General features: G+C 66.8%; 68 protein-coding genes and 1 pseudogene. 52 read left to right on the top strand and 17 right to left on the bottom strand.

Features of this window, described 5'->3' with window-relative positions; genetic code table 11:
- Positions 1-188 precede the first annotated feature (188 nt).
- From ACFWP5_RS28295 to ACFWP5_RS28275, 5 genes are all read right to left on the bottom strand, one after another.
- Complete coding sequence (locus tag ACFWP5_RS28295) at positions 189-1,382, bottom strand: hypothetical protein (RefSeq protein WP_384162302.1); 1,194 nt, start codon at positions 1,380-1,382, stop codon at positions 189-191.
- A 4-nt stretch (positions 1,383-1,386) separates the two neighbouring features.
- Positions 1,387-2,364: a phage distal tail protein gene (locus ACFWP5_RS28290; protein WP_384162299.1), complete on the bottom strand. Its 978-nt coding sequence runs from the start codon at positions 2,362-2,364 to the stop codon at positions 1,387-1,389.
- A 199-nt stretch (positions 2,365-2,563) separates the two neighbouring features.
- Positions 2,564-3,826, bottom strand: coding sequence for a tape-measure protein (locus tag ACFWP5_RS28285; protein ID WP_384162296.1), 1,263 nt, complete (start codon positions 3,824-3,826; stop codon positions 2,564-2,566).
- On the bottom strand, positions 3,823-5,019 hold the full coding sequence (locus tag ACFWP5_RS28280) for a phage tail protein (protein ID WP_384162292.1): 1,197 nt from the start codon (positions 5,017-5,019) through the stop codon (positions 3,823-3,825). The genes ACFWP5_RS28285 and ACFWP5_RS28280 overlap by 4 nt, the downstream gene beginning before the upstream one ends.
- 33 nt (positions 5,020-5,052) lie before the next feature.
- Positions 5,053-5,619, bottom strand: coding sequence for a hypothetical protein (locus tag ACFWP5_RS28275; protein ID WP_384162289.1), 567 nt, complete (start codon positions 5,617-5,619; stop codon positions 5,053-5,055).
- 97 nt (positions 5,620-5,716) lie between these two features.
- On the opposite strand from ACFWP5_RS28275, the gene ACFWP5_RS28270 reads away from it, so the two are divergent.
- Positions 5,717-6,112, top strand: a complete 396-nt coding sequence (locus ACFWP5_RS28270; protein ID WP_384162286.1) for a hypothetical protein — start codon at positions 5,717-5,719, stop codon at positions 6,110-6,112.
- Positions 6,113-6,309: 197 nt separating this feature from the next.
- On the opposite strand, the gene ACFWP5_RS28265 is transcribed toward ACFWP5_RS28270, so the two are convergent.
- Positions 6,310-6,507 (bottom strand): DUF397 domain-containing protein, encoded by a 198-nt coding sequence (locus tag ACFWP5_RS28265; protein WP_384162283.1) that lies wholly within the window; start codon positions 6,505-6,507, stop codon positions 6,310-6,312.
- A gap of 12 nt (positions 6,508-6,519) precedes the next feature.
- Positions 6,520-7,371, bottom strand: coding sequence for a helix-turn-helix domain-containing protein (locus tag ACFWP5_RS28260; RefSeq protein WP_384162280.1), 852 nt, complete (start codon positions 7,369-7,371; stop codon positions 6,520-6,522).
- A gap of 158 nt (positions 7,372-7,529) precedes the next feature.
- Between ACFWP5_RS28260 and ACFWP5_RS28255 the strand changes: the two genes are divergently transcribed.
- Positions 7,530-7,961 (top strand): ATP-binding protein, encoded by a 432-nt coding sequence (locus ACFWP5_RS28255; protein ID WP_384162276.1) that lies wholly within the window; start codon positions 7,530-7,532, stop codon positions 7,959-7,961.
- 7 nt (positions 7,962-7,968) lie between these two features.
- Here ACFWP5_RS28255 and ACFWP5_RS28250 read toward each other — a convergent pair whose 3' ends face one another.
- Positions 7,969-8,175, bottom strand: a complete 207-nt coding sequence (locus tag ACFWP5_RS28250) for a hypothetical protein (protein ID WP_033279999.1) — start codon at positions 8,173-8,175, stop codon at positions 7,969-7,971.
- Positions 8,176-8,464: 289 nt separating this feature from the next.
- Here ACFWP5_RS28250 and ACFWP5_RS28245 point away from each other — a divergent pair, with 289 nt between their 5' ends.
- Positions 8,465-9,334 (top strand): hypothetical protein, encoded by an 870-nt coding sequence (locus tag ACFWP5_RS28245; RefSeq protein WP_384162273.1) that lies wholly within the window; start codon positions 8,465-8,467, stop codon positions 9,332-9,334.
- A gap of 41 nt (positions 9,335-9,375) precedes the next feature.
- On the opposite strand, the gene ACFWP5_RS28240 is transcribed toward ACFWP5_RS28245, so the two are convergent.
- From ACFWP5_RS28240 to ACFWP5_RS28220, 5 genes are all read right to left on the bottom strand, one after another.
- The gene (locus ACFWP5_RS28240; protein ID WP_384162305.1) at positions 9,376-9,738 is read right to left on the bottom strand and encodes a hypothetical protein; all 363 of its coding nucleotides are present in this window, start codon (positions 9,736-9,738) and stop codon (positions 9,376-9,378) included.
- A gap of 65 nt (positions 9,739-9,803) precedes the next feature.
- On the bottom strand, positions 9,804-10,094 hold the full coding sequence (locus tag ACFWP5_RS28235) for a hypothetical protein (protein ID WP_384162270.1): 291 nt from the start codon (positions 10,092-10,094) through the stop codon (positions 9,804-9,806).
- An 89-nt stretch (positions 10,095-10,183) separates the two neighbouring features.
- Positions 10,184-10,783, bottom strand: a complete 600-nt coding sequence (locus ACFWP5_RS28230; protein ID WP_384162267.1) for a phage tail protein — start codon at positions 10,781-10,783, stop codon at positions 10,184-10,186.
- 158 nt (positions 10,784-10,941) lie between these two features.
- Entirely contained in the window at positions 10,942-11,355 is a 414-nt protein-coding gene (locus tag ACFWP5_RS28225; protein WP_043682841.1) for a hypothetical protein, read from the bottom strand.
- Positions 11,356-11,614: 259 nt separating this feature from the next.
- Entirely contained in the window at positions 11,615-12,082 is a 468-nt protein-coding gene (locus ACFWP5_RS28220) for a helix-turn-helix domain-containing protein (protein WP_384162264.1), read from the bottom strand.
- Between the two features lie 275 nt (positions 12,083-12,357).
- On the opposite strand from ACFWP5_RS28220, the gene ACFWP5_RS28215 reads away from it, so the two are divergent.
- The 15 genes and pseudogenes from ACFWP5_RS28215 to ACFWP5_RS28145 all read left to right on the top strand — a co-directional run bounded on the left by ACFWP5_RS28215 (position 12,358) and on the right by ACFWP5_RS28145 (position 26,568).
- Positions 12,358-12,693 (top strand): WhiB family transcriptional regulator, encoded by a 336-nt coding sequence (locus tag ACFWP5_RS28215; RefSeq protein WP_384162261.1) that lies wholly within the window; start codon positions 12,358-12,360, stop codon positions 12,691-12,693.
- Positions 12,686-13,357, top strand: a complete 672-nt coding sequence (locus tag ACFWP5_RS28210) for a hypothetical protein (RefSeq protein WP_384162259.1) — start codon at positions 12,686-12,688, stop codon at positions 13,355-13,357. Before ACFWP5_RS28215 ends, ACFWP5_RS28210 begins: the two co-directional genes overlap by 8 nt.
- A complete protein-coding gene (locus ACFWP5_RS28205; protein WP_384162256.1) occupies positions 13,354-13,560 on the top strand; it encodes a hypothetical protein in 207 nt (68 codons plus the stop codon). The genes ACFWP5_RS28210 and ACFWP5_RS28205 overlap by 4 nt, the downstream gene beginning before the upstream one ends.
- A gap of 158 nt (positions 13,561-13,718) precedes the next feature.
- Complete coding sequence (locus ACFWP5_RS28200; protein WP_384162253.1) at positions 13,719-14,276, top strand: DUF1707 and DUF4190 domain-containing protein; 558 nt, start codon at positions 13,719-13,721, stop codon at positions 14,274-14,276.
- A gap of 336 nt (positions 14,277-14,612) precedes the next feature.
- Positions 14,613-14,984, top strand: a complete 372-nt coding sequence (rpsL, locus tag ACFWP5_RS28195; RefSeq protein ID WP_003948652.1) for a 30S ribosomal protein S12 — start codon at positions 14,613-14,615, stop codon at positions 14,982-14,984.
- 3 nt (positions 14,985-14,987) lie between these two features.
- Entirely contained in the window at positions 14,988-15,458 is a 471-nt protein-coding gene (gene rpsG, locus ACFWP5_RS28190; protein WP_005481264.1) for a 30S ribosomal protein S7, read from the top strand.
- Between the two features lie 39 nt (positions 15,459-15,497).
- On the top strand, positions 15,498-17,627 hold the full coding sequence (gene fusA / locus ACFWP5_RS28185; protein ID WP_384162250.1) for an elongation factor G: 2,130 nt from the start codon (positions 15,498-15,500) through the stop codon (positions 17,625-17,627).
- 176 nt (positions 17,628-17,803) lie between these two features.
- Positions 17,804-18,997: an elongation factor Tu gene (gene tuf, locus ACFWP5_RS28180; RefSeq protein WP_327401929.1), complete on the top strand. Its 1,194-nt coding sequence runs from the start codon at positions 17,804-17,806 to the stop codon at positions 18,995-18,997.
- A gap of 181 nt (positions 18,998-19,178) precedes the next feature.
- Positions 19,179-22,343, top strand: coding sequence for a glycosyl hydrolase 115 family protein (locus ACFWP5_RS28175; RefSeq protein ID WP_384162247.1), 3,165 nt, complete (start codon positions 19,179-19,181; stop codon positions 22,341-22,343).
- 81 nt (positions 22,344-22,424) lie between these two features.
- Positions 22,425-22,784, top strand: a complete 360-nt coding sequence (locus ACFWP5_RS28170) for a hypothetical protein (RefSeq protein WP_384162244.1) — start codon at positions 22,425-22,427, stop codon at positions 22,782-22,784.
- 78 nt (positions 22,785-22,862) lie between these two features.
- Positions 22,863-24,875: a hypothetical protein gene (locus ACFWP5_RS28165; protein ID WP_384162241.1), complete on the top strand. Its 2,013-nt coding sequence runs from the start codon at positions 22,863-22,865 to the stop codon at positions 24,873-24,875.
- A gap of 161 nt (positions 24,876-25,036) precedes the next feature.
- Positions 25,037-25,411, top strand: a complete 375-nt coding sequence (locus ACFWP5_RS28160; RefSeq protein ID WP_384162238.1) for a hypothetical protein — start codon at positions 25,037-25,039, stop codon at positions 25,409-25,411.
- A 61-nt stretch (positions 25,412-25,472) separates the two neighbouring features.
- The gene (locus ACFWP5_RS28155) at positions 25,473-25,859 is read left to right on the top strand and encodes a hypothetical protein (RefSeq protein ID WP_384162235.1); all 387 of its coding nucleotides are present in this window, start codon (positions 25,473-25,475) and stop codon (positions 25,857-25,859) included.
- Positions 25,807-26,374: pseudogene (locus ACFWP5_RS28150) on the top strand (DUF5753 domain-containing protein); the annotation flags it as partial. The gene ACFWP5_RS28155 and the pseudogene ACFWP5_RS28150, both read left to right, overlap by 53 nt.
- Entirely contained in the window at positions 26,371-26,568 is a 198-nt protein-coding gene (locus ACFWP5_RS28145; protein WP_384162232.1) for a DUF397 domain-containing protein, read from the top strand. The pseudogene ACFWP5_RS28150 and the gene ACFWP5_RS28145, both read left to right, overlap by 4 nt.
- Here ACFWP5_RS28145 and ACFWP5_RS28140 read toward each other — a convergent pair.
- From ACFWP5_RS28140 to ACFWP5_RS28130, 3 genes are read right to left on the bottom strand one after another with little or no spacing between them, the layout of a single operon-like run.
- Positions 26,548-26,901, bottom strand: a complete 354-nt coding sequence (locus tag ACFWP5_RS28140; RefSeq protein WP_384162229.1) for a hypothetical protein — start codon at positions 26,899-26,901, stop codon at positions 26,548-26,550. The genes ACFWP5_RS28145 and ACFWP5_RS28140 overlap by 21 nt on opposite strands.
- 50 nt (positions 26,902-26,951) lie before the next feature.
- Positions 26,952-27,698, bottom strand: coding sequence for a hypothetical protein (locus ACFWP5_RS28135; protein ID WP_384162226.1), 747 nt, complete (start codon positions 27,696-27,698; stop codon positions 26,952-26,954).
- Between the two features lie 4 nt (positions 27,699-27,702).
- Positions 27,703-28,026: a hypothetical protein gene (locus ACFWP5_RS28130; RefSeq protein WP_384162224.1), complete on the bottom strand. Its 324-nt coding sequence runs from the start codon at positions 28,024-28,026 to the stop codon at positions 27,703-27,705.
- 134 nt (positions 28,027-28,160) lie between these two features.
- Here ACFWP5_RS28130 and ACFWP5_RS28125 point away from each other — a divergent pair, with 134 nt between their 5' ends.
- The 32 genes from ACFWP5_RS28125 (at position 28,161) to truA (ending at position 46,539) form a co-directional block, all read left to right on the top strand.
- On the top strand, positions 28,161-28,517 hold the full coding sequence (locus ACFWP5_RS28125) for a hypothetical protein (protein WP_384162221.1): 357 nt from the start codon (positions 28,161-28,163) through the stop codon (positions 28,515-28,517).
- Positions 28,518-29,162: 645 nt separating this feature from the next.
- Positions 29,163-29,471, top strand: a complete 309-nt coding sequence (gene rpsJ, locus ACFWP5_RS28120) for a 30S ribosomal protein S10 (protein WP_003948644.1) — start codon at positions 29,163-29,165, stop codon at positions 29,469-29,471.
- 17 nt (positions 29,472-29,488) lie between these two features.
- Positions 29,489-30,133, top strand: coding sequence for a 50S ribosomal protein L3 (gene rplC, locus ACFWP5_RS28115; protein WP_384162219.1), 645 nt, complete (start codon positions 29,489-29,491; stop codon positions 30,131-30,133).
- A gap of 5 nt (positions 30,134-30,138) precedes the next feature.
- Positions 30,139-30,795, top strand: coding sequence for a 50S ribosomal protein L4 (gene rplD, locus ACFWP5_RS28110; protein WP_019055515.1), 657 nt, complete (start codon positions 30,139-30,141; stop codon positions 30,793-30,795).
- Positions 30,795-31,214, top strand: a complete 420-nt coding sequence (gene rplW, locus ACFWP5_RS28105) for a 50S ribosomal protein L23 (protein WP_200681734.1) — start codon at positions 30,795-30,797, stop codon at positions 31,212-31,214. The genes rplD and rplW overlap by 1 nt, the downstream gene beginning before the upstream one ends.
- A gap of 38 nt (positions 31,215-31,252) precedes the next feature.
- On the top strand, positions 31,253-32,089 hold the full coding sequence (gene rplB, locus ACFWP5_RS28100) for a 50S ribosomal protein L2 (RefSeq protein ID WP_384162215.1): 837 nt from the start codon (positions 31,253-31,255) through the stop codon (positions 32,087-32,089).
- 12 nt (positions 32,090-32,101) lie between these two features.
- Positions 32,102-32,383: a 30S ribosomal protein S19 gene (gene rpsS / locus ACFWP5_RS28095; RefSeq protein WP_328680113.1), complete on the top strand. Its 282-nt coding sequence runs from the start codon at positions 32,102-32,104 to the stop codon at positions 32,381-32,383.
- Between the two features lie 40 nt (positions 32,384-32,423).
- Entirely contained in the window at positions 32,424-32,771 is a 348-nt protein-coding gene (gene rplV, locus ACFWP5_RS28090) for a 50S ribosomal protein L22 (protein WP_006604878.1), read from the top strand.
- Positions 32,771-33,628 (top strand): 30S ribosomal protein S3, encoded by an 858-nt coding sequence (rpsC, locus tag ACFWP5_RS28085; protein ID WP_384162212.1) that lies wholly within the window; start codon positions 32,771-32,773, stop codon positions 33,626-33,628. Before rplV ends, rpsC begins: the two co-directional genes overlap by 1 nt.
- A gap of 5 nt (positions 33,629-33,633) precedes the next feature.
- Complete coding sequence (gene rplP, locus ACFWP5_RS28080; protein WP_010986348.1) at positions 33,634-34,053, top strand: 50S ribosomal protein L16; 420 nt, start codon at positions 33,634-33,636, stop codon at positions 34,051-34,053.
- Positions 34,053-34,277 carry a 50S ribosomal protein L29 gene (gene rpmC / locus ACFWP5_RS28075; RefSeq protein ID WP_005481220.1) on the top strand — a complete coding sequence of 75 codons (225 nt, stop codon included), beginning with the start codon at positions 34,053-34,055 and terminating at the stop codon, positions 34,275-34,277. Before rplP ends, rpmC begins: the two co-directional genes overlap by 1 nt.
- Entirely contained in the window at positions 34,277-34,564 is a 288-nt protein-coding gene (rpsQ, locus tag ACFWP5_RS28070; protein WP_317880218.1) for a 30S ribosomal protein S17, read from the top strand. Before rpmC ends, rpsQ begins: the two co-directional genes overlap by 1 nt.
- Before the next feature lie 95 nt (positions 34,565-34,659).
- Positions 34,660-35,028: a 50S ribosomal protein L14 gene (rplN, locus tag ACFWP5_RS28065; RefSeq protein ID WP_003998823.1), complete on the top strand. Its 369-nt coding sequence runs from the start codon at positions 34,660-34,662 to the stop codon at positions 35,026-35,028.
- 2 nt (positions 35,029-35,030) lie between these two features.
- Positions 35,031-35,354 carry a 50S ribosomal protein L24 gene (rplX, locus tag ACFWP5_RS28060; RefSeq protein ID WP_019072281.1) on the top strand — a complete coding sequence of 108 codons (324 nt, stop codon included), beginning with the start codon at positions 35,031-35,033 and terminating at the stop codon, positions 35,352-35,354.
- Positions 35,354-35,911: a 50S ribosomal protein L5 gene (gene rplE / locus ACFWP5_RS28055; protein WP_019072280.1), complete on the top strand. Its 558-nt coding sequence runs from the start codon at positions 35,354-35,356 to the stop codon at positions 35,909-35,911. The genes rplX and rplE overlap by 1 nt, the downstream gene beginning before the upstream one ends.
- A gap of 5 nt (positions 35,912-35,916) precedes the next feature.
- Positions 35,917-36,102, top strand: coding sequence for a type Z 30S ribosomal protein S14 (locus tag ACFWP5_RS28050; protein ID WP_003948630.1), 186 nt, complete (start codon positions 35,917-35,919; stop codon positions 36,100-36,102).
- A 209-nt stretch (positions 36,103-36,311) separates the two neighbouring features.
- Complete coding sequence (gene rpsH / locus ACFWP5_RS28045; protein WP_371577696.1) at positions 36,312-36,710, top strand: 30S ribosomal protein S8; 399 nt, start codon at positions 36,312-36,314, stop codon at positions 36,708-36,710.
- A gap of 24 nt (positions 36,711-36,734) precedes the next feature.
- Positions 36,735-37,274 (top strand): 50S ribosomal protein L6, encoded by a 540-nt coding sequence (gene rplF / locus ACFWP5_RS28040; RefSeq protein WP_384162206.1) that lies wholly within the window; start codon positions 36,735-36,737, stop codon positions 37,272-37,274.
- Positions 37,275-37,277: 3 nt separating this feature from the next.
- On the top strand, positions 37,278-37,661 hold the full coding sequence (gene rplR, locus ACFWP5_RS28035; protein ID WP_019055526.1) for a 50S ribosomal protein L18: 384 nt from the start codon (positions 37,278-37,280) through the stop codon (positions 37,659-37,661).
- A 37-nt stretch (positions 37,662-37,698) separates the two neighbouring features.
- Positions 37,699-38,304, top strand: a complete 606-nt coding sequence (rpsE, locus tag ACFWP5_RS28030; protein ID WP_006376045.1) for a 30S ribosomal protein S5 — start codon at positions 37,699-37,701, stop codon at positions 38,302-38,304.
- Positions 38,304-38,486 carry a 50S ribosomal protein L30 gene (gene rpmD / locus ACFWP5_RS28025; RefSeq protein WP_055553514.1) on the top strand — a complete coding sequence of 61 codons (183 nt, stop codon included), beginning with the start codon at positions 38,304-38,306 and terminating at the stop codon, positions 38,484-38,486. The genes rpsE and rpmD overlap by 1 nt, the downstream gene beginning before the upstream one ends.
- 2 nt (positions 38,487-38,488) lie before the next feature.
- The gene (gene rplO / locus ACFWP5_RS28020; protein ID WP_043676833.1) at positions 38,489-38,944 is read left to right on the top strand and encodes a 50S ribosomal protein L15; all 456 of its coding nucleotides are present in this window, start codon (positions 38,489-38,491) and stop codon (positions 38,942-38,944) included.
- Between the two features lie 256 nt (positions 38,945-39,200).
- On the top strand, positions 39,201-40,514 hold the full coding sequence (gene secY / locus ACFWP5_RS28015) for a preprotein translocase subunit SecY (RefSeq protein ID WP_384162201.1): 1,314 nt from the start codon (positions 39,201-39,203) through the stop codon (positions 40,512-40,514).
- Positions 40,514-41,179, top strand: coding sequence for an adenylate kinase (locus ACFWP5_RS28010; protein WP_384162198.1), 666 nt, complete (start codon positions 40,514-40,516; stop codon positions 41,177-41,179). The genes secY and ACFWP5_RS28010 overlap by 1 nt, the downstream gene beginning before the upstream one ends.
- Before the next feature lie 103 nt (positions 41,180-41,282).
- Positions 41,283-42,119, top strand: a complete 837-nt coding sequence (gene map, locus ACFWP5_RS28005; protein ID WP_384162196.1) for a type I methionyl aminopeptidase — start codon at positions 41,283-41,285, stop codon at positions 42,117-42,119.
- A 272-nt stretch (positions 42,120-42,391) separates the two neighbouring features.
- On the top strand, positions 42,392-42,613 hold the full coding sequence (gene infA, locus ACFWP5_RS28000; RefSeq protein ID WP_003948620.1) for a translation initiation factor IF-1: 222 nt from the start codon (positions 42,392-42,394) through the stop codon (positions 42,611-42,613).
- 59 nt (positions 42,614-42,672) lie between these two features.
- Positions 42,673-42,786, top strand: coding sequence for a 50S ribosomal protein L36 (rpmJ, locus tag ACFWP5_RS27995; RefSeq protein WP_003998809.1), 114 nt, complete (start codon positions 42,673-42,675; stop codon positions 42,784-42,786).
- A gap of 207 nt (positions 42,787-42,993) precedes the next feature.
- Entirely contained in the window at positions 42,994-43,374 is a 381-nt protein-coding gene (gene rpsM, locus ACFWP5_RS27990; RefSeq protein ID WP_384162194.1) for a 30S ribosomal protein S13, read from the top strand.
- Between the two features lie 69 nt (positions 43,375-43,443).
- Entirely contained in the window at positions 43,444-43,848 is a 405-nt protein-coding gene (gene rpsK / locus ACFWP5_RS27985; RefSeq protein ID WP_003956432.1) for a 30S ribosomal protein S11, read from the top strand.
- A gap of 115 nt (positions 43,849-43,963) precedes the next feature.
- Positions 43,964-44,986, top strand: a complete 1,023-nt coding sequence (locus ACFWP5_RS27980) for a DNA-directed RNA polymerase subunit alpha (RefSeq protein ID WP_019055532.1) — start codon at positions 43,964-43,966, stop codon at positions 44,984-44,986.
- 83 nt (positions 44,987-45,069) lie between these two features.
- Entirely contained in the window at positions 45,070-45,564 is a 495-nt protein-coding gene (gene rplQ, locus ACFWP5_RS27975) for a 50S ribosomal protein L17 (RefSeq protein ID WP_384162191.1), read from the top strand.
- Positions 45,565-45,693: 129 nt separating this feature from the next.
- The gene (truA, locus tag ACFWP5_RS27970) at positions 45,694-46,539 is read left to right on the top strand and encodes a tRNA pseudouridine(38-40) synthase TruA (RefSeq protein ID WP_384162188.1); all 846 of its coding nucleotides are present in this window, start codon (positions 45,694-45,696) and stop codon (positions 46,537-46,539) included.
- Positions 46,540-46,579: 40 nt separating this feature from the next.
- On the opposite strand, the gene ACFWP5_RS27965 is transcribed toward truA, so the two are convergent.
- Positions 46,580-47,455, bottom strand: a complete 876-nt coding sequence (locus tag ACFWP5_RS27965; RefSeq protein WP_384162185.1) for a hypothetical protein — start codon at positions 47,453-47,455, stop codon at positions 46,580-46,582.
- A 347-nt stretch (positions 47,456-47,802) separates the two neighbouring features.
- On the opposite strand from ACFWP5_RS27965, the gene rplM reads away from it, so the two are divergent.
- A complete protein-coding gene (gene rplM / locus ACFWP5_RS27960) occupies positions 47,803-48,246 on the top strand; it encodes a 50S ribosomal protein L13 (protein ID WP_013001400.1) in 444 nt (147 codons plus the stop codon).
- A 44-nt stretch (positions 48,247-48,290) separates the two neighbouring features.
- Positions 48,291-48,818 carry a 30S ribosomal protein S9 gene (gene rpsI / locus ACFWP5_RS27955; protein WP_384162182.1) on the top strand — a complete coding sequence of 176 codons (528 nt, stop codon included), beginning with the start codon at positions 48,291-48,293 and terminating at the stop codon, positions 48,816-48,818.
- The last annotated feature ends 98 nt before the right edge of the window (positions 48,819-48,916 follow it).

The following is a 48,916-nucleotide window of genomic DNA, read 5'->3' as shown; positions in this document are numbered from 1 at the left end:
GGCGGTACGGCGAGCCCGCCGCTGGTTGTGCCCCTCTGGTGTTGCCACAGTTGGAGGGGTGGGGACCAGGTACGCGGCGGGCTGCGCCGTACCGCCACGACCCGCTCCCGTTTCGTTGGCGGGTGCGGGTGCGTGGTCCATTCCGGCCCATTCCGGACGGGGGCAACTGGCCGTGCGTGAGGGGGAGTTCAGGAACGGAGCCACTCGGCCGTGAAGTTGGTGGCGTAGCCGGAGCCGCCGAGGGTGGTGAGGGTGGAGCCGGAGTTCTGGAGGCCGTAGAGCGCGAGTTTGTCGCCGGTCGCGCATTTGAGGAGGGCGGTGCCGGTGACGCTGGTCGCGCCGGGGCCGGCGCCCACCAGCCAGGTGGCGCGGGGGACTCCGGCGCCGTTCTGGTAGATGCGGGCGCCGCGCGAGCCGGTCGTCGACTCGTTGAACCAGGTGATGGTGCCGGTTACCCGCCACCACCCCGCCCTCGGCACGGTGTACGTGTTCGACCCCGACCAGCCGGTGACGTCGTCGATGTCTGTCGTCTGGAGCGTGATCTGGGTCCAGGGCCCGGTCGCCACGGATTGCGCTGTGGTCTGCTCGACGCTCAGCAGGATCTTTGAACGGCCCTCCGCGTACTGCCAGTTGGAGCCGTCCCAGCGTTGCAGCAGCCCGGCCGCGTTCTCCTGGTACTGGCCGGTGTAGCTCCCCGTGCTCAGCGCTCCGATCGGCGCGATACCGCCGACCGCCTTCGGGTACGACACCCACGCCGAGCCGTCCCAGCGCTGGAACGTGCCCGGGGTGTCCCGGTACTGCCCGGGATAGGCGCCGTCGAAGCCGGACGCCGGCACGATCCCGCCCAACGCCGCTGTGGAGTAGCGGAGGTTGGTGACCGCCGTGGTCCAGGACAGGCCGCCGGCGCCTGCCGAGGCGCCGGCCGGTACCGCGATCCGGTAGAGCGGGATGGCGTTGCCGTTCGGGGTGTTGGGCACGGTGGGCGTGGCCGCCGGGGTGCCCTGAACGAGCCGTACCAGTGCGGTGGTTGTGCCTGTGCCGTCGTACTCGTCGTCCAGTACGGCGAGTTCGACCAGGTCGATCCGGGCGTACTGGGCGTCGCCGTCCGGCACGGTCAGGGGCTCCGGGTCGGTCACCGCGACCGGGTAGGCGCCCTGGAGGATCCGGCCGCTCTGCACGAAGGCACGCCCGGTGCCGATCGTGAACGTCATCGCCCCGGTGGTGCCGGTGAGCGCGAAGCCGCCCGGGACGATGCCGCCGCGCGCCTTGAGTGGGACGTTCTCGGCCGCGCCGGCGTTGATCGTGAGCAGGCCGGAGAGGGTGAGCCGGGTGTCCTGGCGGGTCTGGTCGTTCGTGGTGAGCCAGGCCGTTGTGACCGTCATGCGATCACCACTCCGCCGAGCGCCAGCGCACCGAGAGCTGCGCGCCCGTGTCGTAGGTGTCCGGGCGGAACGCCAGCTCGGCGCGGCCCGGTTCGAAGGCGAAGAGTTCTTCTGGGCTGCTGTCCGCGGCCGCGGTGTGGCGGCGTGAGGCCGTGGAGTTGAGGGTGACCGTGCCGGCCGCCGTGTCCACGACCAGTTCGTCGCCTGTCGCGAGTCCGATCTCGTAGCGCAGCCGTCGTCCCGAAGTCCGGTCGGTGACCGTGGGGTTGGTGCAGGGGCCGGTGAACGTGAGGATCGGGTGGGTGGGTGCCGAACCGGAGTTGTCGGCACCCACGTCACCGGTGGACGACGCCTGGCCCCAGTACAGCGGCCAGGTCAGCGGCCAGGTGAGCCCGCTCTCCGGCTGCGGGGCACCGGTGACGGCCGTCTGCTCGTCGACGGTGTACCGGCGCGGATCGGTGGCGTACCACTGCACGGACGCCTTGGAGACGCCCTGGGTGGTGTACGTCCGGTCGGCGGCGAGGACGCGCTGCGAGACCCGTGCCCTGATGGCGAGGGTCTCGCCGTGCAGCCGTACCGCCAGCCAGCGCTCCGAGTCGCCGAGCAGCAGCGCCTGGCGCAGGGCGCGCATCGCGGAGAGGGAGGAGGCGGTGTCGTCGCTGGTCGGCACGGTCCACACCGAGCCGCCGACCTTACGGGGCTTGGCGTACCGCGCGCCCGGCCAGGCGCCGTGCGCGGTCGGGTGGTCGGCGTCGGTCGTGTCGTAGTCCGGCAGATCCTCCCAGCCGGTCAGCCCGTCACTCCCGATCTCGTACGGCGTACCGGGGCCGAGCAGCAGTCCGGCCCACTGCATCTGCCCGTCGCGGGTGATGAGTGAGCCGGGGGGAACGTCATCGGTGGATGTGGTGGATGTGGTGGATGTGGTGGACGTGGTGGATGTGATGGATGTGGTGGTGGATGTGATGGTCGTCAGATCGGCCATGGGGCCGTCACCTCACTGGGGTGGGTGGGTGGTGATGGGTGATGGGTGCCGCTGCGTGAGCGGGGGCGGGCGGGAGTGGCTGCCGCCTCGTACGCGGGCTCGGGTGGTTGCGGCTTCGCGCGTGGGCTTGGGTAGCCGCCGCCTCGTACGCGGGCTCGGGAGATCGCCGTTTCGCGCGTGGGCTTGGGTGGCTGCCGCCTCATGCGCGGGCGTGGGCGGAGGCCAGGAAGAGCAGGTCGGTCGCGGTGCCGTGGGCGCCGGTGCCGTTGCTCTCGTGGAACTCCTTGATGTGGTGGGTGGGTTGGGTGTGCTTGGCCGTCCGGCTGCGGGCTGCGAGGGTGCGCTGTCGTTCCAGGGCGGTGAGCGACAGGACCTTGCCGGTCCTGGCACCGGGGACCGCGATACCGCCCTCCGCGAGCATCGGGATCTTGCTGAGATGCACGCCGAACTTTTTGCCGAGGATGCTGAAGCTGAGCTTGTTCAGGCCGTCGATCACCCAGTTCGCGAAGGCGACGAGGCCCTCGATCGGTCCCTTCACGACCCCGGCGACGGTCTGCGCGCCGGTGGTGACGAACTGCCCCATCGCGCGCAGGGTGTTGGAGGTGGCGTCCTTGACCCGGGTGAAGCCTGCCGGGATCTGCTTGGTGATCCAGTTCAGCACCGGCTTGACGGCGTTCTTGAAGCCGCTCCAGATCGCGGACACCTTGCCGCTGAGGGCGTGCGTGTCGCCGGTGGTCAGCGCCTTGAGGACGGCGAAGCCGGTGCCGATGACGGTGCCGAGGACGGAGAGGGTGGTGGTGATCAGGGTGAGGTAGCCGGTGACGTAGGTGTTCACCGCGCTCGCGATGAGCTTGAGGATCGGGCCGAGGATCGTGAGGTAGCTCTGGACGTACTTCAGGATCAGCGTGGCCAGTTGGTCCATCAGGCGTTGGCCGGTCTCGGAGTTCAGGGCGATGTCCAGCAGCCAGCCCGCCAGCGGGAGGAGCAGACCGGCGACGAAACCGATCGGGTTGGCTCGGGTGAGGGCGTTGACGACGATCATCACGCCGGAGCCGATGGTCATGGCCGTGCCGAAGGTGTCCAGGAGGCCGCCTAGGACACCGGAGGCGGCGATCAGGGCGCCGACGATGGCGATGACTCCGCCGAGGCCGGTGGTGAGTTTGCCGAGGGATTTTCCGGCGGACCTGACCCTGGTGCTGGTGGACTTGATGCCGGATGCGGCGGTGGTGGCTGTCTGACCGGTCCTGGTGACGGAACGGGCTGTGTTCCCCGCGTCCTCCTTCACCTTGCTCAGGAAGGCGGAGGCCTGATCGGCGTCACTGCGCAGCCTGAGGACGGCGTCCGATGCGGAGTCCAGACCGGATCTCGACGCCCGTAGTGACCGGGCGGCCTGAACGGCGGCGCTCTCCGACTTCGCCAGCGTCCTGGTCGCTACGGCCAGAGCGCTCGCCATACTGCTCATCCGCGCGCCTTCGCCAGGAACATCAATGCGTCGGCGGTCCGCTGCGGGCTGCTGGTCTCGGCCGCGTAGTAGTGCTCGATATGCAGCGCGCTGCCATCGGTAGCGGAGACACCGGCGTACGCCCGCCCTTGCGAGGCCGCTCGCTTCAGGAGCCGGTCGAGCTTGCTGAGCGGCAGTACGGCCTCGGCCTCACCGGCCTCGGCCAGGAGCGCCGGGACACCGCCGGAGCGGGGCATGACGACACCGCCGGAGGCCAGCGCGGGGATCCTCGGCAGGCTGACGCCGAAGGTCTTGCCGCCGACCATCGGGACCCAGCCGGGGATGGAGACGTGGATGCCGTTGAGGGCGCCGATCGCGCGGTTGATGAGACCGATGACGGCGTTGATCGGGTCGCGCACCGCGCCCTTGATGCCGTCGAAGGCCCGGCCGGCGATGCCCTTCAGTCCGCCCCAGATGCTGGACAGCCGGTCCTTTACGGCCCGGAAGGCGTCCGGGATCGCGGACTTGACCCAGCTGACGACCGGCGAGATGACGGCCTTGATGCCCTTCCAGACGTTGGAGACGACCGTGCTGATCGCCTTCAGGACGCCGGTGATGATCGACTTCCACACGTTGACGTAGGTCCTGATGACCGTGGCGACGGCCTTGACGATGTTCGTGATCGCCGTCTTGATGCCGCTCCAGACCGACTTGATCAGCTTGCCGGCGTTCTTCATGATCGGCTCGATGGCCTTCATGACGCTGCTGATCACGGCCTTGATGACCTCGAAGGCCTGCTTCAGGACCTTCTGCATGGTCTTCGAGTTGGTCACCATGTCGATGACCTTGTCGATGAGCGGCTGGAGCAGGCTCATGAGCAGGCCGAAGAAGTTCCCCTTCATCGACCTGTTCATCTTGTCCTGGCCCTTGGCCGCCTTGCCCGCCCCGGTCTCGTACTTCCCGAGGTCGGTTCCGGCGCTGGAACCCGTCTTGCCGGCCTTGCCGAGGGACTTCTCGGCCTGGTCGGAGGCGGTCTTGAGGTCTTTCAGGTCTTTGGACGAGCCCTGGGCCGAGCTCTTCAACAGCTTGAGGTTGGTCTCCCCCGACTTGGCGTTCTCACCCACGCTCTTCGCGGATCTGCCGGCCGCGTCCGCCTGGGCCTTGAAGTTCTTGAGAGCTGAGGTCGTACTGCTCAGCGAGCGAGCGAGTCCCATGATCCATCCATCCTTTCGGTCGAAGCAGGACTCTTATGCGGCGGCTTGTGCCACTCGCTCCATCTCCTGCGAGAGATTGGTCAGGGACCGTGCCAGGGCGGTGGCAACCCGTCGGGCGTCCTTCAGGTTCTGGATGTCAGCAGGACGTATCGGACCCTGTGGCTGAGGGCCGGTCGGCTTCTTCCCGTATTTGAGGAACTGGTTGGGTTTCTCTTCGAATCCCCGCTTGTCCAACAGGTTCTTGAGGAGGTTCGTCCAGGAGAGCAACTGGATTCCGAAGAGGCCGATGACGGCAAGGGTCAGCGCCTCCAACTTGCCGGCGAGCAGGCTCTCGACGACTTTTCCGACTCCGGTGCCGAGGGCATCGGCCCACGTGGAGATTTGCGTCTTCCAGTCGGCTCCCTCGTCTTTTTTCTCTTCCGCGGACCCTCCGCCGGCCTTCCCTCCTTCCTTTCCGGTCAGCTTCTTCATCTCCGCGTCGAAGTAAGCGCGGGTGAGCATCTGTTCCTTGATGTGGACGACGTTCCCGCCGACCGTTCCGAGTTGTCCCTTGACTGCATCTATGCGGTCGCAAATGTCCGCATTGGTCGGCTCGCTCATCGGTGGAGATCCTCCAAAAGGTCACTTGGGCAGTGCTGTGTCCGTACGCTGGCGATGTGGGATATGGATCGGTTCTTTCTTCTCGGAGGCGGGAATCTTGAGTTTCTGGGCATACGCGGTGATCGCCGTCGCCTGTATCGGCTTCTTCTTGGTCGACATTCGTGGACTTCGCATCTATCGCGCACTGCGGGTTCGGGGCGTTCCGGTGAAGGTGAGATGCATCGGGATCGACAAAGAGAAAAACGGTCGGTACACAATGGTGTTCAGATATGTGTATGCCGAAGAGGGTCTCGTCTACCAATTTAAAGAGACGAATTACAGGACGCCGCCCGTGGATGTGGGTGAAGAGCTGGACGCGCTTCACGACCCCGCTCGCTACGCTCCACCCTCACTTGCGTCCAGGCATACCCTGAAAAGGGCTTTTCCGTACCCTTCGTGCGTGGCTCTGCCTGTGCTGATAGCCGCGACGATTGCCCTTGTCGAGAGCCACTGAAGTGAGAGGGGAAGACCCGGGAGGGACGCATGGTGATCGTCGGCACGTGAAGGGGTCGCGGTGGCGACCGTATTGATCGCGATCGTGCCTCTTGTCGACGAGTGAGCGCTACGACGCCGGTCGCGCCGGAGATCAACAACATGGCCGGACGCTGATATCAGGCGGCAGGAGGGCGGGCATCCCCTCCCGGGTGGGCGCTACTGCCCGGTCTGCGGTTGGCCCGCCCCAAAGGCGCCGGTGAACTCCGACCACGCCGCCCGGCTCACGGTGGCCCACGGCAGTTCCGGGTGCTTCGAGTCGCGGAGCGCGATGAGGGGGCCGGCCGTCGCCATCTCGACGCAGTTGTTGGCGGATGCCTCGGAGTACGAGGACTTGATCCACTTCAACTCGGGCACGGCGGCTTCCTCTTACAGCTCTTTGATGATGTCGAGGATGACGTCCCTCGACTGGCTGCGATTCAACGCTACTTGTTCGACCGCGTCCATACGGCGCCGGAAGTTGGCCAGTTGCGCGGGGGCGTCGAAGAAGACGGCCCCGGTGGGGGAGTCCAGTTGGACCGTGTCCAGGTGGGGGCTGTCGGCCGCCACGTAGAGCACGGAGTCGCCCGCCATGGGGAATCCGCCCGCGCTGAACGGGATCACGAGGAGCGTGACGTTGCCCCGCTCGCTCTCCGAGAGCAGGTGGCTGAGCTGTGTGCGGGCCACCTGCCGGCCGCCCACCTGCATACGGAGCGCGGTCTCGTGAATCACGCCCTGGTATGGCACCGGGGGTTCCTTGGTGATCACCGCGTGGCGGGCGAGACGTTGGGCGATGCGCAGTTCCACTTCCAGGCGCGGCAGTGCCGGGATGAACAGGTCGAAGAGAGCGCGCGCGTGGTCCTCGACCTGGAACATGCCCGGCAGATGAGCGGTCTGGAGCGTGCGCAGCGACGCCGCGTGATGCTCCAGTTCGGCCAGGTCCAGGAAGTCGGGCGGCACCTTGCCCCGGTACTCGTCCCACCAGCCTCCGCTGCGCCCACCCGTCATCGAGGCCAGCGCGTCGATCAGCGTCGGGTCGTCGCACTCGTAGATCGCCGCCAGGCGTCGCAGGCGCTGCTCGCTGATGCCGAAGCGGCCCGCCTCGGTGTTGGAGATCGTGGTGCGGTCCGTGCCGAGGAGTTCGGCGGCTCGCGGTGCGGACATGCCGGTGGCTTCCCGCAGCCGTCGTAGCTCGGCGCCGAAACGGCGTTGCCGGACTGTCGGGGCCTGCCTCGGTGCCATGTCGTCCTCTCCTCGCTCGCGCACAGTGTGCCCACCGGTGTCGGGCCCGTCTATCGAACACCAAAATTCAACCTGTTGGGGTTAACTCGGTCTCACGGGTTGGAAATTGCCGCTACGGTGTGACGCAAGCCACTCATCGACTCCCCGCGAGGTGCACGATGGACCTTCCCCCCTTCAACACCACCCCCACCCGCGTCGGTTGGGACACCTCCGCCCTCGACCCCCTCCGCCCCGTCGCCGAAGCCCGGCACCGCACCCGCGTCTGGCTTCAAGAGCACTGGAAACTGGGCGAGTTGGCCGACTCCGTCGAGCTCGCCGTGGGGGAGCTGTGCACCAACGCCGTACGGCACGGGGGCGGGCTCGCCGGGCTGGAGCTGACGCTCGGGGTCGGGCGGCAGTTCGCTCCGCCGTTTCTGCGGGTGATGGTGACCGACCACGCCCCCGGGCTGGTGCCCGAACTGCCCGCGGACGCCGACCTGTTCAGCGAGGGCGGCCGGGGGCTGCGGCTCGTCGAGGCGTTGGCGCGGCGGTGGGGGTGGCACCGTACGGGGTTCGACGAGAAGCAGGTGTGGTGCACGTTCGCTGTGTGAGCGGCGCCTACGGCCGGCCCCCGCGTCCCCGTCCCGCCTCCGTCAGCGCGTCCGTCCACCCCGCCGCGTACGCCCGCGACTCCCGTGTGAGCAACTCCTCGTACAGCCGGTCGAGCAACGCCGTGCGGTCGGGGGCGGGGGAGTGCAGGAGGTGGGCGAGGCGGGTGTAGGTGTCGATCGGCTGCTGCGGGGAGTGACTCGTGCCAGTCGCCATGTCGTCGTCCTGCTTTCCTGTCTGTCCGCTCGGCTGGTGGTACAGGTGGCGCTCCTGGTGCGCTCGAAGCGTCAGTTCGAACTAGTGTACGAGTAATCCTGTGGTGGTGTTTCGTGTTTGCCGAAGACAGTTGCCCGCTTTGCGGGCCGGACCTGCGGTGATACGGGGTGCGGTGGAGGTTGTGCCAGGTTGGTGAAGTAGGATCCGGCCGTTCTCCCGTCGGTGAATGAAAGGTGAATGACCAGGCCCGGTGCGGCGTTTGGGGGCCTGTCTACGACGGTGGGCGGCGATGGGGCGGCCGTCCTCGCGCTGGGGGGCGCGGTGGGGCAGGGACGAGAGCAAGGCCTACGGGGTGGATGGCAACGCGAGCAACGCGCGGCAGACGCATGTGATCGACTGGCTTGAACAAGCTCCCGATCTGCCCCATCTCATCGCCCGCCTGTCCGAACTGGTCCTACGGCTCGGCCACGCCCCCGACGACCTGGTGATCCTGCCCCGCGCCGAACTCGACCGGCGTGAACTGGCCGCCTACAGCGCGGGTTGGGCCGACGTGGTCGACGAGCAACTCCCGGCCGTGCGGCTGGCGTACGAGCAACGGATCACCGCCGCCTACCTCCAGGGGCAGGAGGACGCCCGCACCGGGCGCCGGCCGCGCCGCGCACGGGATCGTGACTACGGCGGCGGGGGTGGTGGGGGTGAGGTCATTCAGCTTCCCTACGTCCAACTGCTCCGGCCACCCTCCGAGTTGACGCGGGTAGAAGAGCGCGGGGAACGGGAGCGGGTCGTGGCGGACGGGACGCCGTCACCCGTACCGGATGCGGAGACGGACGTACCGGACGCGGATACGGAAGCCGACGACATCCTTGTCACCGCCCGTGACGTGCGCGAGAAGCGTGCCGCGCCCGCCGAACGGCGTTCGGTCGTACGGCGCAACGGGCGGCCCAGCGTGCCCCGGCTGAACACCGGTGCCGGACGCGACAAGGGACGTAGAACCGAGCCCTCCGAACCGGCACCCTCCTCTGCCTCCGCCAACGACCGGGGCGAGAAACGCCCCCGTCTCTCCGCCAAGGCTCGTGCCCTCGCGGACGAGTTGGAGGGCCGGGCCCCCGGCCGGCGCCGGGACGAAGAGACGGGACCGGCGGAGGACCCGGCGGGCTGAACAGTGCCGGCACACACCGACACCGGGCCCACCGGCCCCAATCAACCGAAGAAACGGGCCAGTTGGACCGTCGACGGCGCCGTATCCGCAGCCGCCGTCTCCTCCGGCCTCGCCCCGCCGCCCGGCGTCTCCTCGCCCCCGGTCCCCGTGTCGTCGTACGAAGGCCGCGGTACCGGTGTCGGTGGGTCCGGCTGGTCGCCCTCCTCCGAGTTGACGGAGGCGAACATCCAGTTCGCGGCGGCGAGATGGTCCACGGCGGCGGCCAGCAGATGGTCGGTCACCGACCAGTCGGCGGCCTCGCCGTGCAGCTCCCGGTTGAGGGCGCTGTCGCGCGGCAACTGCTTGACGAGCACGGTGAGTCGGCGCGCGGAGAGCCGGTCACGGTGCCAGTCGAGCAGATCGATGCCGTAATAGCGGAGCAGGTCCGCTTCGAGGGCCTCGGCGTGTTCGTCCACGAACCCGACGAGGCTCAGCCTTCCCCCAGGCCGAGCCCGGTCTCCTTGCCGTAGGCCTCCAGGATGGCGGCGATGTCCTGCATCGTGACCTCGTGCTGCTCGAAGCGGGTGAACTGCTTCTCGCCCAGGAGGAGTCGGAGCAGCCCGTCCACGTCGTTGTCGTCGAGCTTGCGCAGCGCCCTGGCGGTGGCGCGGGTCAGCTCGGTGGGGAGGGTGTAGCTCTCGGTGTCGAGTTCGAACGACCAGGTGCGGCCGAGGGCTTCGAGCCGCTGGGCGCGGGCTGCGTTGACGTCGAAACGGGCCATGGTGATGAGTGCTCCTTAACAGGCTTTGGAGGAGAGGGAGTTGGGGCCCGGGGTGGGACAGGCGGCCGTGCCTGTCCCACCCCGGTGGGTCAGGACGCGGCGTACGCGGCGTCCTTCATCACGAAGCTGGCCAGCGCCGAACCGTCGGCGGCGGACATCGCGCTGAAGGTGATGCCGAGCTGGGCCGCGGACTTCCGGGCCAGCTTGATGTCGTCCGCCGCGGTGACCTGACCGCGCGGGATGCCGAAGCGGTACGTCACGGTCGAACCGTCGCTCGCCCGGACGTCCGTGAACTCCAGCCCGAGGGCGCGTACATCGGCGAACGGCCGGTCGGCGATGTCGTACTGGTAGACGCCCGTCGAACCCGTCACCGCGCTGACCCCGCCGCCGCCCATGAAGAACGGCAGCGTGTCCTCGTTGAACTGCATCAGCGAGAACTTCAGGGTCAGGTCGCGGTCCGAGTACACGAAGTGCACCGGGCTGACGGCCTGCCACACGTCGATCGGCTCCAGCTTGTCCTTCTTGCTGAAGGTGACGCCGTCACCGGAGGTGAAGCCGAGGTTCTTCCAGGTCGCCCAGTCGGTGGCGGTGTCGGAGGAGAAGGTCGACGGGACGTCGGTGTCGGCGGCGGCGACGTACAGGCGGCCTACGCCGGCGATGCGGATCTCGGAGGAGTTGGTTCCTGCCATGGGTGAATCTCCTTGTTTTCCGGGTGAGTTGAGATGGGGTGCTGTCGTACTCGGGAGGTCCGGGTACGAAGAAGGCCCCGCCGGGGGGTGGCGGGGCCTTCGGTCTGTGGGGCGCGGAGCGTCTGCGCGGATCAGCTGATCAGTAGCGGACCAGCGGATCAGTAGACGTCCACGTACACCTTCATCACCGTGACGTAGCGGTTGGCCGCGGAGTAGAGGTAGTCGGGCAGCCAGCGCGGGCCGTCCTGCTCCTCGACCTCGGTGACGAGGTTCGTGCCGTACTTGTTGTTCGCCATCGCCAGTACGGCCTGGCGGGCGTCGTTGGCCAGGACGTGCGCGGCCTGTTTGGTCGGGCCGTACACCTCCAGCTCGATCAGCGGCTGGTCGACATGGCGTTCGCCGACCCAGGCGCCGCCGCGCCGGTTGACGAACACGGCGGCGGCCGTGCCGTCGAAGCCGGTCGGCGCCTGTACGGCGACGATCGCGCCGGAGAGCCGGGAGTCGTCCTCCAGGATGTCGACGATCATCGCCTCGACGTCCGGGAAGGCGCTCGGTGGAGTGGGTGTGGTCATGCCGGGTCACCTCGGGGCAGCTTCGGGAGAGCGTGCGGGACGCGACGAGGCACTGAGCGGCCGACCTGCGGGCGCAGCTCCGCCGCTGCACCAACTGTGACAGACGAGCGTGCGCGCACGCAACTAAAAACCGAGGGGAGTGGGGGGAAGGTGCAGTGGGGGTGGGGGTTGGGGTGGGGGGAGAAGTCTGTGAGCGGAGAGGGAGGGACCAGTTCCCTCGTACCGCGAACCGGCGAACCGGTGACCGGAAGTCAGCCGGTCAGTCGGTCACCAGCAGTCGTGCTTCCTCGTGTTCGGCGTGTCCTACGGCCGGCACGTCGTTCGGCAGGAACTGCTCGACCACGCGCACGAACATCTCCCGCCGGTCGGCCGGCACCCCCAGCAGATCGGCGACCTCCTCAAGGGTGGGGCGGCGGGTGAACTCGGCGCCGGGTGCGGGGGAGGCCAAGTAGTCGTGGGGGTCGGCGAGTTCCTCCGCGGTGAGCCGGCCGGAGCGGATGAGCATGTCGCGGACCGGCACTCCCAGCACGCGGGCGAGCCTGCGCGTGGTCTCCAGGTCCGGCATGCTCTGGCGCTGCAGCAGGCGCGTGACGGCGGCCCGGTGGACACCCGCCTCGTCCGCTATCCGGGACTTGCCGCCGCCGCGCGGGCTGTCGATGTCGTAGCCGCGGTCGCGCATCAGGTCCTCGACCCACGCGGCGAACGCGTCCAGATCCTGGCTGGTCATCTGTGTGCTCGCTTCCTTTGGATGGCAGCGAGTTTAGCTTGCTTGCGCGCACGGAATTACGTGCTCGCGTGCAAGCACTGAGGAAAATCGGCTCAATTAGGGGGAGGTTCGGTGGAGATGGGGGCATGGGGGCCGGTTTCGTGACGGGTTGTCGTCACGTCTGTGACGTGAGTGATCGAAGTTTTCGTTGCGAGCGCGCGCGCAATCTGTAAACCTGGACGGCCGGACGGCACTTGCCACCTGCCTGTGCCACACCCGTCCTACAGGGAGGCCCCATGCCCATCGACTCCTGCCCACCACTGCGCCCGTACGACGAACCCGCCGGCTGGCAGACCGCCGCCGCCTGTGCCGGGCTTCCGCCCAAGGCCGTCTTCTCCAAGAAGGTCAAGGAGGCCGCCCCCGTCCTGCGGGCCTGCGCCCGCTGCCCGGTACGGCGGGACTGCGAGCGGATCGTCGCGCCGGCCGACAACTGGTTCGACGGCGTCTGCGGCGGCCGCCTCTACCGCTCCGGCCGCCCGGTCGAGATCCCCGCACACCTCCTCCCGGCCGCCCTGACGGCCCTGCCGGCGCTGCCGACCACGCGCGCTCCGCGGGGAGGCTCCCTTGCCTGACCCGAGTCCGGCGTCCGCCGCGACGGATCCGACCGCGCAGGCCGCCCTCTGGATCGGCATGCTGCTCCAGCAGTTCCCCGAACTCACCGTCGAACTCGCCCCCGGCCGCACCGCACCCACCCAGCGCGCGCCCGCTCCGCCGCCCCCGCCCGACCTCGCCGACCGGCTCCGCGAGGAGCGCGCCGAGGCCCTCCTCCTGGAACAACGGCACGGACTCGTCGCCCCCGGCCACAGCGCGGCCCCGCTGCGCCTGCACATCTCCGACACGATCCGGGACATCACGGACGGCGTCGTAGAACTGGAAGAGGCCGTGCGGGACCGGCTCGGCCTGCCCCGTGCGCGGCGCGCGTCCGTGCCCGAGCGGTTGCGGCGGATCGCCGGGCTGCTCGACGAGGTGGCCGCCGACGCCGTACTCGCGGCACACGTACGGGACGAGACCCGGCGCATGGCCCGGCGCTGTGCCCGCGCCCTGGGGGACACCGAGACCGTCGTACCGGTGCCGGGCCGTTGCCCCTGGTGCGACTCGGTCTCGCTGCGGGCCTTCCCGGACCGCGGCGCGGTGCTCTGTGTGAACCCCGCCTGCCGTTGCCCGGCGCCGGACTGCGGCTGCCACGACGACCCGGCCTACCGGCACACCTGGAACGAGGGGGAGTGGGAGCGATGACGGAGACGAGGGGCGGACTGCCGACGCTGATCCCAGGACCGCTCGCCGCGCGGGAGGCCGGGGTCGCCCCCGCCACCATCCGCAAGTGGGTCCAGCTCGGGCACCTGGCGCCGGTCGGCAGGGCGGGGCGCGCACAGCTGTTCCGGCTGGAGGACGTCTTCGCCGCGGAACGCGCCGCCGGCGGCATCCGGCGCGCACGCTGACGGACGGCCACCCCGCTCCCCTCTCTATAGGGGACCAGGAGTCTGTACGGGGGCGGGGGTGGCCGGCCTCTTTCGGTATCGCCGGGGAACCGGTGCCGTTTTCGGTGCGTTGGAGCATCATGGAGGCATTCGGTCTCCGGCGCCGGGGGAGGTGTTCCGTGTCATACCCGACACCGTGGCAGGGGCAGTGGCAGGGACCGCACCAGCCGTCGCCAGGACAGCCAGGGGCGTCCATGCTGGCCGCGACCGCGGACCGGGAGCGGGCGGTGGACGTGCTCCGGGCGGGCTTCGCCGAGGGGCGGCTGCGGGAGGACGAGCTGGAGAAGCGGGTCGCCCGGGCCTACGACGCCCGTACGGTGGGCGAGTTGATGCTGCTGGTCGCCGATCTGCCCCAGGGCCCGCAGGCCACCGCGGTCGTGCAGGCACCGCAGATGGGATTCCGGCCGGTGCCGCCGACGTTCCTGCCGCGCCCGGTGCCGCCGACGAACGGCAAGGCGGTCGGCTCGCTGGTCTGCGGCCTGCTCATCGTGCCGACGCTGGGCCTCACCGGCATTCCCGCGGTGATTCTCGGCCACACCGCCCGCGCGGAGATACAGCGGACCGACGAGGGCGGCGACGGACTCGCGCTGACCGGACTGGTCTTCGGGTGGCTCGCCATCTCGGGCTGGGTCCTGATGCTGCTGCTCATGATCGCGGCCGCCGCGAGCTCCCCCTGAGAGCTCCGCGCCGTAGATCCGAGGCCAGTCCTCCGCGCCGTAGATTCGAAGATCGCGGAGGGTGCGTGGCTTCGGCATGTTCCGTGCCGAGCCGTGGGCGGCACCCATTTGTTTTGACCGCAGCGAATGCGGTAGGTACGCTCCTACCTTGTGCCTGGGGTGTGCCCTGGCTCCCGTGCGTGCCTTGAACCGCACTAAGGGAGCCGACACCGGCCACCGCGATCCGCGCCCCTTTTGCTCACCGGCGAAAGTCTGCAGGATCCGACACACCCGACCGCGTGGGTCGGCGATGTTCCAGGTTAGCTTCACCATCGGCACACAGAAACCGGAGAAGTAGTGCCTACGATCCAGCAGCTGGTCCGGAAGGGCCGGCAGGACAAGGTCGAGAAGAACAAGACGCCCGCACTCGAGGGTTCGCCCCAGCGTCGTGGCGTCTGCACGCGTGTGTTCACGACCACCCCGAAGAAGCCGAACTCGGCCCTGCGTAAGGTCGCGCGTGTGCGTCTGACCAGCGGGATCGAAGTCACCGCTTACATTCCGGGTGAGGGACACAACCTGCAGGAGCACTCCATCGTGCTCGTGCGTGGCGGTCGTGTGAAGGACCTGCCCGGTGTTCGCTACAAGATCATCCGCGGTTCGCTTGACACCCAGGGTGTCAAGAACCGCAAGCAGGCCCGCAGCCGCTACGGCGCCAAGAAGGAGAAGTAGAAAATGCCTCGTAAGGGCCCCGCCCCGAAGCGCCCGGTCATCATCGACCCGGTCTACGGTTCTCCTCTTGTCACCTCCCTGATCAACAAGGTGCTGCTGAACGGCAAGCGCTCCACCGCCGAGCGCATCGTGTACGGCGCCATGGAGGGCCTGCGCGAGAAGACCAGCAACGACCCGGTCATCACGCTGAAGCGCGCGCTGGAGAACATCAAGCCCACGCTTGAGGTCAAGTCCCGCCGTGTCGGTGGCGCGACCTACCAGGTGCCGATCGAGGTCAAGCCCGGTCGCGCCAACACCCTCGCGCTGCGCTGGCTGGTCGGTTACTCCCGCGCCCGTCGCGAGAAGACCATGACCGAGCGTCTGCTCAACGAGCTTCTGGACGCTTCGAACGGCCTCGGTGCGGCCGTCAAGAAGCGCGAGGACACCCACAAGATGGCCGAGTCCAACAAGGCCTTCGCGCACTACCGCTGGTAGTCGCAGACCCCATCGAGACCGAGAGAAGACCGAAGCCTTATGGCTACCACTTCACTTGACCTGGCCAGGGTCCGCAACATCGGGATCATGGCCCACATCGACGCGGGCAAGACGACCACCACCGAGCGGATCCTCTTCTACACCGGCGTCAGCTACAAGATCGGTGAAGTCCACGACGGCGCCGCCACGATGGACTGGATGGAGCAGGAGCAGGAGCGTGGCATCACGATCACCTCTGCTGCCACCACCTGTCACTGGCCCCTCGAGGACAACGACTACACGATCAACATCATCGACACCCCGGGGCACGTCGACTTCACCGTCGAGGTGGAGCGTTCGCTGCGCGTCCTCGACGGTGCCGTCACGGTGTTCGACGGTGTCGCCGGTGTCGAGCCGCAGTCCGAGACGGTGTGGCGTCAGGCCGACCGCTACGGCGTGCCGCGCATCTGCTTCGTCAACAAGCTCGACCGGACCGGCGCGGAGTTCCACCGCTGCGTCGACATGATCAAGGACCGCCTCGGTGCGGTGCCGCTGATCATGCAGCTTCCGATCGGTGCCGAGATGGACTTCAAGGGCGTTGTGGACCTGGTCCGCATGAAGGCGCTCGTGTGGTCCGCCGAGGCGGCCAAGGGCGAGATGTACGACGTCGTCGACATCCCGGCCACGCACGCCGAGGCCGCCGAGGAGTACCGCGGCAAGCTGGTCGAGGCCGTCGCGGAGAACGACGACGAGATCATGGAGCTGTTCCTGGAGGGCATCGAGCCCACCGAGGAGCAGCTGTACGCCGCGATCCGTCGCGTCACCATCGCGTCCGGCAAGTCCGACGGCATCACCGTCACCCCGGTGTTCTGTGGCACCGCGTTCAAGAACAAGGGCGTCCAGCCCCTGCTCGACGCGGTCGTGCGCTACCTCCCGACTCCGCTTGACGTCGAGGCCATCGAAGGCCACGACGTGAAGGACCCGGAGCTCGTGATCAAGCGCAAGCCGTCGGTGGACGAGCCGCTGTCAGCGCTCGCGTTCAAGATCATGAGCGACCCGCACCTGGGCAAGCTCACCTTCGTCCGGGTCTACTCGGGCCGCCTGGAGACTGGCACCGCGGTGCTGAACTCCGTCAAGGGCAAGAAGGAGCGCATCGGCAAGATCTACCGCATGCACGCGAACAAGCGTGAGGAGATCGAGGCGGTGGGCGCCGGCGACATCGTCGCCGTCATGGGCCTGAAGCAGACCACCACCGGTGAGACGCTGTGCGACGACAAGCAGCCGGTGATCCTGGAGTCCATGGACTTCCCGGCGCCGGTCATCCAGGTCGCGATCGAGCCCAAGTCCAAGGGTGACCAGGAGAAGCTGGGTGTAGCCATCCAGCGTCTCGCGGAGGAGGACCCCTCCTTCCACGTTCACTCGGACGAGGAGACCGGCCAGACCATCCTCGGCGGTATGGGCGAGCTGCACCTCGAGGTGCTGGTCGACCGTATGAAGCGCGAGTTCCGGGTCGAGGCCAACGTCGGTAAGCCGCAGGTCGCTTACCGTGAGACGATCCGTAAGGCCGTCGAGCGCGTGGACTACACCCACAAGAAGCAGACCGGTGGTACCGGTCAGTTCGCCAAGGTGCAGATCGCGATCGAGCCCATCACCGAGTCCGACGGCCCGGCGTACGAGTTCGTGAACAAGGTCACCGGTGGCCGTATCCCGCGGGAGTACATCCCGTCGGTGGACGCCGGTGCGCAGGAGGCCATGCAGTTCGGCATCCTCGCCGGATACGAGATGACGGGCGTCCGCGTCACGCTTCTCGACGGTGCCTACCACGAGGTCGACTCCTCCGAGCTCGCCTTCAAGATCGCCGGATCGCAGGCCTTCAAGGAGGCCGCGCGCAAGGCGTCCCCCGTGCTCCTCGAACCGATGATGGCCGTAGAGGTCACCACGCCCGAGGACTACATGGGTGAGGTCATCGGCGACATCAACTCCCGCCGTGGCCAGATCCAGGCCATGGAGGAGCGTGCCGGTGCGCGCGTCGTGAAGGGCCTCGTGCCCCTCTCGGAGATGTTCGGCTACGTCGGCGACCTCCGCAGCAAGACCTCGGGTCGCGCAAGCTACTCGATGCAGTTCGACTCCTACGCCGAGGTTCCCCGGAACGTCGCCGAGGAGATCATCGCGAAGGCCAAGGGCGAGTAACACACACCGTTTGCACGCTTTAGGCTTGACACCGACCGCCGGGGTCCGAAGACCGGCAGCGGGACGAGAGATCGTCCCCGGAAACCGGGAGCAGAACCCCGGCGGGCGGCATCCCAGCAAAGATCACCTGGCGCCGATGAGTAAGGCGTACCAGAACCACTCCACAGGAGGACCCAGTGGCGAAGGCGAAGTTCGAGCGGACTAAGCCGCACGTCAACATCGGCACCATCGGTCACATCGACCACGGTAAGACGACCCTCACGGCCGCCATTACCAAGGTGCTGCACGACGCGTACCCGGACCTGAACGAGGCCTCGGCCTTCGACCAGATCGACAAGGCTCCTGAGGAGCGCCAGCGCGGTATCACGATCTCGATCGCGCACGTCGAGTACCAGACCGAGACGCGTCACTACGCCCACGTCGACTGCCCCGGTCACGCGGACTACATCAAGAACATGATCACGGGTGCGGCGCAGATGGACGGCGCCATCCTCGTCGTCGCCGCGACCGACGGCCCGATGCCGCAGACCAAGGAGCACGTGCTCCTGGCCCGCCAGGTCGGCGTTCCGTACATCGTCGTCGCCCTGAACAAGGCCGACATGGTGGACGACGAGGAGATCCTGGAGCTCGTCGAGCTCGAGGTCCGTGAGCTCCTCTCCGAGTACGAGTTCCCGGGCGACGACCTGCCGGTCGTCAAGGTCTCGGCGCTCAAGGCGCTCGAGGGCGACAAGGAGTGGGGCCAGACGGTCCTCGACCTGATGGCCGCCGTCGACGAGTCGATCCCGACCCCCGAGCGTGACGTCGACAAGCCGTTCCTCATGCCCGTCGAGGACGTCTTCACGATCACCGGTCGCGGCACGGTCGTCACCGGCCGTATCGAGCGCGGTGTCCTGAAGGTCAACGAGACCGTTGACCTCATCGGCATCAAGCAGGAGAAGACCACCACCACGGTCACCGGCATCGAGATGTTCCGCAAGCTGCTCGACGAGGGTCGCGCGGGCGAGAACGTCGGCCTCCTCCTCCGCGGCATCAAGCGCGAGGACGTCGAGCGCGGCCAGGTCATCATCAAGCCCGGCTCGGTCACCCCGCACACGGAGTTCGAGGCCCAGGCGTACATCCTGTCCAAGGACGAGGGTGGCCGTCACACGCCGTTCTTCAACAACTACCGTCCCCAGTTCTACTTCCGCACCACGGACGTGACCGGCGTCGTGACCCTCCCCGAGGGCACCGAGATGGTCATGCCGGGCGACAACACTGAGATGACGGTTTCGCTCATCCAGCCCGTCGCCATGGAAGAGGGCCTGAAGTTCGCCATCCGTGAGGGTGGCCGCACGGTGGGCGCCGGCCAGGTCACCAAGATCAACAAGTAGTCTTGATCTGACCCGGTAGCTTTTCCAGAGGGGCCCGTACGACTTCGGTCGTACGGGTCTCTTTGCTGTTCCCGGGTTGCTGTTACGAAACTATTCGGCGCGTACGACCCGTTGTCCCCTCCCTCCACTCGTCCCACCATTTGTCATGCCGCTGAGCAAATTAGGTGTGGAGGGGTGTGCCATGTCTGCGTCCGTCAGTCGAAGAGCCGTTCTGGGTGCGGGAGTTGCCGCGCTGCCGGTGCTGTCGTCGGGGGTGGCGTGGGCGGAAGGCGGGGTCCCGCGGTCCACGGACGCGGGTGCGTACATCTCCTTCTCGCGTACGACGGATGCCTTTCCCCTCGTCGGCGCCCCGGTCGTGGTGGACCCTGACGATCACCCAGGAGTCGTACGGGTGGCCGGAGACTTGAGGGACGACATCGAACGCGTCACCGGCGTACGCCCCGGGAGCGTGCTCGCGCGTGAGGTGGTGCTGGTCGGGACGATCGGGCGCAGCGCGCTGATCGACGGGTTGGTGGCCGCCGGGAAACTGGACGTGTCCGAGGTGCGGGGCCGGTGGGAGACCTCGCTGCAGACGGTGGTCGAGCGGCCGATGCCGGGCGTGGAGCGGGCGTTCGTCGTCGCGGGGAGCGACCCGCGCGGCACGATCTTCGGTGCGTACGACGTGTCGTACGGCATCGGGGTCTCGCCCTGGCACTGGTGGGACGACGTGCCGCCGACGCATCGCGACCAGGTGTGGGTGTTGCCCGGGCGGTACTCGCAGGGGACGCCGGTGGTGAAGTACCGGGGCTTCTTCGTCAACGACGAGAACCCGGCGCTGGGGACGTGGGCGCCGGCGTACTTCGGGCCGGGGAAGGCGCCGGGGTATCCGGGCGGCTTCAACGCGGACTTCTACGGCAAGGTCTTCGAGGTGCTGCTGCGCCTGAAGGGGAACTACCTCTGGCCGGCGGTGTGGGGGCGGGCCTTCGCGGAGGACGACCCGGAGAACCATCGGCGGGCCGCCGCATATGGGGTTGTCATGGGCACGTCGCATGAAGCGCCCATGATGCGGGGCATCGAGGAGTGGAACCGGCATGCGGTGGCCGCCGTCCGGGACTCCTCCGGTGTGATCGTGACGCCGGGCCATGATCCGTACGGCGGGACGGGCGAGTGGTCATACCGGCTCAACTCCCCGGCGATTCGCGCCTATTGGCGGGCCGGGGTGCAGCGGATGGTCGACCAGGGCTTCGAGGGCGTCGTCACGCTCGGCATGCGCGGGAACGGTGACACGAGCCTCCCCGACGGCGACGGCATCGAACTCATGCAGGAGATCATCGCGGCGCAACGGCAGATCATCGAGGAGGTGACGGGGCGGCCGGCGGCGGAGACTCCGCAGGTGTGGACGTTGTACAAGGAGGTGCAGCGGTACTGGGAACGGGGGTTGAGGGCGCCGGACGACGTGACGGTCGTGCTGACGGACGACAACTGGGGGAACGTCCGTAAGCATCCGGATGCGGCCGAGCCGGCGCGTGTGGGGGGCTACGGCCTGTACTACCACTTCGATTACGTGGGCGCCGGGCGGAACTACAAGTGGGTGGACACGGCGAACCTGCGGAACGTGTGGGAGCAGCTGCACGCGGCGTACGCGTACGGGAATCGCGGATTGTGGGTCGCGAATGTGGGTGACCTGAAGGGGAACGAACTGCCGACCGAGTTCTTCCTCAACTACGCCTGGAATCCGGAGGGTTGGGATCTGTCACGGCTGGCCGAGTGGGAACTGCGGTACGCGCGGCAGAACTTCGGGTCGACGGAGGCGCGTGCGATATCCGAAGTCCTGGCGGCATACGGGCAGTTGCAGGCCCGCCGCAAGCCGGAGCTGCTGAACCGGCGGATCACTCTCGCCGACGGCCAGGTGGTCTACGACGATCAGCAGACTCCATTCGCCTTCGGACACCGGGAGTTGGAACGGGTCACGGAGGAGTGGCGCGAGCTGGGTCGACGGGCCGAGCGGATCGGGCGACGGTTGCCGACCGGGGTGCGGGACGCGTGGTTCGAACTCGTCGGGTACGAGGTCCAGGCCACCGCCAACCTGTACGGGCTGCGGTCGGCCGAGTTCACGAACCTGCTCTACGCGGCACAGGGCCGGGCCGCGACGAACGACCTCGCGGATGCGGCGGAGGCGGGCCTGGAGACGGACTTCGCGTTGGCCGACCGCTTCAACTCGGCGGTGGCGGGCGGGAAATGGCGGGGATTCCAGACCCAGCCGCACATCGACTACGGGGATGTGGAGCGGTACGGGCCCAACGCCGGGTGGCAGCAGCCGGAGAGGGACAACGTGGCGTTGCCGGATGTGTTGTTCCCGGCGGTGCGGCGGATTGAGGTGCCGGTGGGGGCGGGGTTGGGGGTGGCGGTGGATGGGTCGGGGGAGCTGTCGTCGGGTGCGGATTTGGGCTTGGGCTCGGGATCGGGTGCGAGTTCGGATTCGGGTTCGGGTGTGAGTTCGGATTCGGATTCGGGCTCGGGTGAGTGGTGGCCGGGGGGTGCGGTGGGGGCGGCCGTACTGCCTGTGTTCAGTCCGTATCAGACGCGGCCGCAGCAGTTCGTCGAGGTGTTCAACCGGGGGCGTACCGCCTTCGATTACCGGATCGAGGTGTCGGTGCCGTGGTTGGCGGTGGATCGGCCGCGGGGGCGGGTCGAGCGGCAGGTGCGGGTGGAGGTGGCGGTGGACTGGGCGCGAGTGCCGGTGCCGGTCGGGCGGGTCGAGGGGGAGCTGACGGTGACCGGTGCGGGGGGATCGGTCACCGTCGCGTGTGTTGCCGAGAGGCCGTCGGGGCGCGGGCTGCGGGGGTTCGTGGAGGCGGGCGGTTACGTGGCGATCGACGGGGAGCACTACGACCGGGCGGTCGGCGGCTGGCGTCGTATCGACGGCATCGGGCGTACCGGGGCAGGGATGACGCCGTGGCCGGTGACGCTGCCTCGGCAGACGCCGGGCCGGGCGGGTTCGCCGCGGCTGGAGTACGAGGTGAGTCTGCTGGCGGCGGGGGAGGTGACGGTGTGGGCGTACCTGTCCCCTCGTAACCCTGCGTTGCCGACGGGCGGTCTGCGCTACGGCGTCTCCCTCGACGCCGGGCCGATCGAGACCGTCGACATCAACATCGGTGCAGATGACGGGCTGTTGAACGCGGTGTGGGCCCGCAACACCTCCGACAACGTCAACGCGACGGCGACGAAACACTCCGTGACGAAGGCAGGGGTCCACCGGTTGAAGTTCTGGATGGTGGACCCGACGGTGGTGCTGCAGCGGCTCGTGATCGACACGGGGGGTCTGCCGGCGCTGTACCTGGGGCCGTTGGAGAGCCGGCGGGTGTAGCGCGCGGCGGAGGGCGGAGGGTTACGGGTGGGTGTGACGGGCGTTTCGGGTGGTGTGCCGGGTGTGTTGGACGTTTCGGGCGTGCCGAGTGTGCCGGGGGTTTCGGCGCGGAAGGACCTGGCTTCCTCGCCGGGTGAGAAGCGGGCGGCGGCGAGGGCGATCGAGGATCACATCGAGCCCGGCACGCGTGCGGCGGGGCGGTGGGCGGACGACGAAAACGGTGCCGCTGTGCGGGAGTTCGCCGCGAAGGACGGGGACGGCTGGGTCACTTCGGCCGCCCTGAAGAAGGCGCACGGGGCGTGGGCGGACCAGGTGAAGAACCTGATGGACCGGTTGGGCGCGGAGAAGGACGCGTTGCGGAGTGGGAACGCGGTGCTGACGAGTACGGATCTGGCGGTGGGGTCGACGTTGCGACAGCAGTCCTCGCTGGACACGTACTGAGGTCGTCGATTTACCGGAATAATCAGGGCTATTGGTTCTATTGGGGCAACTGGGCACATGCCGACGTATCACGAGATCATGACCACCGACCTCGCCGCGCTGACTACGGCGGCTGAGCGCTGGGACGGCATGGCGGGCGAGTTCGAGAAGCAGGAGACGGCGTACCGGCGGGATGTGCACGGCATCTCCATGGGCACGACGTGGACCGGGCTAAGCGCCGACGCGGCGAACGCCCGCTTCGAGATCACACTCAAGGAGTTCCAGTACGCGCAGACGGAGGCCAAGGGAATCGCGGCGCTGCTGCGGGACGCGCACGACCGGTTCGTGGAGCTGCGGGGCCGGGTGGTGGCGGCGCGGTGGGACGCCGTCCGGGCGGGCATGCGGGTCTCGGAGTCGGGGGTGGTGAGCCCGAGTTCGGACCAGCCGGACACCCCGGGCGATCCCCAGGCCGTACAGCCGTGGCAGGACCGGATCACCAAGGCGGTACGCGATGTGACGGACGCGGACACGGGCGTCCGGGTCGCGCTGGCAGGTGTCGTGGTCGACTCCGAACTGCTGGCCGGCGGACGGGGGTTCAACGGCAGGGCGATGGGTGACATCGAACAGTACGAGGCCGAGGAGACGGAGAGGTACCTGCGAAAGTTGAGCAGGGGCGGGACCTTGACGGACATTCAACTCGCCGAACTGCAACGGTCGTTCCGCGACAACAGCGAGGACGAGGGGTTCTCGCATACGGTCCTGGACGACCTCGGCCCCACCGGCACGATCAAGCTCACGAACGAGCTGAACGACCGCATCCACGTCCAGGGCGGCGCCGGTGCGGGGGCGTACTCGGCGATCGAGACGGGCCTGGCGAACACCCTCGCCACGGCCACGAAGCACACGAAGTCGAAGTGGTACGGGAAGTGGCGCACCGACCTGCGCCGCGCGGGCCTTGAGCACTACGCCACCGACGCCCAGGGCCTCCACCTGGACAAGGCCCTCGGCTACCAGTCACTGGTCACGCTGATGCAGAAGGGCCACGGCTACGCCCCGGGGATGGTCGAGGACCTCACCAACGACATGATCGCGGCGGAGAAGAAACACCCCGGGATCTGGCAGGTGAAGGGCACCTACGCCGGGGCGCGCGGCGGTTGGTTCGCCAACGACCCCGTCGACGGCATGCTCGGCATCATGAGCCGCGATCCGGCGGAGGCGGCGCGGTATCTCCATTCCGACGCCCACATGAAATACCTCATGAAAGACCGCGACTGGAATGTCACCCTGAATGACGAGGGCGTTTCGAAGGGCGGCCGCTATGTACCCCGGTTGGACGGGGACGACCGTGCGGGATTCGGGGCGGCGTTGCAGGCGGGGGCCACGGGGATCGATCCTGCGGATCCGAAGGGGGTTCGGGTGGGGGATCGGGCGACGAATGATGCGGTGTTCAGGTCGGCGCTCACGTATTTGGCGGACAGCGGGGATGAGTTTCCGCCGTCTTTGCGGCTGCCGATGGCTAATGTTCTGGTCAATCATGGGGATACGGTGCATGCATCCATGAGCGAGGTCGCCATCAAAAAGTCACCCTTGGACCAGCATCAACTCTTCGAGGTCGTGAAGCAGGTGTCCAAGGACGAGGGTGCGTACGGGACGCTGAACGGTGGGATGAACCAGGCCATGGTGTCAGCCATTCATAGCGATCACTCGAACTCGGGCGATTCCCTGAGTCGGGTAGGCCACACAGTTGGCTTTCTTGAGGAGGCGCGAGTTCAGGCTGCTGGGGATCCGAAGGTTGCGGCGTTCGAGAGCAAGCCGCTCTTCGACAAGGCGATCAGCTATATTCCTGTGGTTAGTGGTGACGTGCAGATGGGGTTTGACTATGTGACGGGCCAGTGGCTGGCTGATGAACAGAAGCGGTTGGATGACAAGGAGGGGGATGATAACTTTCAAGCGTATTCTAAGAGGAATGGCCAATTGATGGCCCTCGCGGATGAGTGGAGCAGAACACATGGTGCGGGCGGTTCGGAATTCGAAAGGCAGACGCAGGTCAATCGATCTGCAAATGAAGGAGTCGTCCACGCGAATGGTGTGTCTGGAGAGCGCCCGGAGTGAAAGAATGTATTCGATCTGGGGTTCTGGCGGCGCTCTCGTTGGCCCTTGCTGTACCCCTGGCCTCCTGTACTGATCCGGCAGACCGTAGCCTTCCGAAGGCTATTTGTGGCTCCCATATCGATCCTGATCTCGCTCGCCCCCTTGTGCCGTCAGTCAAGGGCTTGCATGAGTTCAACCGGGTTGATCGTAGTGAAGCGAAATCCGCTCCCTGTGTACTTCTGTCGGAGCGTGACCCTGTACTCTATTTCAACTTCTACTGGACTGTTGATTCGCCGGACCTTGAGCAGCTGATCAAAGGAGATGGCTCAGCTCTGGACATCGTGGAGCCGCGCAGCGTCCAATCTTCTGACGAGGCTGTGGTCGGAAACAACGGTGCGATTTCGACAGCTCTGTGTAGGGCCAGCGGTGCTCGGCACTTCACGCTGACACTCAAATTGTCCCAGGTCAGTCCGACGGACAGGACCCACCGCAAGGACATCGAGAAGTTCATGCGGGCCTACTTCCCGGCGACAGTCAAGACCTTGGGATGCAGGTGACGTTGCCGGAATGAGTACGTGCGCTCATGTGCCGCCCCGCGCCCTGCAGTTGGCTGTGTGCATGTCGATCACACAGGGCACTTCGGTACGCGGTGCATGGGTCGGACCGCTGATTGCGACGGTCCTCACCCTTCCCTCCGCCCTCGTCGCGTACATCATCGGCGGCCTCTCACCCATGGCCTGCGACGCCTGCGACGGAGCGGAGGCCGAGCGCTTCACCCGGAGGTTCGACACCGCCTTCACGTTCCTTCAGGTGGGGGTTCTGGCCTCCGTCGCACTGTTGCTGGTCAGTTGGGGCCTGCCGCAGACCGAGGGGAACGTCGCCCGGCGCCGTGTGTTCGCCGTCCTCGCGCCCGGCACGGTCCTGCTCTCGGTGATGAAGACGTGGAAGGGCTCAGCATCCGAAGAAGGTGCGCGAGCTGAAGCAACTGGAGGACCGGGCGGTTGAGGTGTTGCTGTACAGCAACCACAACATCCACGGGTTGTTGCAGACGGCCGAGCATGCCAAGGCGCTCTTCGAGATGAGGCAGCCTGCGGACTCACCGGTTGCGGTGGAACGGGAGACCGCAGCGCGCATGCCCCGGAAAACGATCTTCGAGCGCGGGCCCGCTCCGACACTCAGCTTTGTGCAGGAACAGGTGACGCTGGAACGCCCCTACGGGGGGAGGGCGGTGGTGCACCGACAACTTGAACACCTGCTGGAACTGGCGCAGTTGCGAAACGTCACCTTCCAGATCATGCCGACCGATCGGGAAGTGCACGCTGGAACACAGGGCCTGATCGAAGTGCTGAAGTTCGCCGACGACACGGGGGTTGGGCGTGCCGACGGTGCGTTCATTGCTCGTCCCGTTTCAAACCCTGGGATCTTCGTAACCTTGGACTGCGCTATGGGATGACCCGGGCGCAGGCGCTCCGCCAAGGGAGTCGCTGGCCTTCATCGAGCAAGCGCTGGGGGCAATATGAACGCTGCGGAACTCCGCTGGTTCAAGAACAACTACAGCAGCAGCTGCGAGTCCGGCGACTGCGTCGAGACAGCCACCACGCCGCACACCATCCACGTCCGCGACTCCAAGAACATCTCCGGCCCGAGTCTCGCGCTCACGCAGGAAGCCTGCGGCGACTTCGTCTCGTACGCATCAGGAAGTTCCTTGAGCTGAGCGCTCCTCCTCGATCTCTGCCGCCTGTTCCGCCAGGTACGCCCGTGCCGCCGCCTCCTGGTCCATACGTTCGCCGGGGGAGAGGCTGTCGTACTCGCGGAAGCCCCGAACCATGCGATCACCCAGTGCTTCCGCGTACGCGGGGACCCGGGCGGCCTCGCGCAGGCCCGTCCGGCCGCTGAGGACCTCGCGGGCCATCTCGCGCAGCGGGTCGTCGGGGGCACGGTCGTCGGCGAGTTTCTGAAGGGCCTTGCGAAGCGACCGGGCACGGGCCTGGTCGCCGCCGGTGATGTTCATCAAGTCCGCGTCGCCGATGCGTAGTTCGTCGGACATGCGCGTCCTCCTTGTAGCGTGAGGGCGGTTGTCGGGTGCTGGGCGCGGTGTCAGATCGACGGGCTCGGATGGTCGTACTCGCCGATCTTCGTGAATTCGGAGATCGTTCCGTAGAGGGCCGCGCCGATGGTCTCCACTACACCGACGGTGCCGTTCACGATGCCCTGGACGTTGCCGAGGGCCTGGGTGGCCTGGCCCCACAGGCGGAGCATGTTGGCGATCTCCAGTGCCGCGAGGCCGTAGCCCACCGCCGCGCCGACGCCGGTCCACGACAGTGTGGTCCCGGCCGCCATCTCGACGGCCGTGATCAACAGGCCATCGATGATGCCGCTCAGGTAGCCGTTGACGGCCTCGGCCGTCGAGTAGGCGGAGTGGGCCAGGTGGTCGTACTCCGTCCTCAGCTTGTCGAACTCGCCCCTGATCTCTTCGAGTTTCGCCGCGCAGGTGTGGAAGTACGTGTACGCCGCGTCGGCGGCACGGCCGTCCCATGCCAGGTCGAGCGTCTTGTTGCCGGACCTGATGTTGCCGGAGACCGCCTCGACGGCCTGGCCCAACTGGCCCCAGACATCGCCGCACTTGGCGAACGACTCCCAGTCGCCGGCGAACCACTTGATCGCTTCGTCGAGCGGATTGAAGCCGAAGACCGCGCTGTACGCCTCCGTCAGCCAGTACGTCGGGCTCATCAGATCGCCGCAGCTGTTGAACGTGTCGAGGATCGGGCCCTGGGCGTACTCGTCCGGGGCGGACGGGGCCCTGAGCAGAGCTGTCGGTTCGATGACATCGGTGAAGTCGGACATGGGGTTACTCGGCCGGGCGCTCGACGACGGGGTAGGTCGCGTCGACGCGCGCCGCCACGGCCAGGTCCGTGTGCGCGTAGTACTTCTTGTTGCGCTCCAGCTCCGAACTTGCCGCCCCCAGGACCTCCCACAGCCTGTCCATCGCCAGGTTGACCGTCTTCACCGTCGCCGTGTGGGTGGTCAGGAAGAGGTTCAGCAGGCCCTGGTCCGAGGCGTCGACGCCGGTGTACCTGGTGCAGTGGGTCTTGAAATCCGCCGCGTCGAGCGCCGCGCGGCCGACCTGACGTGCGTATCCACTGAGGGCCCAAGGGCTCACCCTGAGGTTCATACAAAGCCTTCCGTGCTCGCGGCCATGTTGCCGCTTCTGTCAACTCCCGTAGGGGTGCCAGCGTTTCGCGATTCGCCGGAAGAAACCGGAAGGAATGAGCGAACGGGGCGATCTGTGTCAGTAGAGTGCCCGCCGTGACGAACTACGGGAGTCGGGCAAATAATCAGAACGGGGTCGGCCTCGACGACAGCACAGTTGCGCGGGCCGCAGTCGACGACCGTGGTCGGAGTCTGTTCTCCGGCCTCACCTGCTTCTGTGCGGTCCTGCTCGCTGTCGGCTCGCTGTCGGTTCTCGGTCGGAGCGTGGCAGGCCGGGGGGAAGCGCTCGGCGGGCTTCAGGTGGCCACGGCCGTCATGGGGCTCGTGGTGGACGCGGCCGTGGTCTGGCTGGTGGTCCGGGCCCGGCGAGCCCAGAGCTGGGCGCCGCTGCTCGTCGCGTGCGGGATCTGCTTGGGCTGGATGGCCGTCATGGCCCTCGCGGGGAGGTTCTAGGCCCTGCCGCGGGCCATGTCACAGGCGCGGGATGTGGTGCGCGCGTGTGTCGCGTTGTCGTCGCTCTCCTGCGCCCTGATCCGCCGGACAGGCCCCAGCCGCGGAGTGCCCGGCAGGCGTGCGTCGGACTCGTGGCGGTGCTGATGGGCATGACCTGCGCGGAATGATCGTGCTCGGCCTCGCGGGTGCCTCGCTCCGGCGCTGGGAAGCCCTCCGCGGCTGTGTTTGACCTCCGTCACTCCACGGGTAATCTCTACGCCCCGATTGGCCAGCCCCCCGCCCCATATGGCAGACTGTCGGAGTTGCTCGGTCGAGTGTTGATGCTGCGCGCCTCCCGTCGGGAGGACCGGAAGCGAGTCCCACGGTACTCGTCGTCCCAACTGCCTTACGGCAGCGCTGGGGCGGACGTACGGGAATCTTTCGGGAAGTGTCAGTGCGGCGCCGGCCAGGCACCCGGTGGGCTTCTTCGCCCTCGGCTTGCGGTTCCGGAAGGGCCGTGCTTTCCCAGCAGGGAAGTTCCGAATGTGGGACCTCTGTGTCGGTGACAGCGCGACACACCCGACCGCGTGGGTCGGAGGAATCGAAGAGGGCGGAAGGGTGTACCGGGGTGCAGAGCGTTATAAGAGACAGGACTACTGAGTAGCCATGGCGGGACAGAAGATCCGCATCCGGCTCAAGGCCTACGACCACGAGGTCATCGACAGCTCGGCGAAGAAGATCGTCGAGACGGTGACCCGCACTGGTGCGTCGGTCGCGGGCCCGGTGCCGCTGCCCACTGAGAAGAACGTGTACTGCGTCATCAAGTCGCCGCACAAGTACAAGGACTCGCGCGAGCACTTCGAGATGCGCACGCACAAGCGCCTGATCGACATTCTCGACCCGACGCCCAAGACCGTTGACTCTTTGATGCGACTCGACCTCCCGGCCGGTGTCGACATCGAGATCAAGCTCTAGGGATCGGTGATCTGAGAATGGCTAAGCAGATCAAGGGCATCCTGGGCGAGAAGCTCGGCATGACGCAGGTGTGGGACGAGAACAACCGTGTTGTTCCGGTCACCGTCGTCAAGGCCAGCCCGAACGTCGTGACCCAGGTCCGTACGAATGACTCCGACGGCTACGAGTCGGTCCAGATCGCCTTCGGCGAGATCGACCCTCGCAAGGTGAACAAGCCCCTCAAGGGTCACTTCGCCAAGGCCGATGTCACTCCCCGTCGTCACCTCGTCGAGATCCGTACCGCTGACGCCAGCGAGTACACCCTCGGCCAGGAGATCACCGCCGCGACCTTCGAGGCCGGCGTCAAGGTGGACGTGACCGGCAAGAGCAAGGGCAAGGGCTTCGCCGGTGTCATGAAGCGTCACAACTTCAAGGGCCTCGGCGCCGGTCACGGCACCCAGCGCAAGCACCGCTCGCCCGGTTCCATCGGTGGCTGTGCCACCCCCGGCCGTGTGTTCAAGGGCATGCGTATGGCGGGCCGTATGGGCAACGAGCGGGTCACCACCCAGAACCTGACCGTTCACGCTGTTGACGCGGAGAAGGGACTGCTCCTCATCAAGGGAGCCATCCCCGGTCCGAACGGCGGCCTCGTCCTGGTCCGTACCGCGGCCAAGGGGGCCTGAGGACTATGAGCACCATTGACATTCAGTCGCCCTCCGGCGACACCGCCGGGACTGTAGAGCTCCCGGCCGAGATCTTCGACGTAGAGAAGATCAGCATTCCGCTGCTTCACCAGGTCGTCGTCGCACAGCTGGCCGCCGCCCGTCAGGGCACGCACAAGGTCAAGCGTCGTGGCGAGGTCCGCGGTGGTGGTAAGAAGCCGTACCGCCAGAAGGGCACCGGCCGCGCCCGTCAGGGTTCGACCCGTGCGCCGCAGTTCGCCGGCGGTGGCGTCGTGCACGGCCCGACGCCGCGCGACTACTCGCAGCGGACCCCGAAGAAGATGAAGGCCGCGGCTCTGCGCCACGCCCTCACCGACCGGGCCCGCAACGCTCGCATCCACGTCATCACCGGCGTGATCGAGGGCGAGACCCCCTCCACCAAGGCCGCCAAGAGCTTCCTCGGCAAGGTCAGCGAGCGCAAGAACGTGCTCCTGGTCATCGAGCGCTCCGACGAGGCCGCGCTGCTTTCCGCGCGCAACCTGCCCCAGGTCCACATCCTGGAGCCGGGCCAGCTGAACACGTACGACGTTCTCGTCTCGGACGACGTGGTCTTCACCCAGGCCGCTTTCGAGTCCTTCGTGTCTGGCCCCCAGGCCGCTGACACCGAAGGGAGCGAAGCCTGATGGCTACGCGTCACCCGAGCATCGCCTCCAAGGCCGCCAAGGCCAAGAAGGTCGCGCGCATCGCCAAGGCGAAGCGCCACGAGACCGAAGGCAAGAACACTGTCGAGACGCCGATCAGCAAGTCGTTCACGGACCCCCGTGACGTGCTGCTGAAGCCGGTCGTCTCGGAGAAGAGCTACGCCCTCCTCGACGAGGGCAAGTACACCTTCATCGTGGCCCCGGGCGCCAACAAGACCCAGATCAAGCAGGCCGTCCAGGCGGTCTTCTCGGTCAAGGTCACCGGGGTCAACACGATCAATCGCCAGGGCAAGCGCAAGCGCACGAAGACCGGTTTCGGTCAGCGCGCGGGCAGCAAGCGCGCGATCGTGACCCTCGCTGAGGGCGACCGTATCGACATCTTCGGCGGTCCGGCCGCGTAAGCGGGTCGGATCGTCCGATATCGGACGAGGACTGAGAAATGGGAATCCGCAAGTACAAGCCGACTACGCCGGGCCGCCGTGGCTCCAGCGTCGCCGACTTCGTCGAGGTCACGCGGTCCACGCCGGAGAAGTCGCTGGTTCGCCCCCTGCACAGCAAGGGCGGCCGTAACAATTCCGGTCGTGTGACCGTTCGCCACCAGGGTGGCGGACACAAGCGCGCCTACCGAGTCATCGACTTCCGTCGCCATGACAAGGACGGCGTGCCGGCGAAGGTCGCGCACATCGAGTACGACCCCAACCGCACCGCGCGCATCGCGCTGCTGCACTACGCGGACGGCGAGAAGCGCTACATCCTCGCCCCGCGCAACCTGCAGCAGGGCGACCGCGTGGAGAACGGTCCCGGGGCCGACATCAAGCCGGGCAACAACCTGGCGCTCCGCAACATCCCGGTCGGTACCACGATCCACGCGATCGAGCTCCGTCCCGGTGGCGGCGCCAAGTTCGCCCGCTCCGCCGGTGCCTCGGTGCAGCTGCTCGCGAAGGAGGGCACCATGGCCCACCTCCGCATGCCCTCCGGTGAGATCCGCCTGGTCGACCAGCGCTGCCGCGCCACGGTCGGCGAGGTCGGCAACGCCGAGCAGAGCAACATCAACTGGGGCAAGGCAGGCCGCAAGCGCTGGCTGGGCGTCCGCCCGACCGTTCGCGGTGTTGCGATGAACCCGGTCGACCACCCGCACGGTGGTGGTGAGGGCAAGACCTCCGGTGGTCGCCACCCGGTCTCCCCGTGGGGTCAGAAGGAGGGTCGTACTCGTTCGCCGAAGAAGGCATCGAACAAGTACATCGTCCGCCGCCGCAAGACGAACAAGAAGCGCTAGGAGCGGGTTTAGATGCCGCGCAGTCTCAAGAAGGGGCCCTTCGTCGACGGCCACCTCATCAAGAAGGTGGACGTACAGAACGAGGCCGGCTCCAAGAACGTCATCAAGACCTGGTCCCGCCGCTCGATGATCGTCCCGGCCATGCTCGGCCACACGATCGCGGTGCACAATGGCAAGATCCACATCCCGGTGTTTGTCACCGAGTCGATGGTCGGCCACAAGCTCGGCGAGTTCTCGCCGACGCGCACCTTCCGGGGTCACGTCAAGGACGACCGGAAGTCGAAGCGCCGCTAGCGCGGGGTGACTGACCATGACAAACACTGAAGGGACAACCATGGAAGCCAGGGCCCAGGCGCGGTACATCCGCGTCACGCCCATGAAGGCCCGCCGCGTGGTGGACCTCATCCGTGGCATGGACGCCACGGAGGCTCAGGCGGTCCTGCGTTTCGCCCCGCAGGCCGCGAGCGTGCCGGTCGGCAAGGTGCTTGACAGCGCCATTGCCAACGCCGCGCACAACTACGACCACACCGACGCCGGCAGCCTCGTCATCTCCGAGGCCTACGTCGACGAGGGTCCGACCCTGAAGCGGTTCCGTCCGCGTGCCCAGGGCCGTGCCTACCGGATCCGCAAGCGGACCAGCCACATCACCGTGGTCGTCAGCAGCAAGGAAGGAACCCGGTAATGGGCCAGAAGGTTAACCCGCACGGGTTCCGGCTCGGCATCACCACGGACTTCAAGTCGCGGTGGTACGCCGACAAGCTGTACAAGGACTACGTCAAGGAAGACGTCGCCATCCGTCGGATGATGACGTCCGGCATGGAGCGCGCCGGCATCTCGAAGGTGGAGATCGAGCGCACCCGTGACCGCGTGCGTGTGGACATCCACACCGCTCGTCCGGGCATCGTCATCGGCCGCCGTGGCGCCGAGGCCGACCGCATCCGCGGTGACCTCGAGAAGCTCACGGGCAAGCAGGTCCAGCTGAACATCCTCGAGGTCAAGAACCCCGAGCTCGATGCCCAGCTGGTCGCGCAGGCCGTCGCCGAGCAGCTCTCCTCCCGCGTCTCCTTCCGTCGGGCCATGCGTAAGAGCATGCAGTCGTCGATGAAGGCCGGCGCCAAGGGCATCAAGATCCAGTGCGGCGGTCGCCTCGGCGGCGCCGAGATGTCCCGCTCGGAGTTCTACCGCGAGGGCCGTGTGCCCCTGCACACGCTCCGCGCGAACGTGGACTACGGCTTCTTCGAGGCCAAGACGACCTTCGGCCGTATCGGTGTGAAGGTCTGGATCTACAAGGGCGACGTCAAGAACATCGCCGAGGTCCGCGCCGAGAACGCCGCTGCCCGTGCGGGTAACCGCCCGGCTCGCGGTGGCGGCCCGGGCGGCGACCGCCCGGCCCGCGGCGGTGGCCGTGGTGGCGAGCGTGGCGGCCGCGGCCGCAAGCCGCAGCAGTCCGCGCCGGCTGCCGAGGCCCCCAAGGCCGAGGCTCCCGCCGCCGCTCCGGCTGAGGCGGCGCCCTCTTCTACCGGTGGAACGGAGGCCTGACCGAAATGCTGATCCCCCGTAGGGTCAAGCACCGCAAGCAGCACCACCCCAAGCGCCGTGGTCAGGCCAAGGGCGGTACGCAGGTTTCGTTCGGCGAGTACGGCATTCAGGCCCTCACGCCGGCGTACGTGACGAACCGCCAGATCGAGGCCGCTCGTATCGCGATGACCCGCCACATCAAGCGTGGCGGCAAGGTCTGGATCAACATCTACCCGGACCGCCCGCTCACGAAGAAGCCTGCCGAGACCCGCATGGGTTCCGGTAAGGGTTCTCCCGAGTGGTGGATCGCGAACGTGCACCCCGGACGGGTCATGTTCGAGCTGTCCTACCCCAACGAGAAGATCGCCCGTGAGGCCCTCACTCGCGCAGCCCACAAGCTGCCGATGAAGTGCCGGATCGTCAAGCGCGAGGCAGGTGAAGCGTGATGTCGGCCGGTACCAAGGCGTCCGAGCTGCGCGAACTGGGTGACGAGGAGCTTCTCAACAAGCTCCGCGAAGCCAAGGAAGAGCTGTTCAACCTCCGCTTCCAGGCGGCGACCGGTCAGCTCGAGAACCACGGTCGGCTCAAGGCCGTCCGGAAGGACATCGCGCGGATCTACACCCTGATGCGTGAGCGCGAGCTGGGCATCGAGACGGTGGAGAGCGCCTGATGAGCGAGAGCAACGTGACTGAAGAGCAGACCGCCAACCGCGGTTTCCGCAAGACCCGTGAGGGTCTCGTCGTCAGCGACAAGATGGACAAGACCGTCGTCGTCGCTGTCGAGGACCGCGTGAAGCACGCGCTGTACGGCAAGGTCATCCGCCGTACGAACAAGCTCAAGGCCCACGACGAGCAGAACGCCGCTGGCGTCGGCGACCGTGTCCTCCTCATGGAGACGCGTCCGCTGTCCGCCACGAAGCGCTGGCGCATCGTCGAGATCCTCGAGAAGGCCAAGTAATTCCTGCGGGCAACCTCGCAGGACAGTTCCGCCAGGCTCCGGGGGCCGTTCACTGAACGGCCCCCGGGGAACCGGCAGACGATCAGGAGATAGACGTGATCCAGCAGGAGTCGCGACTGCGCGTCGCCGACAACACTGGTGCAAAGGAAATCCTTTGCATCCGTGTGCTCGGTGGCTCCGGTCGCCGCTACGCGGGCATCGGTGACGTCATCGTCGCCACCGTCAAGGACGCGATCCCCGGTGGCAACGTGAAGAAGGGTGACGTCGTCAAGGCCGTCATCGTTCGCACCGTGAAGGAGCGCCGTCGTCCGGACGGCTCGTACATCCGCTTCGACGAGAACGCCGCCGTCATTCTGAAGAACGACGGCGACCCTCGCGGCACCCGCATCTTCGGCCCGGTCGGGCGCGAGCTGCGCGAGAAGAAGTTCATGAAGATCATCTCGCTGGCTCCGGAGGTGCTGTAAGCATGAAGATCAAGAAGGGTGACACGGTTCAGGTCATCACCGGCAAGGACAAGGGCAAGCAGGGCAAGGTCATTGCCGCTTACCCGCGCGACGAGCGCGTCCTGGTCGAGGGTGTCAACCGGGTCAAGAAGCACACCAAGGCAGGCCCCACCGCCAAGGGTTCGCAGGCCGGTGGCATCGTCACGACCGAGGCGCCGATCCACGTCTCCAACGTCCAGCTGGTCGTTGAGAAGGACGGCAACAAGGTCGTCACGCGTGTCGGCTACCGCTTCGACGACGAGGGCAACAAGGTTCGCGTTGCCAAGCGGACGGGTGAGGACATCTGATGACTACCACCACGACTCCGCGTCTCAAGACGAAGTACCGCGAGGAGATCGCGGGCAAGCTGCGTGAGGAGTTCTCCTACGAGAACGTCATGCAGATCCCCGGCCTCGTCAAGATCGTGGTCAACATGGGTGTCGGCGACGCCGCCCGTGACTCGAAGCTCATGGACGGTGCCGTCCGTGACCTGACCACCATCACCGGTCAGAAGCCGGCCATCACCAAGGCCCGCAAGTCCATCGCGCAGTTCAAGCTGCGCGAGGGTCAGCCGATCGGTGCACACGTCACGCTCCGTGGCGACCGCATGTGGGAGTTCCTGGACCGCACCCTGTCGCTCGCGCTTCCGCGCATCCGCGACTTCCGTGGTCTGTCTCCCAAGCAGTTCGACGGTCGTGGCAACTACACCTTCGGTCTCACCGAGCAGGTCATGTTCCACGAGATCGACCAGGACAAGATCGACCGCGTCCGGGGTATGGACATCACCGTGGTGACCACGGCGACCAACGACGCCGAAGGCCGTGCCCTTCTCCGTCACCTCGGCTTCCCCTTCAAGGAGGCGTAAGCGAGATGGCGAAGAAGGCTCTGATTGCCAAGGCTGCTCGTAAGCCCAAGTTCGGAGTACGTGGCTACACGCGCTGCCAGCGCTGCGGCCGCCCGCACTCCGTGTACCGCAAGTTCGGCCTGTGCCGCGTGTGCCTTCGTGAGATGGCTCACCGTGGCGAGCTGCCGGGCGTGACCAAGAGCTCCTGGTAGTCCGGTAATCCGGACTCCCGAAGCTCTCGGTAAGTAAAAGGGCTCGGTCAGGTGCCCACCTCTCCATGGCTTAGGCTAGGAGGGTTGGGCGCCTGACGCCCAAACGACTTACTACGCCGTAGGTCCACCGCACCGCACCCGCCTCGTCTCGGATCGAGGAGAGGGATGGGCACCTGGAAACCCCGGCGAGAGAGGCCGAAGGCCAATTCATGACCATGACTGATCCGATCGCAGACATGCTTACGCGTCTGCGGAACGCGAACTCGGCATACCACGACTCAGTGACGATGCCGGCATCGAAGATCAAGTCGCACATCGCGGAGATCCTCCAGCAGGAGGGCTTCATCACGGGCTGGAAGGTCGAGGACGCCGAGGTCGGCAAGAACCTCGTTCTCGAGCTGAAGTTCGGCCCGAACCGTGAGCGCTCCATCGCGGGCATCAAGCGGATCTCCAAGCCCGGTCTCCGGGTGTACGCGAAGTCCACCTCCCTGCCCAAGGTGCTCGGTGGCCTCGGCGTGGCGATCATCTCCACGTCGCACGGTCTCCTCACTGGACAGCAGGCCGGCAAGAAGGGCGTAGGCGGAGAAGTTCTCGCCTACGTCTGGTAGCGGAAGGGAACGGAGGAAAAAGCTATGTCGCGCATTGGCAAGCTCCCCATCACGGTTCCCGCCGGCGTGGACGTCACCATCGACGGCCGTACGGTGCTGGTCAAGGGCCCCAAGGGCTCGCTGACCCACACCGTCGCAGCGCCGATCGACATCGCCAAGGGTGAGGACGGCGTTCTCAACGTCACCCGCCCCAACGACGAGCGTCTGAACAAGGCCCTGCACGGCCTGTCCCGCACGCTGGTGGCGAACATGATCACCGGCGTGACCGAGGGTTACGTGAAGAAGCTCGAAATCAGTGGTGTCGGTTACCGCGTCGCGGCCAAGGGTTCGACCCTTGAGTTCGCGCTCGGCTACAGCCACTCGATCACGGTCGAGGCGCCCGAGGGCATCTCGTTCAAGGTCGAGAACCCGACGCACTTCTCGGTCGAGGGCATCGACAAGCAGAAGGTCGGCGAGGTTGCGGCGAACATCCGCAAGCTGCGCAAGCCCGACCCGTACAAGGCCAAGGGCGTCAAGTACGAGGGCGAAGTCATCCGGCGCAAGGTCGGAAAGGCGGGTAAGTAAGCCATGGCATACGGTACGAAGATCGCTAAGGGCGACGCTTACAAGCGTGCTGCCATCAAGCGTCGTCACATCCGCATCCGGAAGCACATTTCCGGTACGGCTGAGCGTCCGCGCCTGGTCGTGACCCGCTCCAACCGCCACATCGTGGCCCAGGTCATCGACGACATCAAGGGTCACACCCTGGCGTCGGCGTCCACCCTGGACACCTCGATCCGCGGCGGCGAGAGCGACAAGTCCGCGCAGGCCAAGTCGGTCGGCGCCCTGGTCGCCGAGCGCGCCAAGGCCGCCGGTGTCGAGGCTGTCGTATTCGACCGCGGTGGCAATCAGTACGCGGGGCGCATCGCCGCCCTGGCGGACGCCGCCCGCGAAGCCGGACTGAAGTTCTAGTCGCTTCCGTAGCTAGCGGAAAGAGAGAGGTAATCCAATGGCTGGACCCCAGCGCCGTGGAAGCGGTGCCGGTGGCGGCGAGCGGCGGGACCGGAAGGGCCGTGACGGCGGCGCTGCTGCCGCCGAGAAGACCGCGTACGTTGAGCGCGTAGTCGCGATCAACCGCGTCGCCAAGGTTGTCAAGGGTGGTCGTCGCTTCAGCTTCACCGCGCTCGTCGTGGTGGGCGACGGTGACGGCACCGTCGGTGTCGGTTACGGCAAGGCCAAGGAGGTGCCGGCCGCGATCGCCAAGGGTGTTGAAGAGGCCAAGAAGCACTTCTTCAAGGTCCCCCGTATCCAGGGCACCATCCCGCACCCGATCACGGGCGAGAAGGCCGCGGGCGTCGTCCTGCTCAAGCCTGCTTCCCCCGGTACCGGCGTTATCGCCGGTGGCCCGGTGCGAGCTGTCCTGGAGTGCGCCGGCGTTCACGACATCCTGTCGAAGTCGCTCGGCTCGTCCAACGCGATCAACATCGTGCACGCGACCGTGGCGGCCCTCAAGGGCCTGCAGCGTCCCGAGGAGATCGCGGCCCGCCGCGGTCTGCCCCTCGAGGACGTCGCCCCCGCGGCTCTCCTTCGTGCACGTGCCGGGGCGGGTGCGTAATGGCTCGCCTCAAGGTCACGCAGACGAAGTCGTACATCGGCAGCAAGCAGAACCACCGTGACACCCTGCGCTCCCTTGGTCTCAAGGGCATCAACACGCAGGTCGTCAAGGAGGACCGCCCCGAGTTCCGCGGAATGGTGCACACCGTCCGCCACCTCGTGACGGTTGAGGAGGTCGACTGATCATGGCGGAGAACAACCCGCTCAAGATCCACAACCTCCGTCCCGCCCCGGGCGCCAAGACCGCCAAGACCCGTGTGGGTCGTGGTGAGGCGTCGAAGGGTAAGACGGCCGGTCGTGGAACCAAGGGCACGAAGGCCCGTTACCAGGTTCCGGAGCGCTTCGAGGGTGGCCAGATGCCCCTCCACATGCGTCTCCCGAAGCTGAAGGGTTTCCGTAACCCGTTCAAGACCGAGTACCAGGTCGTGAACCTCGACAAGCTGGCGTCGCTGTACCCGGAGGGTGGCGAGGTCACCGTAGAGGGTCTCGTCGCCAACGGTGCGGTTCGCAAGAACAGCCTCGTCAAGGTCCTCGGCCAGGGCGAGATCTCCGTGGCGCTGCAGGTGACGGTGGACGCCGTCTCCGGTTCCGCCAAGGAGAAGATCACTGCCGCGGGCGGTACGGTCACCGAGCTCGTCTGATTTGTCGGACCGAGCCTGACCAACGTCAGCAACAGCGGCCGGGGTCGCCCCTCTTCTGAGGAGCGGCCCCGGCCGTTTTTTCAGCAGTCGTGACTCATGGGACGTTCGATCGGTATCCCCTAGGGGCGTTGATGTAGGTAGGCTGTGCGGCTGGTACCCAGCGTCGTCTTGGCATGCCGTAATCTCGTTTCTCAGGCCATCAACCACACTTAGTCGTCACCTCACGCGCGTATACGCGGGGGTCGCAGGAGGCACCGTGCTCACCGCGTTCGCCCGGGCGTTCAGGACACCCGACCTGCGCAAGAAGCTGCTCTTCACGCTCGCCATCATCGTGGTGTACCGGGTCGGTACGCACGTCCCGATCCCGGGCGTCGATTACAAGAGCGTCCAGACCTGTATCGACGTGTCGAACGGTAACCAAGGTCTGTTCGGCCTCGTCAACATGTTCAGCGGTGGCGCGCTGCTCCAGATCACGATCTTCGCGCTCGGCATCATGCCGTACATCACGGCGAGCATCATTCTGCAGCTGCTGACCGTGGTGATCCCGCGTCTGGAAGCCCTCAAGAAGGAGGGGCAGGCCGGCACGGCGAAGATCACGCAGTACACGCGTTATCTGACCGTGGCGCTCGCCATCCTCCAGGGCACCGGTCTGGTGGCCACCGCCCGCAGCGGCGCCCTCTTCTCGGGCTGCCCGACGGCGAATCAGATCGTCCCGGACCAGTCGATCTTCACCACCATCACCATGGTCGTCTGCATGACCGCCGGTACCTGCGTCGTGATGTGGCTCGGCGAGCTCATCACCGACCGCGGCATCGGCAACGGCATGTCGATCCTCATGTTCATCTCGATCGCCGCGACCTTCCCGTCCGCTCTGTGGGCCATCAAGAAGCAGGGCACGCTGGCCGGCGGCTGGATCGAGTTCGGCACCGTCATCCTCGTCGGCCTGGTGATGGTCGGTCTCGTGGTCTTCGTCGAGCAGGCCCAGCGCCGCATCCCGGTCCAGTACGCGAAGCGCATGATCGGCCGCCGTTCCTACGGCGGTACGTCGACCTACATCCCGCTGAAGGTCAATCAGGCCGGTGTGATTCCGGTCATCTTCGCGTCGTCGCTCCTCTACATCCCGGCTCTGGTCGCTCAGTTCTCCGGCAGCACGTCCACCTGGAAGACCTGGATCCAGACCAACCTGACCAAGGGCGACCACCCGATCTACCTGGTCAGCTACTTCCTGCTGATCGTTTTCTTCGCCTTCTTCTACGTGGCTATCTCGTTCAACCCCGAGGAAGTCGCGGACAACATGAAGAAGTATGGTGGCTTCATCCCGGGCATCCGGGCTGGCCGGCCCACCGCTGAGTACCTGAGTTACGTACTCAACCGGATCACCTGGCCGGGTTCGCTGTATCTGGGTCTGATCGCTCTCGTACCGACGATGGCGTTGGTCGGTTTCAACGCAAGCGGCAACTTCCCGTTCGGTGGGACCAGCATCCTGATCATCGTGGGTGTCGGTCTCGAGACGGTGAAGCAGATCGAGAGCCAGCTCCAGCAGCGCAATTACGAAGGGTTCCTCCGCTGATGCGAATCGTCCTCGTCGGGCCGCCGGGTGCCGGTAAGGGAACGCAGGCTGTGCGCCTCGCCAAGACGCTGCACATCCCGCACATCTCCACGGGCGACCTCTTCCGTGCCAACATCAGTCAGGCCACGGAACTCGGCAAACTGGCGAAGTCCTACATGGACGCGGGCAACCTGGTCCCGGACGAGGTCACCATCGCGATGGCCAAGGACCGCATGGAGCAGCCGGACGCTGTCAACGGCTTTCTCCTGGACGGTTTTCCGCGCAACGTGTCGCAGGCCGAGGCGCTGGACGAGCTGCTGAAGACCGAGGGCATCAAGCTGGACGCGGTCCTCGACCTGGAGGTCTCCGAGGACGAGGTGGTCAAGCGCATCGCCGGCCGCCGCATCTGCCGTAAGGACTCCAGTCACGTCTTCCACGTGACGTACAGCCCGCCGAAGCAGGACGGTGTCTGTGATGTCTGTGGCGGCGAGCTGTACCAGCGCGACGACGACTCCGAGGACACGGTCCGCACCCGCCTGGAGGTCTACCACACGCAGACCGAGCCGATCATCGACTACTACAAGGCCCAGGGCCTGGTGGTCACGATCTCCTCGCTCGGTCCGGTGGACGAGATCACGCAGCGGGCGCTGGACGCGCTGAAGCGCGAGGACGAGGGCGACAAGTAGTCATCCGGCAGATCCGGCCGCGGTGCCCGCAGGGGTGCCGCGGCCGTACTGTTGTACAGGTACATCAGCGGTAGGACGCGGAAGACGGAGAGCGCAGGCCCCCATGGTGCAGATCAAGACCCCCGAGCAGATCGCCAAGATGCGCGAGGCGGGGCTGGTCGTCGCCGCGATCCACGCGGCCACGCGTGAGGCCGCGGTGCCTGGCGCCAGCACGAAGGATCTGGACGAGGTCGCCCGCAAGGTCCTCGCCGACCACAACGCGAAGCCGAACTTCCTCGGCTACGGCGGCTTCCCCGCGACGATCTGCACCTCGGTGAACGAGGTCGTCGTCCACGGCATCCCCTCCGAGGAGGTGGTGCTGAAGGACGGCGACATCATCTCCATCGACTGCGGCGCGATCATCGACGGCTGGCACGGCGACGCGGCGTACACGGCGTTCGTGGGCTCGGGCCACTCCCCGGAGCTGATCGAGCTGTCCCGGGTGACCGAGGGGTCGATGTGGGCCGGCATCGCCGCGATGAAGCTGGGCAACCGGCTCGTCGACATCTCCCGCGCCATCGAGACGTACATCCGCCGGCAGCCGAAGCCGGGTGGTGGGAAGTACGGGATCGTCGAGGACTACGGCGGTCATGGCATCGGTACCGAGATGCACATGGATCCGCACCTGTTGAACTACGTCGAGAAGCGGCGGGGCAAGGGGCCCAAGCTGGTGCCGGGGTTCTGCCTCGCCATCGAGCCGATGGTGTCTCTGGGGACCCCGAAGACCGAGGTCCTCTCGGATGACTGGACGGTCATCACGACGGACGGGACCTGGTCGTCCCACTGGGAGCACTCGGTCGCTCTGACGGAGGAGGGGCCGCTTGTGCTTACGGCTCCTGATGGTGGTAAGGCGAAGCTGGCCGAGTACGGGATCACGGCTGCGCCGGATCCGCTCGCGTAGTCGTTCGTCCGGCGCGCCGGTGGGGGCTTGTCGCGCCCACGCGGCGGAGCCGCAAATCGATACAGCCCCGCGCCCCTAAAAGCCCAAAAGCAGGGCGTCTATGCCCCCTGCGTGCTTAACGATCTCCAGTCCGGGGCATTCTTCCTCGATTCGTCTTTCCGAGTGGCCTGACGTAGACTGACTCGTCGGCTCTCGTGCAGCCGCATGTCCGCATGCACCCCGTAAGGGGAACGCACTGAGTCGATCAAGGTAGTCGATTCGAAGGGCGAAGCGTGGCCAAGAAGCAAGGTGCCATCGAGATCGAGGGCACTGTCGTCGAGTCTCTTCCGAACGCCATGTTCAAGGTCGAGCTCCAGAACGGCCACCAGGTCCTGGCACACATCAGCGGCAAGATGCGTATGCACTACATCCGTATCCTCCCTGACGACCGGGTCGTGGTGGAGCTGTCTCCGTACGACCTCACGCGTGGCCGGATCGTCTACCGCTACAAGTAGATCTTGCCCAGGTTCCGCGCAAGCGGCGCCGAAGGCAACTGACCCGGAGAACCTCACCAATGAAGGTCAAGCCGAGCGTCAAGAAGATCTGCGACAAGTGCAGGGTGATCCGCCGTCACGGTCGGGTCATGGTCATCTGCGAGAACCCGCGCCACAAGCAGCGCCAGGGCTGACGCACGACCTTCCCTCTGCAAGCTTTTCGCAGAGTTTCGCGCGACGCGAGCAATACATGTTCATACGCAGGACCCGGGCGTAGTAGGCGCCCGACACCCCCGGCTCGGAGGCTGGGGACCCACGCCGTACCAAATCTTCGACAGAAGAGGCCGGCGGCTGGGATCCGGTTCTGCGGAAGACCTCCGAAGATCAACTGGAGCCATTGAATGGCACGCGTTTCCGGTGTCGACATCCCGCGCGAAAAGCGCGTGGAGGTCGCCCTCACCTACGTGTTCGGTATCGGCCGGACCCTTTCCCAGCTGACGCTGGCCGAGACCGGCATCAACCCCGACACCCGCGTTCGCGACCTCTCGGAAGAGCAGCTCGTCGCGATTCGCGAGTACGTGGACGCCAACTTCAAGACCGAGGGTGACCTCCGTCGCGAGGTCCAGGCCGACATCCGCCGCAAGGTGGAGATCGGCTGCTACCAGGGTCTCCGTCACCGTCGTGGTCTGCCCGTCCGCGGTCAGCGCACCAGCACGAACGCTCGTACCCGCAAGGGTCCGCGTCGCGCCATCGCCGGCAAGAAGAAGCCGGGCAAGAAGTAGTCCGCAGCGGACAACGCTTCACCAGCGGTCTTCGCTGTAGGACCGACCACCTCCCCGTAGGAGTAATAGATGCCCCCCAAGGGTCGTCAGGGCGCTGCCAAGAAGGTGCGCCGCAAGGAAAAGAAGAACGTCGCTCACGGCCACGCGCACATCAAGAGCACGTTCAACAACACGATCGTCTCGATCACGGACCCCTCGGGCAACGTGATCTCCTGGGCCTCCGCCGGCCACGTCGGCTTCAAGGGCTCGCGCAAGTCCACCCCCTTCGCCGCGCAGATGGCCGCCGAGTCGGCTGCCCGTCGCGCGCAGGAGCACGGCATGCGCAAGGTCGACGTCTTCGTGAAGGGCCCGGGTTCGGGTCGCGAGACGGCCATCCGTTCGCTTCAGGCGACCGGTCTTGAGGTCGGCTCCATCCAGGACGTCACCCCCACCCCGCACAACGGCTGCCGTCCGCCGAAGCGCCGCCGCGTCTGACGCACGGTTGTCTCAGGTTTCGGGCGGTATGGCCTTTCGGGGCTGTGCCGCCCGTACCCTTGCAGTACTAGTCGGACATCAAATAGTGGGTGTCCATGACTGAAGGACTCACTTCATGCTGATCGCTCAGCGCCCCTCGTTGACCGAAGAGGTCGTCGACGAATTCCGCTCCCGGTTCGTGATCGAGCCGCTGGAGCCGGGCTTCGGCTACACCCTCGGCAACTCCCTGCGTCGTACGCTCCTCTCCTCGATCCCCGGTGCCGCTGTCACCAGCATCCGGATCGACGGCGTTCTGCACGAGTTCACCACCGTGCCGGGCGTCAAGGAGGACGTCACCGACCTGATCCTCAACATCAAGCAGCTGGTCGTCTCCTCGGAGCACGACGAGCCGGTCGTGATGTACCTGCGCAAGCAGGGTCCGGGTCTGGTCACCGCCGCCGACATCGCGCCCCCGGCCGGTGTCGAGGTGCACAACCCCGACCTCGTCCTCGCCACGCTCAACGGCAAGGGCAAGCTGGAGATGGAGCTCACGGTCGAGCGTGGCCGCGGTTACGTCTCCGCCGTGCAGAACAAGCAGGTGGGCCAGGAGATCGGCCGTATCCCGGTCGACTCCATCTACAGCCCGGTGCTGAAGGTCACGTACAAGGTCGAGGCCACGCGTGTCGAGCAGCGCACCGACTTCGACAAGCTGATCGTCGACGTCGAGACGAAGCAGGCCATGCGTCCGCGCGACGCCATGGCGTCCGCCGGCAAGACCCTGGTCGAGCTGTTCGGTCTCGCCCGCGAGCTGAACATCGACGCCGAGGGCATCGACATGGGCCCGTCCCCGACGGACGCCGCCCTTGCCGCTGATCTCGCCCTGCCGATCGAGGAGCTTGAGCTCACCGTTCGGTCGTACAACTGCCTCAAGCGCGAGGGCATCCACTCCGTGGGTGAGCTCGTGGCTCGTTCCGAGGCCGACCTCCTGGACATCCGCAACTTCGGTGCGAAGTCCATCGACGAGGTCAAGGCGAAGCTGGCCGGCATGGGCCTGGCCCTGAAGGACAGCCCGCCCGGATTCGACCCGACCGCCGCTGCTGACGCCTTCGGCGCCGACGACGACGTGGACGCGGGTTTCGTGGAGACCGAGCAGTACTGATCGGTTGTTGCCGGTGAGCGTCCGCTCATCGGGTCCTGACCCCGGTACCTGATACGGCCGGGGCAGATACCAAGGAGAAAGACATGCCGAAGCCCACCAAGGGTGCCCGTCTGGGCGGCAGTGCCGCGCACGAGAAGCTGCTTCTCGCGAACCTCGCGAAGGCGCTCTTCGAGCACGGCCGTATCACCACCACCGAGGCGAAGGCCCGCAAGCTGCGGCCGTACGCCGAGCGTCTGGTCACCAAGGGCAAGAAGGGCGACCTTCACAACCGCCGTCAGGTGCTCCAGGTGATCACGGACAAGAGCGTCGTCCACACGCTCTTCACCGAGATCGGCCCGCGCTACGAGAACCGTCCCGGTGGCTACACCCGTATCACCAAGATCGGTAACCGTCGTGGCGACAACGCGCCCATGGCTGTCATCGAGCTGGTTGAGGCCCTGACCGTCGCGCAGGCTGCGACCGGTGAGGCCGAGGCCGCGACCAAGCGTGCGGCGAAGGACACCGAGGCTGCTGCTCCGGTTGAGGTCGTTGAGGACGCGAAGCCGGTTGAGGCCGACGAGGAGTCGAAGGACGCGTAACACCGTTCTTTGGCTGCCGCGCCGTCGTGGCTGGTCGCGCAGTTCCCCGCGCCCCTAAAAACGGGGCGTGTAGCGGGTCCGTTCCTTCTTGGGACGGGCCCGCTTTTGTGTTCCTGAGAGGATCTCGGTGTGAGTGATGAAGTAGCGGCCGGGTTCGTACGTGTACGACTCGACCTCTCCTACGACGGGACCCTGTTCTCCGGGTGGGCCAAGCAGGCCGGGGGGCGGCGGACCGTGCAGGGGGAGGTCGAGGATGCGCTGCGGACGGTGACGCGGTCGGGGGAGGCGGCGTACGACCTGACCGTGGCTGGGCGGACCGATGCCGGGGTGCATGCTCGGGGGCAGGTGGCGCATGTCGATCTGCCGGGGGAGTTGTGGGCGGAGCACCGCGAGAAGCTGCTGAAGCGGCTTGCGGGGCGGTTGCCGAAGGACGTGCGGGTGTGGGGCGTGGCGGAGGCTCCCGAGGGCTTCAACGCGCGGTTCGCGGCCTTGTGGCGGCGTTATGTGTACCGGGTGGGGGACCGGCCCGGGGGAGTGGACCCGTTGCTGCGGAACCATGTGCTGTGGCACGACTGGGAGTTGGACGTCGATGTGATGGACGCCGCTGCCAAGTCCCTTGTGGGGGAACATGACTTCGCGGCGTACGCGAAGAAGCGTGAGGGTGCGTCGACGGTCCGCGAGATTTTTGACTTCGGAGCGACCCGGCGAGCGGATGGCGTGGTCGAGATCGAGGTTCGTGCCGATGCCTTCTGCCACAACCAAGTGCGGTCCATGGTGGGGGCGTTGCTCTTCGTCGGGGATGGGCACCGTGGTGCTGAGTGGCCGCGGAAGGTGCTGGACGCGGGGGTGCGGGACAGCGCCGTGCATGTCGTACGGCCGCACGGGCTGACCTTGGAGGAGGTCGCCTATCCGGCTGACGAGGGGCTGGCGGAGCGGCAGTTGCTGGCCCGGCGGGTGCGGGGCGCTGTGCACTGAGGGGGCGCGTGGGCGCCAAGTCCCGGTGGCGCCCCGCTCGTTACTGTGCCGCCGCCGAAGCCTGTGCCTCGCCGCGGGCGTGGATCTGGTCGAAGGCGAACTTGGCGAGGTCGTCGCCGATCGTGAAGACCTCGGTGTCCTTCGTCGTCACGTCCGTGCCGGTGGTGAAACCGGCGACCGTGAAGTAGGCGTAGCGGCCGTAGGCGTTGGTCGTCGTACGGCAGATCGAGCCGTCGCAGAAGGCCTTGACGCCCTTGCCGGACAGTGACTTGACGGCGCTCTTGGTGTCCGCCTGACCCTTGGCCTTCGTCGCCTGCGCCTTGGTGTCGAAGAGGGCCACACCGACCGTGACCGCGATGTTGCCCTTGGCGTACGTGACCCGCATGAGGCGGGTGCAGCCGTTCGCGGTGAGGAGTTTGGGGAGGGTGCCCGAGGCGACCGAGGCGCAGTTCGTGGTGTCGGCCGTCGGGCCCTTCTTGTACACCGTCGAGGCGACCGTCAGCTGGGTGCCCGGAAAGAGGGTCGCCGGGCTGAGCGGTGCCGTGTCCTTCGCCTTGCTGGAGATGAACTCCTCGGGGTCCAGCGGCGGGGGCGCGCTGGTCGGCGCGAAGGACGGCGAGGTGGCGTCGGTGCTGGGCACGGAGGCACTCGCGGGCAGGTTCGTGGGCTTGCCCGACGCGCTCGTGTCGTCGTTCGCCGACATCACGGCCATGGCCACGGCCGTGCCGACGGCCACCGTCGCGAGCGCGCCGCCGCCTATGAACAGCAGCCTCTTGCGCCTGTTCCGGGTCTCCGACGCCTCGGCGAGCGCCGCCCAGTCCGGGGTCTGCTCGTCAACGCTGCCGCCCCACGGCTGCTGCGAATTGGGTTTCCAGGGATCCCACTGGGACTGGGGTCCCCCCTGTCCGAAGCTCATGGGTCGCATCCTAGACGGGGCGACGGGTGTACCGGTGCGCCTCAATGGGGCCGGTGGCGACTGACGTTGGGGATGTCACGGTAAGTATTTCCGCGGTTGCTTTCCGCTGCGGGTGCCGACCGGTCTCACCGCGTTTTGACCCGTCCGGGGCGGCGCGGGTACTCTTACGGTTTGTTATGCGTATCGGCTTGGTCGCTCTCAGGCGAGAGGCCCTTACGTAGGTTCCCTGGAGCAGTTACCAGAGGGCGGCATACGGGCATCGTTCCCGGCACTGTCGTCCCCAGCTGCACGATCGCTTCAGTGATGCCATGTGTCAGCACCCATCCACTGAAGAAGAAGGCTGCGAAGTGCGTACGTACAGCCCCAAGCCCGGCGATGTGACTCGCCAGTGGCACGTCATCGACGCCCAGGACATCGTCCTCGGCCGTCTGGCTACCACTGCCGCGAACCTCCTCCGTGGCAAGCACAAGCCGACCTATGCCCCGCACATGGACATGGGCGACTTCGTCATCATCATCAACGCCGACAAGGTTCACCTGTCCGGCAACAAGAAGACCCAGAAGCTGGCGTACCGCCACTCCGGTTACCCGGGTGGTCTGCGCTCCGTCCGTTACGACGAGCTGCTGGCGAAGAACCCCGAGAAGGCCGTCGAGAAGGCCATCAAGGGCATGATCCCCAAGAACACCCTGGGCCGTCAGATGATCAGCAAGCTGAAGGTCTACTCGGGCGACCAGCACCCGCACGCTGCCCAGCAGCCGGTGCCGTTCGAGATCACCCAGGTCGCGCAGTAGTTCCGGCCACACCCCCTAAGACAGAAAAGAATCTGAGGAGAACCGTGGCCGAGACCACCGTTGAGCAGCCGGTCGAAGAGACCGAGACCGAGCTCGTCGACATTGAGAGCTACACCACCGAGTCCGACGTCCCCGTCGAGGGTGAGTACACGTCGGAGTCGCTCGCCGGCCGCTTCGGCGACCCGCAGCCGGCCGCCGGCCTGGGCCGCCGTAAGAACGCCATCGCGCGCGTTCGCATCGTGCCCGGCACCGGCAAGTGGAAGGTCAACGGGCGCACGCTCGAGGACTACTTCCCGAACAAGGTCCACCAGCAGGAAGTCAACGAGCCCTTCAAGGTGCTCGAGCTCGACGGCCGCTACGACGTCGTCGCCCGTATCTCGGGTGGCGGCGTCTCCGGTCAGGCCGGTGCCCTGCGCCTCGGCGTGGCCCGCGCGCTGAACGAGGCCGACGTGGACAACAACCGCGCCGCCCTCAAGAAGGCCGGTTACCTCCGTCGCGACGACCGTGCGGTCGAGCGCAAGAAGGCCGGTCTCAAGAAGGCCCGCAAGGCCCCGCAGTACAGCAAGCGCTAAATCTCGCCTGCTGTCTGTACTCCGAACGCCCCGGCGGCACGCCACTCGTGCCGCCGGGGCGTTCGTTTATCACAGCCGGGGGCGTATAACGGCACAAG

Source organism: Streptomyces sp. NPDC058469, assembly GCF_042721125.1.
Taxonomy (GTDB): domain Bacteria; phylum Actinomycetota; class Actinomycetes; order Streptomycetales; family Streptomycetaceae; genus Streptomyces.
Note: the sequence above shows the minus strand (reverse complement) of the source record. Positions and strands in the feature narration are given on the sequence as shown.

What these genes read in the sequence shown, in the direction of transcription:
- ACFWP5_RS28155 (WP_384162235.1), top strand. Translation starts at nt 25,473, where the DNA reads ATGTCGATCACACAGGGCACTTCGGTACGCGGTGCATGGGTCGGACCG.
- rplQ (WP_384162191.1), top strand. Translation starts at nt 45,070, where the DNA reads ATGCCGAAGCCCACCAAGGGTGCCCGTCTGGGCGGCAGTGCCGCGCAC.
- ACFWP5_RS27965 (WP_384162185.1), bottom strand. Translation starts at nt 47,455, where the DNA reads ATGAGCTTCGGACAGGGGGGACCCCAGTCCCAGTGGGATCCCTGGAAA.
- rplE (WP_019072280.1), top strand. Translation starts at nt 35,354, where the DNA reads ATGACTACCACCACGACTCCGCGTCTCAAGACGAAGTACCGCGAGGAG.
- ACFWP5_RS28140 (WP_384162229.1), bottom strand. Translation starts at nt 26,901, where the DNA reads ATGTCCGACGAACTACGCATCGGCGACGCGGACTTGATGAACATCACC.
- ACFWP5_RS28220 (WP_384162264.1), bottom strand. Translation starts at nt 12,082, where the DNA reads ATGACCAGCCAGGATCTGGACGCGTTCGCCGCGTGGGTCGAGGACCTG.
- ACFWP5_RS28295 (WP_384162302.1), bottom strand. Translation starts at nt 1,382, where the DNA reads ATGACGGTCACAACGGCCTGGCTCACCACGAACGACCAGACCCGCCAG.
- rpmJ (WP_003998809.1), top strand. Translation starts at nt 42,673, where the DNA reads ATGAAGGTCAAGCCGAGCGTCAAGAAGATCTGCGACAAGTGCAGGGTG.
- rplX (WP_019072281.1), top strand. Translation starts at nt 35,031, where the DNA reads ATGAAGATCAAGAAGGGTGACACGGTTCAGGTCATCACCGGCAAGGAC.
- ACFWP5_RS28290 (WP_384162299.1), bottom strand. Translation starts at nt 2,364, where the DNA reads ATGGCCGATCTGACGACCATCACATCCACCACCACATCCATCACATCC.
- ACFWP5_RS27980 (WP_019055532.1), top strand. Translation starts at nt 43,964, where the DNA reads ATGCTGATCGCTCAGCGCCCCTCGTTGACCGAAGAGGTCGTCGACGAA.
- rpsC (WP_384162212.1), top strand. Translation starts at nt 32,771, where the DNA reads ATGGGCCAGAAGGTTAACCCGCACGGGTTCCGGCTCGGCATCACCACG.
- rplW (WP_200681734.1), top strand. Translation starts at nt 30,795, where the DNA reads ATGGCTACGCGTCACCCGAGCATCGCCTCCAAGGCCGCCAAGGCCAAG.
- ACFWP5_RS28255 (WP_384162276.1), top strand. Translation starts at nt 7,530, where the DNA reads ATGGACCTTCCCCCCTTCAACACCACCCCCACCCGCGTCGGTTGGGAC.
- ACFWP5_RS28145 (WP_384162232.1), top strand. Translation starts at nt 26,371, where the DNA reads ATGAACGCTGCGGAACTCCGCTGGTTCAAGAACAACTACAGCAGCAGC.
- rpsJ (WP_003948644.1), top strand. Translation starts at nt 29,163, where the DNA reads ATGGCGGGACAGAAGATCCGCATCCGGCTCAAGGCCTACGACCACGAG.
- rpmD (WP_055553514.1), top strand. Translation starts at nt 38,304, where the DNA reads ATGGCTCGCCTCAAGGTCACGCAGACGAAGTCGTACATCGGCAGCAAG.
- ACFWP5_RS28165 (WP_384162241.1), top strand. Translation starts at nt 22,863, where the DNA reads ATGACCACCGACCTCGCCGCGCTGACTACGGCGGCTGAGCGCTGGGAC.
- ACFWP5_RS28205 (WP_384162256.1), top strand. Translation starts at nt 13,354, where the DNA reads ATGACGGAGACGAGGGGCGGACTGCCGACGCTGATCCCAGGACCGCTC.
- rpsG (WP_005481264.1), top strand. Translation starts at nt 14,988, where the DNA reads ATGCCTCGTAAGGGCCCCGCCCCGAAGCGCCCGGTCATCATCGACCCG.
- ACFWP5_RS28235 (WP_384162270.1), bottom strand. Translation starts at nt 10,094, where the DNA reads ATGGCCCGTTTCGACGTCAACGCAGCCCGCGCCCAGCGGCTCGAAGCC.
- rplV (WP_006604878.1), top strand. Translation starts at nt 32,424, where the DNA reads ATGGAAGCCAGGGCCCAGGCGCGGTACATCCGCGTCACGCCCATGAAG.
- rplF (WP_384162206.1), top strand. Translation starts at nt 36,735, where the DNA reads ATGTCGCGCATTGGCAAGCTCCCCATCACGGTTCCCGCCGGCGTGGAC.
- ACFWP5_RS28050 (WP_003948630.1), top strand. Translation starts at nt 35,917, where the DNA reads ATGGCGAAGAAGGCTCTGATTGCCAAGGCTGCTCGTAAGCCCAAGTTC.
- rpsK (WP_003956432.1), top strand. Translation starts at nt 43,444, where the DNA reads ATGCCCCCCAAGGGTCGTCAGGGCGCTGCCAAGAAGGTGCGCCGCAAG.
- ACFWP5_RS28230 (WP_384162267.1), bottom strand. Translation starts at nt 10,783, where the DNA reads ATGGCAGGAACCAACTCCTCCGAGATCCGCATCGCCGGCGTAGGCCGC.
- rpmC (WP_005481220.1), top strand. Translation starts at nt 34,053, where the DNA reads ATGTCGGCCGGTACCAAGGCGTCCGAGCTGCGCGAACTGGGTGACGAG.
- ACFWP5_RS28225 (WP_043682841.1), bottom strand. Translation starts at nt 11,355, where the DNA reads ATGACCACACCCACTCCACCGAGCGCCTTCCCGGACGTCGAGGCGATG.
- ACFWP5_RS28285 (WP_384162296.1), bottom strand. Translation starts at nt 3,826, where the DNA reads ATGAGCAGTATGGCGAGCGCTCTGGCCGTAGCGACCAGGACGCTGGCG.
- ACFWP5_RS28280 (WP_384162292.1), bottom strand. Translation starts at nt 5,019, where the DNA reads ATGGGACTCGCTCGCTCGCTGAGCAGTACGACCTCAGCTCTCAAGAAC.
- rplR (WP_019055526.1), top strand. Translation starts at nt 37,278, where the DNA reads ATGGCATACGGTACGAAGATCGCTAAGGGCGACGCTTACAAGCGTGCT.
- rpsQ (WP_317880218.1), top strand. Translation starts at nt 34,277, where the DNA reads ATGAGCGAGAGCAACGTGACTGAAGAGCAGACCGCCAACCGCGGTTTC.
- ACFWP5_RS28135 (WP_384162226.1), bottom strand. Translation starts at nt 27,698, where the DNA reads ATGTCCGACTTCACCGATGTCATCGAACCGACAGCTCTGCTCAGGGCC.
- ACFWP5_RS28250 (WP_033279999.1), bottom strand. Translation starts at nt 8,175, where the DNA reads ATGGCGACTGGCACGAGTCACTCCCCGCAGCAGCCGATCGACACCTAC.
- rplC (WP_384162219.1), top strand. Translation starts at nt 29,489, where the DNA reads ATGGCTAAGCAGATCAAGGGCATCCTGGGCGAGAAGCTCGGCATGACG.
- ACFWP5_RS28260 (WP_384162280.1), bottom strand. Translation starts at nt 7,371, where the DNA reads ATGGCACCGAGGCAGGCCCCGACAGTCCGGCAACGCCGTTTCGGCGCC.
- rpsH (WP_371577696.1), top strand. Translation starts at nt 36,312, where the DNA reads ATGACCATGACTGATCCGATCGCAGACATGCTTACGCGTCTGCGGAAC.
- rplP (WP_010986348.1), top strand. Translation starts at nt 33,634, where the DNA reads ATGCTGATCCCCCGTAGGGTCAAGCACCGCAAGCAGCACCACCCCAAG.
- rplD (WP_019055515.1), top strand. Translation starts at nt 30,139, where the DNA reads ATGAGCACCATTGACATTCAGTCGCCCTCCGGCGACACCGCCGGGACT.
- fusA (WP_384162250.1), top strand. Translation starts at nt 15,498, where the DNA reads ATGGCTACCACTTCACTTGACCTGGCCAGGGTCCGCAACATCGGGATC.
- rpsE (WP_006376045.1), top strand. Translation starts at nt 37,699, where the DNA reads ATGGCTGGACCCCAGCGCCGTGGAAGCGGTGCCGGTGGCGGCGAGCGG.
- ACFWP5_RS28215 (WP_384162261.1), top strand. Translation starts at nt 12,358, where the DNA reads ATGCCCATCGACTCCTGCCCACCACTGCGCCCGTACGACGAACCCGCC.
- rplB (WP_384162215.1), top strand. Translation starts at nt 31,253, where the DNA reads ATGGGAATCCGCAAGTACAAGCCGACTACGCCGGGCCGCCGTGGCTCC.
- ACFWP5_RS28010 (WP_384162198.1), top strand. Translation starts at nt 40,514, where the DNA reads ATGCGAATCGTCCTCGTCGGGCCGCCGGGTGCCGGTAAGGGAACGCAG.
- ACFWP5_RS28175 (WP_384162247.1), top strand. Translation starts at nt 19,179, where the DNA reads ATGTCTGCGTCCGTCAGTCGAAGAGCCGTTCTGGGTGCGGGAGTTGCC.
- rplO (WP_043676833.1), top strand. Translation starts at nt 38,489, where the DNA reads ATGGCGGAGAACAACCCGCTCAAGATCCACAACCTCCGTCCCGCCCCG.
- ACFWP5_RS28245 (WP_384162273.1), top strand. Translation starts at nt 8,465, where the DNA reads ATGGGGCGGCCGTCCTCGCGCTGGGGGGCGCGGTGGGGCAGGGACGAG.
- ACFWP5_RS28275 (WP_384162289.1), bottom strand. Translation starts at nt 5,619, where the DNA reads ATGAGCGAGCCGACCAATGCGGACATTTGCGACCGCATAGATGCAGTC.
- rpsS (WP_328680113.1), top strand. Translation starts at nt 32,102, where the DNA reads ATGCCGCGCAGTCTCAAGAAGGGGCCCTTCGTCGACGGCCACCTCATC.
- map (WP_384162196.1), top strand. Translation starts at nt 41,283, where the DNA reads ATGGTGCAGATCAAGACCCCCGAGCAGATCGCCAAGATGCGCGAGGCG.
- rpsM (WP_384162194.1), top strand. Translation starts at nt 42,994, where the DNA reads ATGGCACGCGTTTCCGGTGTCGACATCCCGCGCGAAAAGCGCGTGGAG.
- ACFWP5_RS28130 (WP_384162224.1), bottom strand. Translation starts at nt 28,026, where the DNA reads ATGAACCTCAGGGTGAGCCCTTGGGCCCTCAGTGGATACGCACGTCAG.